Origin of the sequence: Streptomyces sp. NPDC002870, from assembly GCF_042888505.1 — a bacterium.
Classification (GTDB): domain Bacteria; phylum Actinomycetota; class Actinomycetes; order Streptomycetales; family Streptomycetaceae; genus Streptomyces.
The window spans coordinates 55,769-111,657 of record NZ_JBIAPW010000001.1; the positions used below are offsets into that span (position 1 = coordinate 55,769).

The 55,889-nt window shown below is 67.9% G+C and carries 52 protein-coding genes, 1 tRNA gene and 2 pseudogenes (1 of these 55 cut by a window edge); 21 read left to right on the forward strand and 34 right to left on the reverse strand.

Annotated features, from left to right (window positions below):
* Window positions 1-21: 21 nt before the first annotated feature.
* Entirely contained in the window at window positions 22-807 is a 786-nt protein-coding gene (locus ACFYWY_RS00280) for a potassium channel family protein (RefSeq protein ID WP_389177239.1), read from the reverse strand.
* Between the two features lie 89 nt (window positions 808-896).
* Window positions 897-3,629, reverse strand: a complete 2,733-nt coding sequence (gene aceE, locus ACFYWY_RS00285; protein WP_389177242.1) for a pyruvate dehydrogenase (acetyl-transferring), homodimeric type — start codon at window positions 3,627-3,629, stop codon at window positions 897-899.
* A 461-nt stretch (window positions 3,630-4,090) separates the two neighbouring features.
* Between aceE and ACFYWY_RS00290 the strand changes: the two genes are divergently transcribed.
* The 6 genes from ACFYWY_RS00290 (at window position 4,091) to ACFYWY_RS00315 (ending at window position 8,702) form a co-directional block, all read left to right on the forward strand.
* Window positions 4,091-4,528: a DUF3052 domain-containing protein gene (locus tag ACFYWY_RS00290; RefSeq protein ID WP_389177245.1), complete on the forward strand. Its 438-nt coding sequence runs from the start codon at window positions 4,091-4,093 to the stop codon at window positions 4,526-4,528.
* A gap of 107 nt (window positions 4,529-4,635) precedes the next feature.
* A complete protein-coding gene (locus ACFYWY_RS00295) occupies window positions 4,636-5,094 on the forward strand; it encodes a peroxiredoxin (RefSeq protein ID WP_389177248.1) in 459 nt (152 codons plus the stop codon).
* A gap of 122 nt (window positions 5,095-5,216) precedes the next feature.
* The gene (locus ACFYWY_RS00300) at window positions 5,217-5,792 is read left to right on the forward strand and encodes a TerD family protein (protein ID WP_389177251.1); all 576 of its coding nucleotides are present in this window, start codon (window positions 5,217-5,219) and stop codon (window positions 5,790-5,792) included.
* Window positions 5,793-5,908: 116 nt separating this feature from the next.
* Complete coding sequence (locus tag ACFYWY_RS00305; RefSeq protein WP_389177254.1) at window positions 5,909-6,484, forward strand: TerD family protein; 576 nt, start codon at window positions 5,909-5,911, stop codon at window positions 6,482-6,484.
* Window positions 6,485-6,559: 75 nt separating this feature from the next.
* Entirely contained in the window at window positions 6,560-7,693 is a 1,134-nt protein-coding gene (locus ACFYWY_RS00310; RefSeq protein WP_389177257.1) for a DUF475 domain-containing protein, read from the forward strand.
* Between the two features lie 271 nt (window positions 7,694-7,964).
* Window positions 7,965-8,702 (forward strand): Tellurium resistance, encoded by a 738-nt coding sequence (locus ACFYWY_RS00315; RefSeq protein ID WP_389177260.1) that lies wholly within the window; start codon window positions 7,965-7,967, stop codon window positions 8,700-8,702.
* A gap of 6 nt (window positions 8,703-8,708) precedes the next feature.
* Here the strand turns inward: ACFYWY_RS00315 and ACFYWY_RS00320 are convergent, their stop codons facing one another.
* Window positions 8,709-9,497, reverse strand: coding sequence for a TerD family protein (locus ACFYWY_RS00320; RefSeq protein WP_389177263.1), 789 nt, complete (start codon window positions 9,495-9,497; stop codon window positions 8,709-8,711).
* 177 nt (window positions 9,498-9,674) lie between these two features.
* Between ACFYWY_RS00320 and ACFYWY_RS00325 the strand changes: the two genes are divergently transcribed.
* From ACFYWY_RS00325 to ACFYWY_RS00335, 3 genes are all read left to right on the forward strand, one after another.
* The gene (locus ACFYWY_RS00325) at window positions 9,675-10,841 is read left to right on the forward strand and encodes an HpcH/HpaI aldolase/citrate lyase family protein (RefSeq protein WP_389177265.1); all 1,167 of its coding nucleotides are present in this window, start codon (window positions 9,675-9,677) and stop codon (window positions 10,839-10,841) included.
* On the forward strand, window positions 10,838-13,390 hold the full coding sequence (locus tag ACFYWY_RS00330; protein ID WP_389177268.1) for a phosphoribosyltransferase: 2,553 nt from the start codon (window positions 10,838-10,840) through the stop codon (window positions 13,388-13,390). The genes ACFYWY_RS00325 and ACFYWY_RS00330 overlap by 4 nt, the downstream gene beginning before the upstream one ends.
* Window positions 13,391-13,533: 143 nt before the next feature.
* The gene (locus ACFYWY_RS00335; RefSeq protein ID WP_389178368.1) at window positions 13,534-14,280 is read left to right on the forward strand and encodes an HAD family hydrolase; all 747 of its coding nucleotides are present in this window, start codon (window positions 13,534-13,536) and stop codon (window positions 14,278-14,280) included.
* Between the two features lie 60 nt (window positions 14,281-14,340).
* Here the strand turns inward: ACFYWY_RS00335 and ACFYWY_RS00340 are convergent, their stop codons facing one another.
* The 5 genes from ACFYWY_RS00340 to ACFYWY_RS00360 all read right to left on the reverse strand — a co-directional run bounded on the left by ACFYWY_RS00340 (window position 14,341) and on the right by ACFYWY_RS00360 (window position 18,340).
* Window positions 14,341-14,568 (reverse strand): zinc ribbon domain-containing protein, encoded by a 228-nt coding sequence (locus tag ACFYWY_RS00340; protein ID WP_389177271.1) that lies wholly within the window; start codon window positions 14,566-14,568, stop codon window positions 14,341-14,343.
* Window positions 14,569-14,640: 72 nt separating this feature from the next.
* Window positions 14,641-15,285, reverse strand: a complete 645-nt coding sequence (locus ACFYWY_RS00345; RefSeq protein WP_389177274.1) for a FadR/GntR family transcriptional regulator — start codon at window positions 15,283-15,285, stop codon at window positions 14,641-14,643.
* Between the two features lie 62 nt (window positions 15,286-15,347).
* Entirely contained in the window at window positions 15,348-15,917 is a 570-nt protein-coding gene (locus ACFYWY_RS00350; RefSeq protein ID WP_389177276.1) for a DUF4383 domain-containing protein, read from the reverse strand.
* A gap of 183 nt (window positions 15,918-16,100) precedes the next feature.
* On the reverse strand, window positions 16,101-17,477 hold the full coding sequence (locus ACFYWY_RS00355) for a hypothetical protein (RefSeq protein ID WP_389177279.1): 1,377 nt from the start codon (window positions 17,475-17,477) through the stop codon (window positions 16,101-16,103).
* 71 nt (window positions 17,478-17,548) lie between these two features.
* On the reverse strand, window positions 17,549-18,340 hold the full coding sequence (locus ACFYWY_RS00360; RefSeq protein ID WP_389177282.1) for a DUF4097 family beta strand repeat-containing protein: 792 nt from the start codon (window positions 18,338-18,340) through the stop codon (window positions 17,549-17,551).
* 190 nt (window positions 18,341-18,530) lie between these two features.
* On the opposite strand from ACFYWY_RS00360, the gene ACFYWY_RS00365 reads away from it, so the two are divergent.
* A tRNA-Val gene (locus ACFYWY_RS00365) sits at window positions 18,531-18,605 on the forward strand.
* A gap of 402 nt (window positions 18,606-19,007) precedes the next feature.
* Here the strand turns inward: ACFYWY_RS00365 and ACFYWY_RS00370 are convergent.
* The 8 genes from ACFYWY_RS00370 to ACFYWY_RS00405 all read right to left on the reverse strand — a co-directional run bounded on the left by ACFYWY_RS00370 (window position 19,008) and on the right by ACFYWY_RS00405 (window position 25,480).
* Complete coding sequence (locus ACFYWY_RS00370; protein ID WP_389177284.1) at window positions 19,008-20,546, reverse strand: SIR2 family protein; 1,539 nt, start codon at window positions 20,544-20,546, stop codon at window positions 19,008-19,010.
* A gap of 186 nt (window positions 20,547-20,732) precedes the next feature.
* Window positions 20,733-21,878 (reverse strand): tyrosine-type recombinase/integrase, encoded by a 1,146-nt coding sequence (locus tag ACFYWY_RS00375; RefSeq protein ID WP_389177287.1) that lies wholly within the window; start codon window positions 21,876-21,878, stop codon window positions 20,733-20,735.
* Entirely contained in the window at window positions 21,878-22,138 is a 261-nt protein-coding gene (locus tag ACFYWY_RS00380) for a helix-turn-helix domain-containing protein (RefSeq protein WP_389177290.1), read from the reverse strand. Before ACFYWY_RS00380 ends, ACFYWY_RS00375 begins: the two co-directional genes overlap by 1 nt.
* A gap of 105 nt (window positions 22,139-22,243) precedes the next feature.
* Window positions 22,244-23,494, reverse strand: a complete 1,251-nt coding sequence (locus ACFYWY_RS00385) for a DUF3631 domain-containing protein (protein WP_389177293.1) — start codon at window positions 23,492-23,494, stop codon at window positions 22,244-22,246.
* On the reverse strand, window positions 23,491-23,835 hold the full coding sequence (locus ACFYWY_RS00390) for a hypothetical protein (protein ID WP_389177296.1): 345 nt from the start codon (window positions 23,833-23,835) through the stop codon (window positions 23,491-23,493). The genes ACFYWY_RS00385 and ACFYWY_RS00390 overlap by 4 nt, the downstream gene beginning before the upstream one ends.
* Window positions 23,832-24,731: a bifunctional DNA primase/polymerase gene (locus ACFYWY_RS00395; RefSeq protein WP_389177299.1), complete on the reverse strand. Its 900-nt coding sequence runs from the start codon at window positions 24,729-24,731 to the stop codon at window positions 23,832-23,834. Before ACFYWY_RS00395 ends, ACFYWY_RS00390 begins: the two co-directional genes overlap by 4 nt.
* Before the next feature lie 84 nt (window positions 24,732-24,815).
* A complete protein-coding gene (locus tag ACFYWY_RS00400; RefSeq protein ID WP_389177302.1) occupies window positions 24,816-24,998 on the reverse strand; it encodes a hypothetical protein in 183 nt (60 codons plus the stop codon).
* A gap of 11 nt (window positions 24,999-25,009) precedes the next feature.
* The gene (locus tag ACFYWY_RS00405; protein WP_389177305.1) at window positions 25,010-25,480 is read right to left on the reverse strand and encodes a hypothetical protein; all 471 of its coding nucleotides are present in this window, start codon (window positions 25,478-25,480) and stop codon (window positions 25,010-25,012) included.
* Window positions 25,481-26,409: 929 nt separating this feature from the next.
* Between ACFYWY_RS00405 and ACFYWY_RS00410 the strand changes: the two genes are divergently transcribed.
* Window positions 26,410-27,978, forward strand: a complete 1,569-nt coding sequence (locus tag ACFYWY_RS00410) for an ISL3 family transposase (RefSeq protein ID WP_389178371.1) — start codon at window positions 26,410-26,412, stop codon at window positions 27,976-27,978.
* A 49-nt stretch (window positions 27,979-28,027) separates the two neighbouring features.
* Window positions 28,028-28,405: pseudogene (locus tag ACFYWY_RS00415) on the forward strand (ATP/GTP-binding protein); the annotation flags it as partial.
* Between the two features lie 589 nt (window positions 28,406-28,994).
* Here the strand turns inward: ACFYWY_RS00415 and ACFYWY_RS00420 are convergent.
* Complete coding sequence (locus ACFYWY_RS00420) at window positions 28,995-29,945, reverse strand: winged helix-turn-helix domain-containing protein (RefSeq protein WP_389177307.1); 951 nt, start codon at window positions 29,943-29,945, stop codon at window positions 28,995-28,997.
* A 228-nt stretch (window positions 29,946-30,173) separates the two neighbouring features.
* Here ACFYWY_RS00420 and ACFYWY_RS00425 point away from each other — a divergent pair, with 228 nt between their 5' ends.
* A complete protein-coding gene (locus tag ACFYWY_RS00425) occupies window positions 30,174-30,623 on the forward strand; it encodes a hypothetical protein (RefSeq protein WP_389177310.1) in 450 nt (149 codons plus the stop codon).
* A 447-nt stretch (window positions 30,624-31,070) separates the two neighbouring features.
* On the opposite strand, the pseudogene ACFYWY_RS00430 reads toward ACFYWY_RS00425, so the two are convergent.
* From ACFYWY_RS00430 to ACFYWY_RS00460, 7 genes and pseudogenes are all read right to left on the reverse strand, one after another.
* Window positions 31,071-31,778 (reverse strand): annotated as a pseudogene (locus ACFYWY_RS00430) (ISL3 family transposase); the annotation flags it as partial.
* Window positions 31,779-31,942: 164 nt separating this feature from the next.
* A complete protein-coding gene (locus ACFYWY_RS00435) occupies window positions 31,943-34,045 on the reverse strand; it encodes a hypothetical protein (RefSeq protein ID WP_389177312.1) in 2,103 nt (700 codons plus the stop codon).
* Between the two features lie 2 nt (window positions 34,046-34,047).
* The gene (locus ACFYWY_RS00440) at window positions 34,048-35,613 is read right to left on the reverse strand and encodes a hypothetical protein (protein WP_389177315.1); all 1,566 of its coding nucleotides are present in this window, start codon (window positions 35,611-35,613) and stop codon (window positions 34,048-34,050) included.
* Window positions 35,610-36,071: an RRQRL motif-containing zinc-binding protein gene (locus tag ACFYWY_RS00445; protein WP_389177318.1), complete on the reverse strand. Its 462-nt coding sequence runs from the start codon at window positions 36,069-36,071 to the stop codon at window positions 35,610-35,612. Before ACFYWY_RS00445 ends, ACFYWY_RS00440 begins: the two co-directional genes overlap by 4 nt.
* Window positions 36,071-37,033 (reverse strand): DUF2637 domain-containing protein, encoded by a 963-nt coding sequence (locus ACFYWY_RS00450; RefSeq protein WP_389177321.1) that lies wholly within the window; start codon window positions 37,031-37,033, stop codon window positions 36,071-36,073. Before ACFYWY_RS00450 ends, ACFYWY_RS00445 begins: the two co-directional genes overlap by 1 nt.
* On the reverse strand, window positions 37,030-37,317 hold the full coding sequence (locus tag ACFYWY_RS00455; protein ID WP_389177323.1) for a DUF6303 family protein: 288 nt from the start codon (window positions 37,315-37,317) through the stop codon (window positions 37,030-37,032). The genes ACFYWY_RS00450 and ACFYWY_RS00455 overlap by 4 nt, the downstream gene beginning before the upstream one ends.
* Window positions 37,317-37,577: a DUF6284 family protein gene (locus ACFYWY_RS00460; protein ID WP_389177326.1), complete on the reverse strand. Its 261-nt coding sequence runs from the start codon at window positions 37,575-37,577 to the stop codon at window positions 37,317-37,319. The genes ACFYWY_RS00455 and ACFYWY_RS00460 overlap by 1 nt, the downstream gene beginning before the upstream one ends.
* A gap of 1,412 nt (window positions 37,578-38,989) precedes the next feature.
* Here ACFYWY_RS00460 and ACFYWY_RS00465 point away from each other — a divergent pair.
* Complete coding sequence (locus ACFYWY_RS00465) at window positions 38,990-39,538, forward strand: hypothetical protein (RefSeq protein ID WP_389177329.1); 549 nt, start codon at window positions 38,990-38,992, stop codon at window positions 39,536-39,538.
* Here the strand turns inward: ACFYWY_RS00465 and ACFYWY_RS00470 are convergent.
* The gene (locus ACFYWY_RS00470; RefSeq protein WP_389177332.1) at window positions 39,495-40,286 is read right to left on the reverse strand and encodes an IS5 family transposase; all 792 of its coding nucleotides are present in this window, start codon (window positions 40,284-40,286) and stop codon (window positions 39,495-39,497) included. The two genes, ACFYWY_RS00465 and ACFYWY_RS00470, sit on opposite strands and share 44 nt — an antisense overlap.
* Window positions 40,287-40,374: 88 nt before the next feature.
* Here ACFYWY_RS00470 and ACFYWY_RS00475 point away from each other — a divergent pair, with 88 nt between their 5' ends.
* Window positions 40,375-41,409: an XRE family transcriptional regulator gene (locus tag ACFYWY_RS00475; protein WP_389177335.1), complete on the forward strand. Its 1,035-nt coding sequence runs from the start codon at window positions 40,375-40,377 to the stop codon at window positions 41,407-41,409.
* On the opposite strand, the gene ACFYWY_RS00480 is transcribed toward ACFYWY_RS00475, so the two are convergent.
* The 3 genes from ACFYWY_RS00480 to ACFYWY_RS00490 all read right to left on the reverse strand — a co-directional run bounded on the left by ACFYWY_RS00480 (window position 41,393) and on the right by ACFYWY_RS00490 (window position 44,209).
* A complete protein-coding gene (locus tag ACFYWY_RS00480; RefSeq protein ID WP_389178374.1) occupies window positions 41,393-42,184 on the reverse strand; it encodes a GntR family transcriptional regulator in 792 nt (263 codons plus the stop codon). The two genes, ACFYWY_RS00475 and ACFYWY_RS00480, sit on opposite strands and share 17 nt — an antisense overlap.
* A gap of 107 nt (window positions 42,185-42,291) precedes the next feature.
* Window positions 42,292-43,284, reverse strand: a complete 993-nt coding sequence (locus ACFYWY_RS00485; protein ID WP_389177338.1) for an LPO_1073/Vpar_1526 family protein — start codon at window positions 43,282-43,284, stop codon at window positions 42,292-42,294.
* Window positions 43,285-44,086: 802 nt separating this feature from the next.
* A complete protein-coding gene (locus ACFYWY_RS00490) occupies window positions 44,087-44,209 on the reverse strand; it encodes a hypothetical protein (RefSeq protein WP_389177341.1) in 123 nt (40 codons plus the stop codon).
* A 1,139-nt stretch (window positions 44,210-45,348) separates the two neighbouring features.
* Between ACFYWY_RS00490 and ACFYWY_RS00495 the strand changes: the two genes are divergently transcribed.
* From ACFYWY_RS00495 to ACFYWY_RS00505, 3 genes are all read left to right on the forward strand, one after another.
* Window positions 45,349-45,537, forward strand: a complete 189-nt coding sequence (locus tag ACFYWY_RS00495; RefSeq protein WP_389177344.1) for a hypothetical protein — start codon at window positions 45,349-45,351, stop codon at window positions 45,535-45,537.
* A gap of 382 nt (window positions 45,538-45,919) precedes the next feature.
* Window positions 45,920-46,138: a hypothetical protein gene (locus ACFYWY_RS00500; RefSeq protein ID WP_389177347.1), complete on the forward strand. Its 219-nt coding sequence runs from the start codon at window positions 45,920-45,922 to the stop codon at window positions 46,136-46,138.
* Between the two features lie 120 nt (window positions 46,139-46,258).
* A complete protein-coding gene (locus tag ACFYWY_RS00505) occupies window positions 46,259-47,470 on the forward strand; it encodes a hypothetical protein (RefSeq protein WP_389177350.1) in 1,212 nt (403 codons plus the stop codon).
* A gap of 278 nt (window positions 47,471-47,748) precedes the next feature.
* Here the strand turns inward: ACFYWY_RS00505 and ACFYWY_RS00510 are convergent, their stop codons facing one another.
* From ACFYWY_RS00510 to ACFYWY_RS00520, 3 genes are all read right to left on the reverse strand, one after another.
* Window positions 47,749-48,468 carry a DinB family protein gene (locus ACFYWY_RS00510; RefSeq protein WP_389177353.1) on the reverse strand — a complete coding sequence of 240 codons (720 nt, stop codon included), beginning with the start codon at window positions 48,466-48,468 and terminating at the stop codon, window positions 47,749-47,751.
* A 138-nt stretch (window positions 48,469-48,606) separates the two neighbouring features.
* A complete protein-coding gene (locus tag ACFYWY_RS00515; RefSeq protein WP_389177356.1) occupies window positions 48,607-49,536 on the reverse strand; it encodes a hypothetical protein in 930 nt (309 codons plus the stop codon).
* Window positions 49,537-49,701: 165 nt separating this feature from the next.
* Window positions 49,702-50,610: an oxidoreductase gene (locus tag ACFYWY_RS00520; RefSeq protein WP_389177359.1), complete on the reverse strand. Its 909-nt coding sequence runs from the start codon at window positions 50,608-50,610 to the stop codon at window positions 49,702-49,704.
* Between the two features lie 9 nt (window positions 50,611-50,619).
* Here ACFYWY_RS00520 and ACFYWY_RS00525 point away from each other — a divergent pair, with 9 nt between their 5' ends.
* The 3 genes from ACFYWY_RS00525 (at window position 50,620) to ACFYWY_RS00535 (ending at window position 52,307) form a co-directional block, all read left to right on the forward strand.
* Entirely contained in the window at window positions 50,620-50,871 is a 252-nt protein-coding gene (locus ACFYWY_RS00525) for a hypothetical protein (protein WP_389177362.1), read from the forward strand.
* Window positions 50,868-51,935: an ABC transporter substrate-binding protein gene (locus ACFYWY_RS00530; protein ID WP_389177365.1), complete on the forward strand. Its 1,068-nt coding sequence runs from the start codon at window positions 50,868-50,870 to the stop codon at window positions 51,933-51,935. Before ACFYWY_RS00525 ends, ACFYWY_RS00530 begins: the two co-directional genes overlap by 4 nt.
* An 87-nt stretch (window positions 51,936-52,022) precedes the next feature.
* Complete coding sequence (locus ACFYWY_RS00535) at window positions 52,023-52,307, forward strand: DUF2277 domain-containing protein (protein WP_389177366.1); 285 nt, start codon at window positions 52,023-52,025, stop codon at window positions 52,305-52,307.
* On the opposite strand, the gene ACFYWY_RS00540 is transcribed toward ACFYWY_RS00535, so the two are convergent.
* The 3 genes from ACFYWY_RS00540 to ACFYWY_RS00550 form a co-directional block, all read right to left on the reverse strand.
* Window positions 52,261-52,923, reverse strand: a complete 663-nt coding sequence (locus tag ACFYWY_RS00540) for a DedA family protein (protein ID WP_389177369.1) — start codon at window positions 52,921-52,923, stop codon at window positions 52,261-52,263. The genes ACFYWY_RS00535 and ACFYWY_RS00540 overlap by 47 nt on opposite strands.
* 266 nt (window positions 52,924-53,189) lie before the next feature.
* Window positions 53,190-53,648, reverse strand: coding sequence for a DoxX family protein (locus ACFYWY_RS00545; protein ID WP_389178377.1), 459 nt, complete (start codon window positions 53,646-53,648; stop codon window positions 53,190-53,192).
* Window positions 53,649-53,745: 97 nt separating this feature from the next.
* Window positions 53,746-55,889, reverse strand: the 3' portion of a protein-coding gene (locus ACFYWY_RS00550; protein WP_389177372.1) for an FAD/NAD(P)-binding protein. 259 nt of this gene lie beyond the right edge of the window; the window shows 2,144 of its 2,403 coding nt (coding positions 260-2,403); the start codon falls outside the window, past its right edge — the gene reads right to left on this strand; its stop codon occupies window positions 53,746-53,748.

Genomic DNA, 55,889 nt, shown 5'->3' on the forward strand with positions numbered 1-55,889 from the left:
GGACGACCCGGGCGGAGAGAGTTAGCCGACGGGCTGCTCGGGCACAGGACCCGGCGCCGGTACGGGAGCGGTGGCCCCGGCGACCGCTCCCGACAGCCGCCCGACCTCCGCCCGCAGGTCCTTGATCTCCTGCGTGAGCGCTTCGAGGAGCGCCGTCTGCCGGCGCTCCTCCGCGTCGTCGCGCTCGAAGCGGGAGATGAACCACGCCGCGATATTGGCGGTGACGACACCGAGCAGCGCGATTCCCGACAGCATCAGCCCGACCGCGAGCACCCGCCCGAGTCCCGTCGTCGGCGCGTGATCGCCGTATCCGACCGTCGTCATCGTCGTGAACGACCACCACACCGCGTCGCCCAGCGTCTTGATGTTCCCCCCGGGCGCGTCCCGCTCCACATGCAGCACGGCCAGCGAGCCGAACATCATCAGCCCCACCACCGCGCCCCCGACATACGTCGTCAGCGTGACCTGCGGCGCCATCCTGGCCCGCCGGCCCACCAGCAGCAGCGTGGAGACGACCCGCAGCAGCCGCAGCGGCTGCACCAGCGGCAGCACCACCGCGACCAGGTCCAGCGGATGGCTGCGTACGAACAGCCGCTTGCCCGGCGCCAGCGCCAGCCGTACGAGGTAGTCGAAGGCGAACGCGCCCCACACCGTCCATTCGGTGACCGTGCACAGGGTGTGCACCCACGGGTCCGCGCCGGGCGCGACGATGGGCACGGCGTACCCGACGGCGAACGCCACGGCGAGCGCCAGCAGGGGTTTCTGCATGCGCTGTTCCCACCGGACCTGCGCTGTTCGCTGCTTCATGCCACCCATCGTCATGCCACGCATCGTAAAGAAGCCGAAGGGCGGCGGAACCCGCCCGGGTCCCGCCGCCCTTCACCGCGTTGCGGAAACTACGCGTCGCCCCCGGCAGGGCCCGGGTCCGCCGCGGCCACGTCCAGCAGCTGGTAGCGGTCCACCGCCTGCTTCAGCACCGAGCGGTCGACCTTGCCCTCCCGCGCCAGCTCCGTGAGCACCGCGAGCACGATCGACTGCGCGTCGATGTGGAAGTAGCGACGGGCGGCGCCACGCGTGTCGGCGAAGCCGAAGCCGTCCGCGCCCAGCGAGGTGTACGTGCCCGGCACCCAGCGCGAGATCTGGTCCGGTACCGAGCGCATCCAGTCGGAGACGGCCACGAACGGCCCCTCGGAGCTGGACAGCTTCTGCGTCACATACGGCACGCGCTGCTCCTCCTCCGGGTGGAGCAGGTTGTACCGGTCGACGTCGACGGCCTCGCGCCGCAGCTCGTTCCAGGACGTCGCCGACCACACATCGGCGCGCACATTCCACTCCTCGGCGAGGATCCGCTGCGCCTCGAGCGCCCACGGCACGGCCACACCGGACGCCATGATCTGCGCGGGGATCGCGCCGGCCTCGCCCGCCTTGTAGCGGTAGATGCCCTTGAGGATGCCCTCGGCGTCCACGCCCTCCGGCTCTGCCGGGTGCTGGATCGGCTCGTTGTAGACGGTGAGGTAGTAGAAGACGTCCTCGGCGTCAGGGCCGTACATCCTGCGCAGACCGTCCTGGACGATGTGCGCGATCTCGAAGCCGAAGGCCGGGTCGTACGCGACACAGCCCGGGTTCGTCGAGGCGAGCAGCTGCGAGTGGCCGTCCGCGTGCTGCAGCCCCTCACCGGTCAGGGTCGTGCGTCCCGCGGTCGCACCCAGCACAAAGCCGCGTGCGAGCTGGTCGGCCATCTGCCAGAACTGGTCGCCGGTGCGCTGGAAACCGAACATCGAGTAGAAGACGTACACCGGGATCAGCGGCTCGCCGTGCGTGGCGTACGAAGAACCCGCAGCGATCAGCGAGGCCGTGCAGCCCGCCTCGGAGATGCCGTCGTGCAGCATCTGCCCGGTCGGCGACTCCTTGTACGCGAGCAGCAGGTCGCGGTCCACCGCTTCGTACTGCTGCCCCAGCGGGTTGTAGATCTTGGCGGTCGGGAAGAACGAGTCCATTCCGAAGGTGCGGTACTCGTCCGGCGCGATCAGCACGAAGCGCTTGCCGATCTCCTTGTCCCGCATCAGGTCCTTGAGCAGCCGTACGAACGCCATGGTGGTGGCGATCGACTGCTGCCCCGAGCCCTTCTTGACCGCGGCGTACGTCTTGTCCTCTGGCAGGACCAGCGGCTTGGACCGCACGACACGGGTCGGGACATACCCGCCCAGCGCATTGCGGCGGTCGTGCATGTACTGGATCTCCTCCGAGTCGCGGCCCGGGTGGTAGTACGGCGGCGGGCCGTCCTCGAGCTGCTTGTCGGAGATGGGGATGTGCAGCCGGTCCCGGAAGCGCTTGAGGTCGTCGACCGTCAGCTTCTTCATCTGGTGGGTCGCGTTGCGGCCCTCGAAGTTCGGGCCGAGCGTCCAGCCCTTGACCGTCTGGGCGAGGATCACGGTCGGCTGGCCCTTGTGGGCCTTGGCCGCCGCGTACGCCGCGTAGACCTTCTTGTGGTCGTGGCCACCGCGGCCCAGGTGCAGGATCTGGTCGTCGGTCATGTTCTCGACCATGGCGCGCAGCCGGTGGTCGTCGCCGAAGAAGTGCTCACGGATGTACGCGCCGGTCTCGGTGGCGTACGTCTGGAACTGGCCGTCGGGCGTGGTGTTCAGCTTGTTGACCAGCACGCCATCGCGGTCCTGCGCGAGCAGCGGGTCCCAGGAGCGGTCCCAGACCAGCTTGATGACGTTCCAGCCGGCGCCGCGGAACTGCGACTCGAGCTCCTGGATGATCTTGCCGTTGCCGCGTACCGGGCCGTCGAGGCGCTGCAGGTTGCAGTTGACGACGAAGGTCAGGTTGTCCAGGCCCTCGCGGGCGGCGATGGAGAGCTGTCCGAGCGACTCGGGCTCGTCCATCTCGCCGTCGCCGAGGTAGGCCCACACATGCGACTTGGAGGTGTCGGCGATGCCGCGCGCCTCCAGATAGCGGTTCATCCGGGCCTGGTAGATCGCGCCGAGGGGGCCGAGGCCCATCGAGACGGTCGGGAACTCCCAGAAGTCCGGCATCAGCCGCGGGTGCGGGTAGCTGGACAGACCGTCGGGGGCCTTGGACTTCTCCTGGCGGAAGGCGTCGAGCCGGGCCTCGCTGAGGCGGTCGAGCAGGAAGGCGCGGGCGTAGATGCCGGGGGAGGCGTGGCCCTGGAAGAAGATCTGGTCGCCGCCGTCGCCCTGGTCCTTGCCGCGGAAGAAGTGGTTGAAGCCCACGTCGTAGAGGGAGGCGGAGGAGGCGAACGTGGCGATGTGGCCGCCGACACCGATGCCCGGGCGCTGCGCGCGGGAGACCATCACCGCGGCGTTCCAGCGGGTCGCGTTGAGGACCTTGCGCTCGATCTCCTCGTTGCCGGGGAAGAACGGCTCGTCCTTGGTGGCGATAGTGTTGATGTAGTCGGTGCTGCGCATCTCGGGCACGGCCACGCGCTTCTCGCGGGCCCGCTCGATGAGTCGGAGCATCAGGTAGCGGGCGCGCTCCCGGCCCCGCTCGTCGACGGCGGCGTCGAGGGAGTCCAGCCACTCCTGGGTCTCTTCAGGATCGAAGTCCGGGACCTGGCTGGGAAGGCCGCCAATGATGATCGGGTTGCGATCGGATCCGGAAGCCACGCTATTCCTTCGCTGTTCGATGGGTTCTGCGTCTACGGGACGTAGGGGGGATGTCTACTCGGTGTCGCACCGCCTCCCATCGTGTACCGCGGGGAGGCAAACGTCATCTCTACCGAGGGGTAACCCTCGATCTCCTAGACATACGGCCCGAACCGCTGTTCCGGGGCAGGCCAAATCGCAACCTTACGCCCAACCCGTCAATGCGTTTCGTTTCGCTGTTCGGTTCCGATTGGCACACTGAAGGGGAAGAATGCCGCAAGGACGGCCGAATGGTGTCCCATGAATCAGGAGAGGGCGCCGAGCGTGCCTGGAGTTGCGTCGAGACGGCCGTAAACGTCACCGTTTCGGCGGTCTGGACGGCCGGGTACTTGCGCGATCCGTCCCGCCCGTGTGGACTACGGCCAATGCCACGCGTACGCGCGAGGCCGCAGCATTTTCCGAAAACGATCAGGAGGCAAGCCGTGAGCGCGACCGCGGACCACGCGGAGGAGCGGACCAACCCAGCCGCAAGGCTGGGGTTCGAGCCCGGACAGGTGGTCCAGGAGATCGGCTACGACGACGACGTCGAGCAGGAGCTCCGTGAGGGCATCGAGGCCGTGACGGGCCAGGAAATCGTCGACGAGGACTACGACGACGTCGCAGACGTCGTGTTGCTGTGGTTCCGGGACGAGGACGGCGACCTTACGGACGCACTGGTTGACGCCATCGGTCTGATCGAGGAGGGCGGAGCCGTCTGGCTGTTGACGCCCAAGACCGGCCGTGACGGGTACGTCGAACCAAGCGACATCAACGAGGCCGCACAGACCGCGGGACTCTCCCAGACCAAGAGCATCAACGCCGGCAAGGACTGGACCGGCAGCAGGCTGGTGACTCCCAAGGCGGCGAAGTCGAAGCGCTGAGCCGCAGCAGCAGGCCCGTGGCCCCCACCGACGCAGGTCGGCGGGGGCCTTCTGCGTAGGGTGAGAAGCCACTGGATCGGACTGTCCGAGTCGAAGGGATGAACGCTATGGCGATCGAGGTCGGGACCGAGGCCCCGGATTTCGAGCTCAAGGACAACCACGGCCGCACGGTGAGCCTCGCCGGGTTCCGCGGTGAGAAGAACGTAGTGCTCCTCTTCTATCCCTTCGCCTTCACCGGCGTATGCACGGGCGAGCTGTGCGCGCTCCGTGACGAGCTGCCGACGTTCGTCAACGACGACACCCAGCTGCTCGCCGTCTCCAACGACTCGATCCACACGCTGCGCGTCTTCGCCGAGCAGGAGGGCCTGGAGTACCCGCTGCTCTCGGACTTCTGGCCGCACGGCGAGACCTCGCGCGCGTACGGCGTCTTCGACGAGGAGAAGGGGTGCGCGGTTCGCGGAACCTTCATCATCGACAAGGAGGGCGTGGTCCGCTGGACGGTCGTCAACGGCCTGCCGGACGCCCGCGACCTGAATGACTACGTCAAGGCGCTGGACGCCCTCTGATTCTTGGGGCAATCCCTGCGCTAAAGGCTGTTTGAGCGGGAACCGGTCACTAGGATCCACTCGTTGATCCGACACCAACGCACGACGGGGGCGGCTGCCCCTTACAACACCTGGAGGGACTCGTGGGAGTCAGCCTCAGCAAGGGCGGCAACGTCTCGCTGACCAAGGCCGCACCCAACCTGACCGCGGTCATCGTGGGCCTGGGCTGGGACGTCAGGACCACCACCGGCACCGACTTCGACCTCGACGCCAGCGCCCTGCTGACCAACGCCGAGGGCAAGGTCGCCACCGACGGCAACTTCGTCTTCTTCAACAACCTCAAGAGCACCGACGGCTCCGTCGAGCACACCGGTGACAACCTCACGGGCGAGGGCGAGGGCGACGACGAGCAGATCAAGGTCAATCTCGCATCGGTCCCGGCCGACGTCGAGAAGATCGTCTTCCCGGTCTCGATCTACGAGGCAGAGGGCCGTCAGCAATCCTTCGGCCAGGTGCGCAACGCGTTCATCCGCGTCGTCAACCAGGCCGACAGCAACGAGCTCGCGCGCTACGACCTGAGCGAGGACGCCTCGACCGAGACCGCGATGGTCTTCGGCGAGCTCTACCGCAATGGCGCGGAGTGGAAGTTCCGTGCCATCGGCCAGGGTTATGCCTCGGGCCTGCGCGGCATCGCGCAGGACTTCGGCGTGAACGTCTGAGCCGGCACCACCAGCAGCACCAGCAGCAGCATCTCCGCTTCCGGCGCCGCACATTCTCCGTGCGGCGCCGGACGTGCCTGTTCCACCATCACCGCCATCCGGGGAGGACCAAGAACATGGGCGTCACGCTCGCCAAGGGAGGCAATGTCTCCCTCTCCAAGGCCGCACCGAACCTCATACAGGCGTTGATCGGACTCGGCTGGGACGCGCGCTCCACCACCGGAGCGCCTTTCGACCTCGACGCCAGCGCGCTGCTGTGCGAATCGGGACGGGTGCTCGGCGACGAGTACTTCGTTTTCTACAACAACCTCAAGAGCCCCGAGGGCTCCGTCGAGCACACCGGCGACAACCTCACGGGCGAGGGCGAGGGCGACGACGAGTCGCTGCTGGTGGACCTGTCCAAGGTGCCGGCCAATGTCGACAAGATCATCTTCCCGGTCTCCATTCATGACGCGGACAACCGTGGCCAGACGTTCGGCCAGGTCAGCAATGCCTTCATCCGGGTGGTGAACCAGGCGGACGGCCAGGAACTCGCGCGCTACGACCTGAGCGAGGACGCCTCGACCGAGACCGCGATGATCTTCGGCGAGCTCTACCGCTACGGCGGCGAATGGAAGTTCCGGGCTGTGGGGCAGGGGTACGCGTCGGGGCTGCGGGGCATCGCTCTAGACTTCGGGGTCAATGTTTCGTAAAGCCGCGTACGGCGCGAAGGGAGACCCTCCCCCAGACTCCGTCCGGGGGGACCTCCATAACACGATTGGGTACCAGTGGTTCTGAAAACCTTCGGCTGGTCGTTCGCGGTCACCGCGCTCGGCCTGGTCGCAGCGGTCTTGTTCGGCGGGTGGACCGCGTTCGGTGTCGTCGCGATCCTGTCCGTCCTCGAGATCTCGCTGTCCTTCGACAATGCGGTGGTCAACGCCGGAATCCTGAAGAAGATGAGTGCCTTCTGGCAGAAGATCTTCCTCACGATCGGCGTGCTCATCGCCGTGTTCGGCATGCGACTGGTCTTCCCCGTCGTGATCGTCGCCATCAGTGCCAAGATCGGCCCCATCGAGGCGGTCGACCTGGCGTTCAACGATGCTGAGCGCTACGAGCAGCTGGTCACCGACGCTCACCCGTCGATCGCCGCGTTCGGTGGCATGTTCCTGCTGATGATCTTCCTCGACTTCATCTTCGAGGACCGTGACATCAAGTGGCTCGGCTGGCTGGAGCGGCCGCTGGCCAAGCTCGGCAAGATCGACATGCTGTCGGTCTGCATCGCTCTGATCGTGCTGCTCGTCAGCGCCATGACCTTCGCGACCCAGGCGCACCAGCACGCCGGACACGCCGACAAGGCGGCGACGGTGCTGCTCTCCGGCGTCGCGGGTCTGATCACGTATCTGGTCGTCGGTGGTCTCTCCGGCTACTTCGAGAACAAGATCGAGGAAGAGGAGGAGCGCGAGCACGAGGCCGAGGAAGAGGCCAAGAGGAGCGGCAAGAAGGTTTCCGCGACCCAGCTGGTCGGCAAGGCCGCGTTCTTCATGTTCCTGTACCTCGAGGTCCTGGACGCCTCGTTCTCCTTCGACGGTGTCATCGGCGCCTTCGCCATCACCAACGACATCGTGCTGATGGCCCTCGGCCTCGGCATCGGTGCCATGTACGTGCGGTCGCTCACGGTCTACCTGGTCCGCCAGGGCACCCTGGACGACTACGTCTACCTGGAGCACGGCGCGCACTACGCGATCGGCGCCCTCGCGATGATCCTCCTCGTCACCATCCAGTACCAGATCAGCGAGATCATCACCGGCCTCGTCGGCGTCGTGCTGATCGCCTGGTCCTTCTTGTCATCGGTGCAGCGCAACAGGGCCATCGCGGCCGAGGCGAAATCGATCGAACCACAGGGCGACTCCGCGAAGGTGTGACCCTGCGGGGATTGCGGAACGCTCTGAGCGGGGGGGGGGGGGGGGGGGGGGGGGGCGGGGGGGGCGGCCCGCCCGGGGGGGGGGGGGGGGGGGGGGCGGCCGGGGGGGCCCCGCCCCCCCCCCCCCGCGCGCGGGGGGGGGGGGGGGGGGGGGGGCGCGGGGGGGGGGGGGGCCGGGCCGGCCCCGCCCCCCCCCCCCCCCCCCCCCCCCCCCCCCCCCCCCCCCCCGCGGGGTTCACTGCGGGGTTCACCGAAGTATCTGGGGGTGGGGCATGGCTTTCTGGGACAGCCTGTGGCGGAGCAGGGCACCGCAGTTCGACTCGGGCAGTGCCGCGACGAATTCCATCGAGCTGACCAAACGGCACCCGACGGTCTCGCTCACCAAACAGGGCGCGGCCACCGGCAATCTGCGCGTCAACCTCTCCTGGCGGATGCGTACGTCCGACATCGAGGGCAGGTCCAAGCAGAGCGGCAGGCTGCTGCGGCACCCCTTCAAGCTCTTCCAGCCCGATGTGGTCCAGGCCCACACCCAGGGTGTGGTCAATGTGGACCTCGACCTCGGCTGCCTCTATGAGCTGATGGACGGCAGCAAGGGTGTGGTGCAGCCGCTGGGCAGCTTCTTCGGCAGCATCAATGAGGCGCCGTATGTGAAGCTCAGCGGCGACGACCGGTTCGGCTCCCCCTCCGGCGAGACGATCTACGTCAATCTCGACCACCGCGAGTCGATAAAGCGGCTGCTGTTCTTCGCCTACATCTACGACCAGACGCCGGCCTTCGACCGTACGCACGCGCATGTGACGCTCTACCCGAGCAACGGCCCGCGGGTCGAGATAGAGCTCGACGAGCGCGCGCCGCAGGCCCGTTCCTGTGCGGTGTTCTCCATGGAGAACGTCAAGGGCGAGCTGGTCGTGCGCCGTGAAGTGAAGTTCGTGTACGGCTTCCAGGCGGAGCTGGACCGGTTGTACGGGTGGGGCCTGCAGTGGGGGCGCGGGTACAAGAACCGGGTCTAGCCGCGCTTACGGCCGGACGAACTGGGGGCCCATCGGGGGCAGCCGGAAGTTCGGGTCGGGGGCGTACGCCGCAGCGGCGGCGGGCTGGGGGTAGCCGTAGGCCGACCCCGCGGCGGGCTGGGTCGCCGCGGGCTGCGGGTATCCGTACCCGGGCTGGGCGGCGGAGGCGGGCGACTGGGGGTATCCGTACCCGGGCTGCGGGCTGTCCGGCGTGCCCTGGGCCGACGGCTCCGCGGCCGCCTCCGCCTCGTCCACCGAGATGCCGAACTCCGTGGCCAGACCCACCAGACCGGTCGGGTAGCCCTGCCCGACTGCGCGGAACTTCCAGCCCTCCCCGCGCCGGTACAGCTCGCCGCAGATGATCGCCGTTTCCTCGCCCGTCTCCGGCTTCACATCGAAGACGGTCAGCGGCTCGCTGTCGGCCAGGGCCGCGTCGTAGAGCAGTATCCGCAGATCCCGTACATGCTGGAAGGTGTCGCCGTCCGAGGACGCGGCGAGCACCACCTGATCGACCGACGCGTCGAGTGAGGAGAGATCCGCCTCGACCGTGTCCGTCAGATGCTCGGCGACACGCTTCTTGGGCAGCCGCCGCACCAGGCCCGACGGGTGGCGCGGCTGGTTGTAGAAGACGAAGTCCTCGTCCGAGCGCACGCGGCCGTCGGGGCCGAGCAACAGGGCGGAGGCGTCCACATCGGGGACCCCGGCGCCCGGGGTCCAGCGCAGCACGGCCCGTACGGCCGTGGCATCGAGAGGGACGTTCGAGCCCTTCAGCATCGCGTGCGTCATGACCGTCATCCTGCCTTCCCGCCGGCCGCGCGGACAACGCGGGGGCCCTTGTTCTCCGGCCGGGACATGGGCATGGTGCAAGCGGGTTACCTGGAATTCATGGACTTGGGGAACTCTTGACACAGAGTCGTACGTACTATTACCGGCCACGTCAGTCGGGCCGCCAAGGCAGTACGGGGGAAACACATGCGTCATTTCGGGCATCTTTCGCCTGCTGTCCGTGACAGTCTGTTCCACCGGGAGCCGTGCGAATTCACCGCCGCGTCTTCCGCCCGCACCCTCGCCACCGCGCTCGGCGCCACTCTCTACAGCCCGGCCACCCGGCCGAAGCTCGCTGACGACGCGCTCAAGCAGGTGGGCCGCGGAGTCGTCTCCATGGTCCTCTGCCTGGAGGATTCCATCGACGACGCGGATGTCGCCGCGGCCGAGGAGAACCTGGTCCGGCAGTTCGCCGACCTCGACGCGCGGGGCACGGAGCTGCCGCTGCTCTTCATCCGGGTCCGTGAGCCCGGGCAGATTCAGAGCCTGGTGGAGCGGCTCGGCCCCTCGGTCCGGCGACTGTCCGGATTCGTACTGCCGAAGTTCACGGAGGAGCGGGGCGTTCCGTTTCTTGAGGCCCTCACCTTCGCGGAAACGGAGAGCGGACAGCGTCTTTTCGCGATGCCCGTGCTGGAGTCTCCGGAGCTGCTCCACCTGGAAACGAGGACGGAGACGCTCGCGGGGATCGCACGCACGCTGAACAAATACCGGGAGCGGGTACTGGCGCTGCGACTCGGCGTCACGGACTTCTGCGCGGCGTACGGGCTGCGCCGGTCGCCCGACATGACCGCGTACGACGTCCAGATCGTCGCCGCCGTCATCGCCGACGTGGTGAACGTCCTGGGACGGGCGGACGGCACCGGGTACACGGTGACCGGCCCCGTATGGGAGTACTTCCGGCTTCAGGAGCGCATGTTCAAGCCGCAGCTGCGCCGAAGCCCCTTCATGGAGGGCCGGGCCGAAGAGCTGCGCACCGCACTCATCGAGCACGACCTGGACGGCCTGCTCCGCGAGATCGGGCTGGACCGGGCGAACGGGCTGCAGGGCAAGACCTGCATCCACCCCTCGCATGTGCTGCCCGTGCACGCACTGTCAGTGGTCAGTCACGAAGAGTTCAGCGACGCGCAGGACATCCTGCGGCCGGAGCGGGACGGCGGAGGCGTGATGCGTTCCGCGTACACGAACAAAATGAACGAAGTGAAGCCGCACCGGGCCTGGGCCGAGCGCACACTGCTGCGTGCGGAGGTCTTCGGGGTGGCCAAGGAGGATGTCGGCTTCGTGGAGCTGCTCACGGCCGGAATTTCGGCTGAATGACGAGGAGAGAGACAGACACCGTGGTGTGGTCGGGAACGTGGGTCGCCGAGCGGCTCGGCGTCGGGCTCGTGGGAGACGAGACGCTGAGCGCCCTGCTGGGGCTGGCTCTGCGCCGCAATCCCAAGCGCGCGCATCTGCTCGTGTCGAACGTGCTGGGCAAGCATGTGCCGCAGTCACCGGCGGTGGTGTACGGCGCGGGGTACGGGCTCGGTGAGCGGGTACGGGAGCTGCTCGGCCCCGAGGACGCGTCACGCGCGGTGGTCCTGGGCTACGCGGAGACGGCGACGGGCCTTGGCCACTCGGTGGCGGACGGGCTGGGCCTCGCGCCGTATCTGCACTCCACACGCCGTCCGGTCCAGGGCGTGGAACGGGCGGGCGGCTTCGAGGAGTCCCACTCGCACGCGACGTCACACCTGCTGCTGCCGGAGGACCCGCGGCTGCTGGCGGGGGACGGCCCGCTGGTGCTGGTGGACGACGAGTTCTCGACGGGCAACACGGTGCTCAACACGATCCGCGACCTGCACGGGCGCCACCCGCGCGACCGGTACGTGATCGTGGCACTGGTCGACATGCGGTCGGACGACGACCGCGACCGTCTGTCGGTCCTCGCGCGGGAGCTGGGCACGCGGGTCGACCTTGTGGCACTGGCGTCGGGGACGCTACGGCTGCCGGAGGGCGTGCTGGAGAAGGGCCAGGCGCTGGTGGCGGAGTATGAGGCGGCCGACGGGGCGGTGGGTGCTGGCTCGCGCCCGGCTGCCGAGCCGCCGGCGGGCAGCGAGGGCCGGGCCGGTCAGGCCGCCGCGCGCGCCACCCCCCGCCGCGCCGTCCGCGTCGAGCTCGGCTGGCCCCGTCAGGTGCCCGACGGGGGACGGCATGGATTTACGCCCCGGCACCGGGAGCTGCTGGAGCCCGCCCTGCCGCGCATGGCCGCGCGCATCGCCGACGCGCTCGGCGACACGGCCACGGGCCGCTCGCGCCGCGTGCTCGTGCTCGGGTTCGAGGAGCTGATGTACGCGCCTCTCCGGCTCGGGACCGCTCTTGAGCAGCTCGTCGACGCCGACGTGCGGTACTCCACCACCACCCGCTCGCCCGTCCTCGCCGTCGACGACCCCGGCTACGCCATACGCAGCCGCCTCGTCTTCCCCGCCCACGACAACCCCGCCGACGGCCCCGGCGAGCGGTACGCCTACAACGTCGCCGGCGCCGGCTTCGACGCCGTCGTGGCCGTAGTCGACTCGGCAGCCGACACCCCCCAACTGCACGCCCCCGACGGCCTGCTGGCCCAGCTCGCCGCACACACCCCGCACGTCGTACTGGCCGTCGTCCCCAGCTACGTGCCCAGTTACGCACCCGAATTCGTATCCGAAAGAGCTGCCATGCTGCCCGAGCCCCTCCGCGGCCCCGAGTTCTCCTCCTACGCGGCGGCCGACGTCGGATGGCTGCTCCAGGATCTGTCCGCGACCGAGCTGGAGGCTCCCACGGAGGAGCGCGAGGAGGCCATACAGGGCGGCGCGCACTACGCCGAGTCGCTCCCCGTCGAGTACCAGCCCAGCGCCCAGTACCAGGAGCTGTTCAAGGCCGCCCTGGAAACGTCCGCGGCCCGTATCGCCCGCGCCGTCGGCACCGTCACCGAGACCGTCATCGCCGAGCTCCCCCAGCGCCGGCGGCCTGGGAGGGACCCCCACGAGCCGCGCCCCGTACTCGTGTCGCTGGCCCGCGCAGGCACCCCCGTCGGCGTGCTGATGCGCCGCTGGGCGCAGCACCGGCACGGCCTGGACCTGCCGCACTACGCCGTGTCCATCGTCCGTGGCCGCGGCATCGACACCAACGCCCTGCGCTGGCTCCAGCAGCACCACGACCCGGCCGACGTCGTGTTCGTCGACGGCTGGACCGGCAAGGGCGCGATCACCCGCGAACTGGCCGACGCGCTCGCCGAGTTCGAGGGCTTCAACCCCGAGATCGCCGTCCTGGCCGACCCCGGCGGCTGTGTCCGCACCTACGGCACCCGCGAGGACTTCCTCATCCCCTCCGCCTGCCTCAACTCCACGGTCTCCGGCCTGATATCGCGTACGGTGCTCCGCGCCGACCTGGTCGGCCCGAACGACTACCACGGCGCGAAGTTCTACCGCGAGCTCGCCGACAGTGATGTCTCGGAACACTTCCTGGACACCGTCGCCGCCCGCTTCGACGAGGTCGCGACCGCCGTCGACGCCGACGTCAAGGAGCTTCTGTCGGCGGACCGCGCACCCACCTGGGAAGGCTGGGCCGCCGTCGAGCGGATCAGCGAGGAGTACGGCATCCACGATGTGAACCTGGTCAAGCCGGGCGTCGGCGAGACCACGCGCGTACTGCTTCGCCGCGTCCCCTGGAAGATCCTCGCCAAGCGCGGCGCGGGCGCCGACCTCGACCATGTACGGCTGCTGGCCGAGCAGCGCGGCGTACCGGTCGAGGAGGTCGACGGACTTCCGTACACCTGCGTCGGATTGATCCACCCCCAGTACACCCGCGGCGCGACCGGCGCCGACGGAAAGGCGGTGTCGGCCCTGTGAGCACCGCAGCGCAGAGGCAGCCGCAGACGCAGACGGGTACGCAGCCGCGTACGCAGTCTCAGTCGAGCGCGCAGAGGAAGCCGCTCGTCGTCAGCGACCTCGACCGCACCCTCATCTACTCCGCCCCCGCCCTCCAGCTCCCCATGCCGGACGCGGACGCACCCCGCCTGCTCTGCGTCGAGGTGTACGAACACAAGCCCCTGTCGTACATCACTGAGACCGCGGCCGGGCTGCTGACCCAGCTCGCCGCCGACACCGTCTTCGTACCGACCACCACCCGCACTCGCGAGCAGTACCACCGCATCCATCTCCCGGGCCCCGCCCCAGAGTTCGCGATCTGCGCCAACGGCGGGCACCTTCTCGTCGACGGCGTGTCCGATCCCGAATGGCAGCGGCAGGTCGCCGCCCGCCTCGCCGACGAGTGCGCCTCGCTCGCCGAGGTACGCGACCACCTCCTCGCGGCCGCCGACCCCGCCTGGCTGCTCAAGGAGCGGATCGCCGAAGGCCTCTTCGCGTATCTGGTCGTGGAGCGGAGCCTGCTGCCCGAGGGCTGGGTCAAGGAGCTCGCCGAATGGGCGGAGGGCCGCGGCTGGACCGTCTCGCTCCAGGGCCGCAAGATCTACGCCGTGCCCCAGCCGCTCACCAAGAGCGCGGCGGTCCGCGAAGTCGCCCGCCGTACGGATGCCACGCAGATCCTCGCGGCCGGGGACTCCGTCCTCGACGCCGATCTGCTGCTCGCCGCGGACCGCGCCTGGCGGCCGGGCCACGGAGAGCTCGCCGACAGCGGCTGGATCGCCCCGAACGTCGAGGTGCTCCGCGAGACGGGCGTCGTTGCGGGCGAGGAGATCCTGCGCCGGTTCAGCCTCGCCGCGACCCCGCTGCTGGGCTGACCGGACGGCGGGATGGCGGCGGGGCGGCCGGGCGGTAGGGCGCGGTCTGGGCGAGTCGCCTCAGCCGCAGCAGCCGCCTCCGCAGCAACCCCCGCCCCCGCCCCCGCCACCGCTTGCGCCGCCGGGCGCGGGCGCGGACTTCGTACCGCCGACGGCGACGGCCGAGAGCAGCTTGACGGTGTCGTCGTGGCCGGCCGGGCAGCTCGCCGGGTCGGAGGACTGGGCCATCGGCCGGTTCACTTCGAAGGTGTCGCCGCAGCTGCGGCAGCGATATTCGTAACGAGGCATGGCCTCAGGTTATCGGCAGCGCGACGGTTGTCCGGGTCGCGCTCCACAGGTGGCGGTGTACCGGCGCTCGTGCTACGGATGCTCGCGCATCGCGAGGTCGAGCAGTTCGAGCGTGGCCATGTACGCGCCGTCCATGTCCCCTTCCCGCACCCGCTCCACGACAGCCGCGTGCACGCCGACCGGATCCTCCGGCGTCCCCGCCAGGTGCACGCGCCGGTCGCGCTCGATGAGCACGGGGATGATCACCCGGCGCATCTGCGCGAAGAACCGGTTGCGTGAGGCGGCCAGCAGGGCGGTGTGGAACGACGCGTCCGAGCGCACGCCGAGCACCGGATCGTCCCCGGCCGCCCTCATCGCGTCGAGCGCCGCGTCGAGCGCCGCGAGGTCCTGTTCGCTGCGGTGCCCGGCGGCGAGCGATGCGGCTGCCGGTTCGATGGAGCGGCGCAGCTCCAGCATGTCCGCGAAGAAATCGGTCGGCGCACCGGCGGCGAGCGTCCAGCGCAGCACGTCGGAGTCCAGGAGGTTCCAGTCGTCCCGGGGCCGTACGAACGTGCCGCGCCGCCGACGGGCGTCGATCAGACCCTTCGTCGTCAGCACCTTGATCGCTTCGCGCAGCACGACCTGGCTGACGTCGAGCTCGTCCATCAGCTCCGGCAGATCGAGCGGGTCGCCCTCGCCGTAGGTGCCGTCGAAGATCCGGCGGGCGAGATCCTCCACGGCGGACCCGTGCACCCCGCGGCCCGCGTAGCCGGCGTAGCCGGTGTTGCTCGTGCCGGCCTCTATTCGCTTGTTCCCTTTCGTAGCACCTCACCCCGTTCGCGCCGCCGGGCGCGCTGCTCCTGGTCCGCCTCGTCGGGGTGGCGGGCCTTCCAGTACGGGTTGTCGTGCGGCAGCGTCGCGCTGACCCGGCCGTACATCCCGAAGAACATCAGCATCACGCCCACCACAAAGCTGAACAACACGTTCTGGATGTGGAAGGCGAGGAAGTTGAAGTCGGTGTCCAGCAGGGCGAGATTGAGGAAGCCGCTGAGGATGAAGGCGACGCCGAGGACCATGTTCACGGTCGAGGCGAAGTTGCCGCCGATGATCATCCCGATGAAGAGCAGCGCCCCTACGCAGATGGACAGGACGCTCAGGGCGCCGTTGGTGTTGAGCCCCGCGACGGTGTCACCGCTGGTGTCGAAGAAGCCGACCTTGTCGATCAGCCCGAGAATGCCGAAGGCGAGCAGCACGAGCCCCATCAGACCGGCGCCCACACGGTAGACCTGGCTGAGGCGATGGTCGACGGGGAGGTGTTCGTCGAGCCGGATGCGTCGGGTGGTTTCGGGGTGCGGTACGTGTGTTGCCATGTCTGGGCTCCCTTTGTACGTACTCGTACCCCCCAGGATCCGCCCGAGACCGCGGCCGGACAACCAGGGGGCGCGCCCGGGTGACCAGCGGCGGGAGCTCAGGCGCGGGCGGGAGGGCATGCCGTGAGCGGGGTGGCGGGGCGGGGCCCTGCCCCGGGAGCAGGGGGCCGACGGGGCGGGGCCTCAGACGCCGGCCGTGCCGCCCGCGCCGCGCTCCTCGCGGATCTGCTCGACCACGCGCGCTACCGCGCGCCGTACCGCCTCGGTCTCCATCAGGAAGTGCCAGTAGTCGGGGTGCCGGCTCTCGAGCCCGGCGACGGCCCGCTCCAGCCGGGCCACCGAGTCGTCCAGCGGCCGCGCATGACGCGGATCCGGGGTGTTGCGCCCGGCCATGGCAAGGCGCTGCGCGTCGCGGATGGCGAAGCGGGTCCGGTCGATCTCCTGCTGCGGGTCCTTGGCCACGGCATTGAGCCGCCGCAGCCGGTCGCCGGCCGCGGAGACTGCCTCATCGGTGGCGTTCAGCAGCGCCCGTACCGTACTGAGCAGGGCCGTCGCATCCGCCCACCGCTGCTCGTCGCGCGCTTTCGCCGCCTCCCGGAGCTTCTCCTCGGCCTGGCGGACGCTGATCGCCGCCTGTTCGGGGACGGGCTGCAGATCCTGCCAGCAGGCGGCGGAGAAGCGCCGCCGCAGCTCGCTCAGGACGGGTTCGACGGATCCGGCGCGGTTGGTGAGGGCCTCCGCGCGCGTACGGAGAGACACCAGGCGCTTTTCGGTCTCGGCGGCGCGCTCGGGCAGCCGCTCGGCCTCGACCCGTACGGCTTCGGCGTCGCGCAGCACGCGATCGGCGCGCTGGAGAGTCTCGGCCACGCCGTGCCGCCCGGCGCCCTGGTTGAGCATGGTCAGCTCGGGAGCGAGCGCGGCGAGGCGAGCCGCGAGATCGTCCGCTCGCAAACCCGAGCCCCGCGCCGAATCGAGAGCATTGCTCGCGGAAAGGAGCGCCCCCCTCGCCCGCTCCACGGCGGGAGCGAGCCGGGCGAGCTGCGTCTCCGCCTTGTCGAGCAGCGGCCCGAGCCCCTGCGTAAACCGGTCGAGGTCCCCCTTGACCCGTACGAGCTCGTCCTTGGCGCTGGTGAGTTCACCGCGCGCGTGCGCTGCTACGGAGGCTTCGAGGTCGTCCCGGTCGAGGTCGTGCGCGTCGACGGCGGTGATGTACCGATGGCTCACCTCGTCGATCCGCTGCCCCAGCGCGGCGAAGTCGTCCACGGCCCGGCGCGCCCCCGGCGAACTGTCCACCGCCGAGATCGTCTCGATCGAGATCCGCAGATCGCGCTGGGCGGTGTCCAGCTCGTAGAAGGCAGCGGCGGCGGCGTCCTTCGCGGCCTGCGCATCGGCCCGCTGACTCTCCCCGCGCCCGCCGAACCAGCGCCGCGTCCCCCCGCCGGCGAACGCGCCCGGCAGCGCAGCGACGATCAAAGGCACAGGCAGCAGCATCAACGCGAGGACATCCCGGACGGCACTCGCCTGCCCTCTTGCATGAGGCCGCGCGTGTGTCGCCGTCACATCCCTCTCCCGTGCCGTGTCGCCCTGCCCGGTTCATTCTCCCACCAGGTAATGACGAACACACGGGTCTGTTAGTTCGCGCTTCGCACAGTGACTTTGCCGTTGTCGCTGCGGGCCTTGACGACGTGAGAGCTGCTGTCGTCGGTCGGCACGTCGATGTCCACACCGCCGTTGTCGCTCTTGGCCGTCACGGCGTACGGAGCCCCCGCACCCGGCAGCTCGATGGTGATCCCGCCGTTGTCACTCACGGTCTCCACGCGATCGGGCACCGCGACGAGCCCGAGCCGCACGGATCCGTTGTCCGCCCGGACGCTCACGGTCTTGGCGCTGACGCGCTCGGTGACGACGGCCCCGTTGTCGCTGTCGACCCGGAGCGGCCCGCTGGAGTCCCGGACGGTCACCGCGCCATTGTCGGACCGGATCTTCAGCGCCGTGTCGAACCCACTGGCGGTGACGCTCCCGTTGTCGTCCTCCACGGTCACGGCAACCCCGCGCGGCACCTTGACGGTGTGCCGCGCCTCGCAGTCGCTGGCCACGGCATCACACCTCACCCGGAGGGTCAGCTTCCCGTCCTTCATCTTCCAGGACGGCTCGGGCCCGTTCCCCATGAACACCCACCCGTCGACCTGCCGGGTCACCTGCACGTCTTTGACGTCGGCGGCGACGAGCTCGATGGCGGAGTCGTCGGAGTCGATGGTGAGGGCCTTCCCGGCGAGAGGGAACGACTTGCTCTCGACGGGCGCTTCTCCGGCGTCGGCACTACCGCACCCGGCAAGGGCGCCCGCGGCAAGGACGACCCCGGCGGCGACGACGAGCGCGCGAGTGCGGGTGCGGGTGGCGTGGTTGTCGCGGATTGAGGCCACGGTGATCGTTCCCCCAGGTAGTTCGGCAGAGTGGTTCTGCCGATGTGCCCTCAAGGTAGGAGTTCGCAGGTGGGAGAACGATCCGGGCGACCACCGTCTCGGGGTGGGGGTAGCCCCCGTACCCAGGCGGCGGGGGAGAACGGGTTTGCAGGGCGGCCCCCTGCGCCATGTACGCTGTTCCCTCATCCACGGGTGCGTAGCTCAGGGGTAGAGCGCTGCTCTTACAAAGCAGATGTCGGCGGTTCGAAACCGTCCGCGCCCACCAGCCAAAACGCTCCCGCAGCGAGCCGCTGCGGGAGCGGTGACGGCAAGGATTGACGGCGGTTGGTCAGCGTGACCTAACGTCTCACTGTCTGCTGGGGAAGTCGCCCCACATCACAAGAGCACCCCGGCCGCGGCAGGGGTGCAGGGTCTGGCGATTCAGGCCGTGCTCCTGTTATCCCCCCGTCTGGCTGGCCGTCAGCCACACACCGAACGGCGAAGGGCTGATGAGAGCCCCCCTGAGCGGTCGGTTCCGCGACCCTCTGATCATGCGTTACGCCTGGCCAGTCAGGCCGGTGGATAAGCCGCTCCGCCGCCCCCGCAGACGTCGACCCAGGATTGCCCGGAGCGCGCGAACACGGGCCATTTCGACTCGCACATGTGAGTATCCGTCCTCTTCGGACATTCACCTCCCTCGAATCTTCTCCACCGCTCTCGGCATTTCGTCATGCGATGCGAACCAAATCACCGCGAGACCCAGCTCCGCCAGCACGTCCTCTTGTAGCTTATGGTGGAGATCTAGAAATGCCTTTGCTGACACGGAGGACACTTTGGGTTTTCCTCTAGCGTCTTGTGGTGAGTGTGCGATCAATTCTTCCAGCGATGTCCTCTTCATGAACGCAAAGTGGCGCGGGGCACCATGGCCGGTCCTGCCGAACTCGAGCAAGCGCCTCAGATTCGGATCGGTTAGTGACAGCCCCACCAGAAGGCAACTGCTCTGCTGGAACGATTGCAACTGCGTCGTATTCGCCCAGTGGTAGGGATCCCTAAACACTCTGTGGTATGCCTCCTCTGAGAAGGTCAACGTGGATTCTTCCAGTCGTTGATATCTGTGTGCATCCTTTGGTAGAAATCCGTGAGGGTGATAGACGGCGAGTTCATCGTCCTGTGCCTGCTGCCCACCCAAGTAGATGCTCCGATAGTAGATACCTTCCGCTTCCAGAACTGATTCAAATAGATCATCGAAGTTGTATGTGATTACTGAACGAACTTTGGGTCCGGTGCGCCACGGCATGCAAAGCTTTGCCAACTCCTTGAGCAGAGGCGATGCTTTCCTCCCATTAGTAGCATGCTCATATAGCGCCTTTGAGAGAACGCTTTGAAAAGTGCGAGGATCGCCAAAGCCCGTCCTAAGGTACCGAGCCGACAGGAGGGGGGATTCCCCCTCGCCAATTTTGCGTGCCGCCTCGGCAAGAGGGTGAATCTGTTCATTGCCGATCGAAGGAAATATCTTTTTCTCGTCGACAATCTTGCCAAGCTGCTGGGTGATGAGCGCGACATGCAAGTTGCTGAGCAGCTGCTCCCAGTTCGGAATGTCCATGCCGGAAGACACTCCCGCCCCGAGGACGAGAACAATTCCTTCCCTTCGGTAAATGTCCCCAAGTTGTTTCAATCGTTCATCTGTGAGGCTCTTCCAGTCGATGTTCGGTGTTTTTAGGCCAGCCCTGATGGACATCTGAGCGAGGTGCGGAAACTCCGACTCAAGCGCATCCCACTGACCATCGAAAAGGTTTCGGATGTCGTCGGGGCTCCACAGGTGGACCTCGCGAGGAGACCGGGCGGCCATTTCCTCCAGTTGCTTCTTCTCCGCCTCGCCCAACTCTGCGGTATAGGCGAAGAGGAGGCTTCTGACGTCCTGGTTGGCGTCAAGTTGGGGTAGAATTCGATCGAGTTCTGCAGGGACAGCCGAGCCAGAAGCCGTCACGCACAGCCAGACAGCCATAACGCCAGGAATGTCCCCCATCCCTTTAGGCAATTTGGCGTCGAATTCGCCGGGCGGGGTCAAGCCGGCCGTCTCTCCAGGATATTTAATCGATCCATTTTGAGATTTGGCGTCGAGCTCCACAGCGGTCAAGATGAGCGCTTTATGGAACTGTTCCCTAATTTGCGGACTTGCCAAATCGAAAATTAGTGGAGCGGCCGCGAAAAGGCTCTTCTCTGCCAAGGTCCGGATTGTGTCCCTAATGGATTTTGCGCCCATCCATCACTCCCAAGGGTCAAATCGATATGCGATACCGCCTTCAGTAACGTTACGACCCATATGATTGGACTTCGAGTTGGGGTGGGCTATTTGGGTTACTGACGCAATGGCAGGGGCCAGCCTGATATGCAGGCTGGCCCCTGCCTGGTGTCAGGTCACCTGTCGAGGCCGACGCAAGAGGCGATCCATATGTCCCATCGCTTCACGACGATTGGCGTCGGACACATGCGTGTAGATGTTCATGGTGACGGCGATCTGTGAGTGCCCAAGGATCTCCATCACTACCCGCGCCGGCACCCCGGCGGCGAACAGCAGCGTGGCGCATCCGTGCCGGGCGTCGTGCAGCCGGATGCGGGGGAGCCCCGTGTCATCTGCGATGCGCTCGAAGGACCGGCTGAGGTTCCTCGGCTCCACTGGGCGTCCCGTGCGAGTCGTGAACACGTAGTCACTGTCGTGCCAGCTCTGCCCGGCCGCGAGGCGTTGCGCGGACTGCCGCAGACGTTGCCAGCGCAGCGGGCCCACACACATCAGCGGGATCGGGATGACGCGGGTCCGGCGGTTCTTCGTCGTGTCCGCGTACAGCTCCTTCTGCACGCGCTGGAGCTGGTTCCGCACGGTGAGCGTGCGGCGGTCCAGGTCGATGTCCGACCAGCGCAAGCCAAGGATCTCCCCTCGGCGCAGCCCAAGAGCCACGGCGAGAACGAACGCCGTGTACAGCGGATCCTTCCTCGCGGCCTCCAGGAAGGTCGTCGTCTGCTCCAGGTCCCACGGCTTGAGCTCCCGCGGCTGCACCCGCGGCGCGGGGACCAGCTTGACCACGTTCCTACTGATCAATTCCTCTCGGCAGGCGGCCGTCAACGCGCTGCGCAGGACCCGGTGTGACTCCTTGGCCGTCGCCGCCGACGCCTGCGCAGCTATGGCCGTGAGCATGCGGCGCACGTCCGCTGCCCCCAGGGTCTCCAGACGCTTGGAGCCGATGTGCGGGATGAGGTAACGCCGGACGTGCGTCTCATACTTGGCGTACGTCGTCTTCTTACGGTCGTTCCTGACGAACTCCTCCAGCCAGTACGGCAGCCACTCGGAGAGCTTGGCGGAGCGCGTAGGTGTAGGCACACCTTGGCGGTCCCGCAGCACCAGCTCTTGTCGCTTGGCGTCACACTCCTCCCAGGTAGCCCCATAGACCGTCTTACGCTTGCGGGTCCCGTCAGGCTGAGGGACGTACACCCGTGCCTCGTATCGCCCGTCCTTGCGCTGCCAGATGCTGCCAGCGCCGTTCGGATTTTTCTTGCGTGCCATCAGGCAGCTTCCTTCAACTGGTCATCGATAAAGGTGCGGAGCGAGTCGGCGGGCACCCGGCGGCACCGGCCGATCTTGATGCTCTTGAGTTGGCGCGAGCGGATGAGGTCGTAGACCTTGAAGCGGCTGAGGCCCAGAGCCTCCATGACCTCCGGGACTTTGAGCGCTTTATGGGTGGTGGGCAGGCCGGAACTCACTGCGACCTCCAAGGCGGTAGCGCGGTCGTCTGTGCCTTCTGGGGGATCCGCAACATCCGCCACGCCGCAACATTGCTGGTCAGCGGCCTAGATTTGTGGCGGATAGCTGCTCTGTTGCGGATAGGTGCCGCCACACGCGGTGTGCGGCGGCACCTGTCGCCGGGTGATTCAGCCCGCGACGGAGAAGAGCGGTGTGGCGGCTTCCTGCGGCGTGTGGCGGATGTCTGTGGCGCTATCCGCCACAGATTCACCCCTGCTGACCTGCGGTGTGGCGGACGTTGCGGATGTTGCGGACCTGGGAGGGGGCGGGGGGCAGTAGCGGGTCCAGGCGTCCGTGAGGTCTTCCGCGTAGTAGCCCTTCGGGGTGCCCGAGGAAGTGCGGATCCCTCGCGGCTTGATGGGCTTGTTGCCGGGGGTGACGTACTGTCCGAGCAGTTTGGACAGGGTGCGCGAGTTGAGTGGCTTGTCGTCCAGGTCACCCCACGGTGCGTCGTCCATCGCCAGGAGGCATTCGAGGATGACGGCGGTGGGCATGCGGTCCGCTCCGCAGAACACCACGTCGCGCAGGTCGGTCAGCAGCCGGACCCCGAGGGATGCTTCGTCGTTGTCCTGCGCGGCGGCGACCAGTTCCAGGCAGGCGGCGCGGGCACGGGCGGGCCAGTCGCCCCCAGCCGCGTCCGCGACGGACAGCAGCGGCTCCCACACATCGGCGGGCCGGTCGGTCACTCCGTCGGGCATGGCCGGCCACGCTCCGGCGACCTTGTCGCGGACGCTGTCGGCCCAGGCGGCGAGCTTGTCGCGCAAAGCGTTGCCCTGCAGCTCGTGGAGGCGCTGGCGGTACGGCTCGACCTTCTCGTTGGGCGCCCGCTTACGCATGCGGATGATGACCGAGCGGGACAGGATCGTGTCCGGCAGCGAGCCGAGACCGGCCATGGCGACCGCGCAATAGGTGGGGAACTCCTGCACCGTCTGGTTCGCTCCGTCGCCGACGCAGCGCCACATGCCAACGCCCTTGCGGTGCCCGGCGTTCAGGAAGCCCCGCAGCGGCTCGTTCTCTCCGGCTTTGGGGCCGAACACGGTGTCGATCTCGTCGTAGAGGATCGTGGGCCGCTTCTCCACGGTGGACACCGAGCGGAACATGGCCGATACGGATGCCTGCGCGGCGACCATGCGGTTAGGCACGAGCGTTTCGACGATCTCCAGTGCGCGGGACTTCCCGCTGCCCGGTTCGGGGGACAGGAAGGCGATGCGCGGGGTGGAGTCGAAGGAGTCGAGCAGGTGGGCGTGTGCGTCCCACAGGACGACCGCCACGTAGGCGGCCTCGCGCGGGAAGATGTTGAAGCGCCGGTGGAAGGCTTCGATCTCATCGAGCAGGGCCGCTCCGTCGATGGACGGCGCGGGCGGGGTGGTGCTGGTCATGCGGCGGTCCTCCCTTCCTGGGAAGTGTGGAGTGGGCAGAGATCGCGGTAGGCGATGAGGTCGTGCACCTTGCGGTGGCCGATCGCGCTGCGGTCGCGGCCGCACGCGCACTTCGAGGTGGCGGTGGGGATCGCGCCTCGTCCGGGTGCGGTGATGTGCAGCCACGCGACCGGGTACGGGCTGTCTCCGACGTGCTGGTCAGCGCGAACAGCAGAAAGGACGCCTTCGGCGACGCCCTTCGGCGCCCCACCCTCGGATGGAGTGGCGTGCGGTTCGGCGGCCGCCGGGACGGTGGGGTGACTGGTGAGGCTTTTCAGGGGGGCGTTGGTCGGGGTGGTCATGCCGTCTCCCGCGGTCGGGCGGTGCGGATGGACCAGTTCAGGGCGCTGCGGATGGTCACGCGGCACTCGTGCGGCTTGAGGCCGGCCGTCTCGCCAGCCCCCTGAAAAGCCTCCTCAACTTCGTGCCGGGGAAGGTCGCCCCATGCGACGAAGCGGCCCACGGCGCGTGCGCTGGTCAGGAGTTGGGTGTTGCGCCCGCCTTCCTGGGCGGCGGCCACGGCAGCGGTCTCGCGCTCGAATACGGCGTCCGCGAGCCGGTTGCCGCAGCGCGGCACCGTGAGCCGTACCGGCTGCGCGGCCGGTGCAGGGGTGAGGGCATCGAGCAGCCATGCGGGCAGCGGTGCCACGGGCGCGTCGGTGGTGACTTCGTAGGTGCCGTCCGGGGTGTTGCTGCCGGGGGCGACGACGTATCCGCCCCACGCGCGGGTGTCGATGTTCGGCCCCAACGCGTTCTGCGTGTTGTGCAGCCGGATGCCGACCGGGGCGAGGAAGTACAGGTGCTGCCCGCCGCCCGCGGTCCGGATCGTGCGGGTGGTGGGGACGGGCTGCCCGGCGCGCTCGCAGAGCGCTGCAAAGGTCGTCATGCCGCTAGGCGTGTCCGCACTGCTCTTGTCTTTGGGCATGTCGAGGTCGATGACGACCAGCCCGGCCGGGCCGGTGGCGATGCCGACATTGAACGCGCCGGTGGCCCAGCAGTGTTCGATCCGAGCGGGGTCGGTGGTGGCGCGCTGCTCCCACTTCACATGCCCGGCCGCGCAATCGCCGCGGCCGGTGCACGCGTTTTCGCCGTGCAGGGCGGGGCGCTTGCCGTTCACTCGCAGCGGGTGGACGGGCCACCCTCGTCGGGCGGCATCCAGCGCTGCCGGCAGCAGCGCGGGGCGGGGGGTATGGGTCATGCTGGATGTCTCCAGTTCTGTAGAGAGTGCTGGCAGGCGAGGGCGGCCCCGGTCATTGGCGTGAGGGGGCCGCCTTCGGCATTGCTAGCGCTTGGCACCGTGCCGGGCGTGATCGGCCGCCACGGCGGTGAGTTGGGCGACTTCGTCCGGCGCGACGGCGCGGAAGCGGATCCGTACGGTGCAGCCGGGGGCCGGGCCGCGGAGGGTTTGCATCTCTGCCAGCCGGGCGGCCGCATCGCTGATCTGGTGGGGCAGTCGGTCGTTCACGTGCCTTCTCCTCAGCGGTGGTTGATGGTGCCGTTGGCGCGGCCGAAGAGGCCGGTGGCGGTGATGTTCTGCGTGATCTGTGTGGGTGCCGTCCGGCCGCCTCGGCTGCGGCCGATGCCGAGCAGCAAGGGGAGGGCGATGGCTCCGGCGGCGATGAGGGCGACGGCGGCCCACAGGGCTTGGCTCATGGCGATCAGTCCCGGTGCTGCGTAGGAGAGGCCGATACCGGCGGCCGCGATGCCGCCGCCGATCGTCGGCGTCAGGAGCGCGGTCGTCTTGGCCCACGTCGGAATCGGGGCCATGACGGGCACCGGCTGCGACGCGGCCGGGGCGGGCGGCTGGGTGTAGCGGAGGGTGCGGATGCCGCCGGGCAGGGTGACGAGTTGGACGCCGGGCGGGATCTCGTGCGGCAGCATCGCGCCGTGTATCCCGGTGGGCAGGGTGCTCAGGCTGGTGATCTCGTACGCGGTCTGATCGTGCACAACGGGGTCCCTTCAACGACGGCGGGCAGCACCCGTGATGCGGGGTGCTGCCCGGTGCCCGGCTTGTCGTGTCGCTTGTCGTCTGACTTGTCGTGCGCCTTGTCGCTTGTCTTGTCTTGTCGCTTGTCGCCTTCCAGGTCACAAGCCGTTTCCGGCCCCCCGAGGGCCTCCTGTGGCCTTTCTCGGGCGGGTGTCGGCGACGCATGCCAGTGCCAGCTCGATACGTCGCTACGTGATCACCAGACGAGAGACGTCGGTACCCTCACCGACGCTCGTCTCTCCCCCGCCGTGGCCCGCAGGGCGGCCCGGCATGCGAGGTATGCCAGGACACGCGCACGATGGAGGTATGAGCAAGATTCGAGGCAACCCTGGAACTCGTGAAGGAGATCGGATTCGACGCAGGGGCTGGCTGCTCAGCGCCGTGGGACTGATCGTCTCGCTTGGCATAGCCATTGCCGTGCTCGTTCTCTACGGGAACGAGACGGACACACCGGAAGGGTCCCGGGCGGCGCCCACCCCAGGCTGCGCAGCAACCCCGCTCATGACCCTGCCTGACGGCAGGGTCGTGCCTGCACCACCGCAGGCGATCACGGTGCAGTCGGCGGCGGGATTCTCATGGACCGACCCGAGTGCCATGGTCGCGCTTATCGCGGCGGTGATCGGGGCGGGAGTCGGGGTCAGTGGTCAAGTTCTCCTGTGGCAGGAGCGTCACCGGGACCGCACGAGCGCTGGTGCTGGCCAAGCAAGTGAGTAGGTGGGCTACTCAGACACGTTGCTGCGTACCACGCTGCGCAGGGTCAGGGCTCTGGCAAGATTTTCGTAGGCGTAGATCATCTGGGGGTGAGGGTCGGCCGGTCCGCATCGCGGGCAGGATCTGACTGTGCCCTGTTGAACTGTCTTGTCTGTTACCGCACTTGACGAAGGTGCTGGTGATTTCGGTCGATGTCTCCGGGCCGGTAGTGGTGGTCCGTGCCCGAACGAGAGGTCGTGCTCCCGCAGCCTGTACGGGGTGCGGGATGGCGAGTGCGTGGGTTCACAGCCGCTACGAGCGGCATCTCGCGGATGCTGCTGTGGGTGGCCGTCCGGTCCGGATTGATCTGAGCGTGCGCCGTCTGTACTGCGAGAACCCGGCCTGTCCGAAGCGGACGTTCGCCGAGCAGGTGGAGGGTCTGACCGTGCGCTATCAGCGGCGCACGCCGCTGCTGCAGGTCGTCGAGGCGGTCGGTGTCCTGCTGGCGGGCCGCGGCGGTGCACGGATGCTGCGCGTCATCGACGTCGCGCTCTCGCGGTGCACGGTGCTCTCCCAGCTGATGCGGGTGCCGCTGCCACCGCTGATCACACCCCGGGTGCTGGGGGTGGACGACTTCGCGCTCTACGGCGACACTTACGGCACGCTTCTGGTCGACGCCACCACCCGCCTCCCGCTCACCCTGTGGGAGGGACGGGACGCCGAACAACTGGCCCGGTGGCTGCGCCATCATCCCGGCGTCGCGGTCGCCTGCCGCGACGGCTCCCTCGTCTACCGGCAGGGCATCACCTCCGGCGCCCCCGACGCCCTGCAGGTCAGCGACCGCTTCCACCTCTGGCAGGGACTCTCCCGGCAAGTCCAGAAGATCGCTGCCGCCCACCACAGCTGCCTGCCCGCAGCCCTCCCAGAACCCGAACCACCACCCGCCAAGGTGCCAACAGCACCGGACCCGGCAGAGACTCGCGCGGGCCGGCACGCCCGGCGGCTGTTCGAGGCCGTGCACACCCTCACCGACACAGGCCGCTCCTACAGCAGCATGTCCCGCGAACTCGGCCTGGACCGCCGCACCGTACGCAAATACGCCCGCGCCCGCACCTGGCAGGACGTCATGCGACGCACTCCCCGCAAGCCCTCCGGCCTGGACCCCTACCTCGACTACCTGCAACAACGCTGGGACGAGGGCCAGCACAGCGCCAAGATCCTCCACCAGGAACTTCAGACCAAGGGCTACCTCGGGCACTACCAACGGGTCAAGATGGCCGTCGCACCCCTGCGCCGCGGCCTGCCCCTGGACACGCCGCGCGAACGGCCGCCCTCCCCGCGCGAGGCCACCCGCTGGATCATCACCACCCCCGACCGGCACACCCCACACACCACCCAGCGGCTGCACCGGCTCCTCGACCACTGCCCCCAACTCAAGCAAACCCACCACTTGGTCCGTCAGTTCGCCGCCATGCTCGATACCCGCGACGCCGCCCCACTGCCCCAGTGGCTCGACCAGCTCACCACCAGCGAGCTGCCGCCCCTCGTCGGCATGGCGAAAGCCCTGCGCGAGGACCAGCACGCAGTCGAACTCGGGATCACCACCCACTACAACTCCGGCGTCAACGAAGGCCGCATCACCGACGTCAAACTCCAGAAACGCCTCATGGCCGGACGCGCCGGTATCCCGCTCCTCCGCCACCGCGTCGTACTGATCGCCCACCTACGCCGCCGCGATGCCGACCGGCCGACCCTGACCCCGAGATGATCTCCGGCTACGAAAATCTTGCCAGAGCCACGTAGCTGTGTACGCCGACACCTTCGTCTACGCCGGCATCGACGTCACCACCACACCCCTGTTCACCGGCGTGAGAGGCGCCCAACTCGCCGCGAGAGCCACCCTCATCCACGCCGGGCCCCTGCCCGCCCGCCACGGCCAGAACTATCCCTTCCGCGACCTGGTCACCGGCCTGGAAAACGCCCTCGACCTCCAGGCCCACCGGCCCGGCACCCTCCCCCGCCTCACCCCCTACCTCCACCAGCGCACCGCAGGCCGCATCGGCGCCCTCACCAGACTCATCCGCCAAGCCGCGATCACCGCCATCCACGAGGGCACCGAGAAAATCACCAAAAACACGCTCGCGGCCATCACCCTCGGCCACCACACCGAACAACAACGACGCCCCACCCGCTAACCCACCCCCACCTCCTTTCCACAACTACCTGAACAGGCAAAACGCCTCTCAGCAGCAAAAAACGCCCGGGCCATTAGACCCAGACGCTCCGTACAACACCCCCCACACCACCCACAAAAACTGACACAACCCCAGACCAGACCCCCCAACCCCACCCCCACACCCCTTCTCACCCAACCCCCAACACCCCAGCCCACACCCCACCCCCCACACCAACTAACCACCCACTCAATGTCACTTCAACAACTTCCCCAACTCGCCCAGGCCCTGGAGAAGGAAGACTTCGAGACGATCGCCCACAAGGGCGAGCGCCTGGCCCACTGGTCGACTGCCTGTGGCGCGATGCGCGGGCCGCCGACCGCGCGCCGGCCCCGGACGACGGCGCGGTGTTCGGCGCGGTCGATCCCGACGCACTCGACTCGTCGCTGGGCCGGGCCCTGCACCCGGACCGCAGCCCCCGCGACTGAGCCGAGACAACACAGGACCCCGGTGATTACCTCATCGCCGGGGTCCGCTGCTGTGATCCAGTCTCCGAGCTGGCACGTAGCCCCTTAGCGTTGCTTTTCCGCGAGAACTACCGGGACCCTGCCTAGCCGCGGGCTTCTTCCAGCAGACCTGCCGCATGTGCGGTCCGCTGGTACAGCACATAGCGCCCGTCTCTGACCTTGGTGACGAGGCGTGCGCGGTGCAGTGCGCTGAGGTGGTAGGAGACGGTGCTCGGGGTGTATCCGATCCGGGCGGCGAGTTCCGCGGTGGACCGGGCGGTTTCGAGGTCCGCCAGCAAGGCCGCTCGGGCGTTGCCGACCACTGGCGCGATCCTTCCGGACCTGCGATCCCGGCCGGCTCCGATCCGCTGGGCGGGGTAGTAGAGGACGGCCTGCCCGGGGGTGTCGACCTGGATGATGACGTAGTCGTCGGGCCAGTTGAGCACGCCGGGGGCGAGGACCAAGTCCCGGCCGGTGACATCGATTTCGCCGTCCCACGGCTTGGCGAGGGTGACCGCGTCGCCTGCCCAAGCCATGTCGGGGTGAAGTGCTCCGAGCGCCCGGCCGACGCCATGGGTGGCGATGGCCGTGGCGCGGTGGGCGATGTCCTGGTCGATGACCGAGAGCAGTTCGGGCCAGCCCTCGGAGAGGGCATCCCGCCAGAACCGGGCGAGACCGTTGGCGAGATGTCGCTGCATCCGCCCCGACTCCGCGATCCGGCGGGTCGCGGCTGGCAGCGGCCTGTTCCAGTGGGTCCGGGTGTAGGTGAAGACCTGGGTCTCGAGGTCGTCCTGCGCTGCGGCCTCGATCTGCGCGATCTGCTCATCGATCAGGTCACGACGCTGCGCGTCCGTCCCTGGCTGAGGGGTGAGCAGATCAGGTCTGTAGGTGTCGCCGTTTTGCGGCAACAGGTCCGCGAGCAGCGCAACGTCCGGATGGGCAAGTGACGCGCGGGCGAGCGGTCCGGGATCGCCGAACACCGGGTGCCGCCCCGACGCGGCGGTGAGTTTCAGCCACGCTATCGACTCCGACGCAGGGGAAGGGGCCAACCGCATCCTGGACACTGTGTCGGCATCTACCCGCAGAGTGAGCACCGCCCCGACGGTAGCAGTCGTCGCGCTGGATTTGAACTGGCTCGAATGCTTTCCGACGCGAGGTCCACGCGTGATTGAGTCCTGTTACCGGACAACGGCAGCAACGTTCACTGCCCGATCTGAGGCGGTCGCCTCCGCACGACGGTGAGGGCAGTCTGGTCTTCGTCACACCCCGACCGAGAGGGACCCATGAAACTGAAACGCCTTGTCGCCACAGCAGGAGCAGCCCTGCTGACCGCGTTGGTATTGCCGGCGGACGCCCACGCCGCTGCTGTTGCCTGCGGAGGCGGCGTCTCGACGCAGAACATCGGCGCCCGGGGCTGTATCTCCGCCGAACGATGGAACGACGGGCGGATCTACTGGCGCGACATCACCGCCCACGCCCAGATCACCAACTCCCGCTCCCACGCCTCATGGGTCGAGTACGAGGCGTACTCCCAGGCGGGCAGCGGCGACTGGGTGAAAATGGGCAGCGGCCGGACCATCGTGCAGCGGCGTTCCACGGTCGGCCCGATCGCCATCGCCACCAAGACCCGCGTCTGTGACACGGTCAAAGTCACGATCCGCGTCCACGTGAGGCCGGCGGGGGGAGCCTGGTCGAACTGGTCCAGCGCGGCCACCTCGCAGTGCCAGACCTGACACTGCCAGACCTCGCACACCGCAGCGCCCCCGCCTCCCGGAATTGGAGGACGGGGGCGTCCGTATCGCTAGGACTCGGCAACTCCGTAGCCGGCCAACTCCATGAAGCACGCGATACCCACCACCGTCACCAAGCCCTTCGTCCCAGCGTTGTTGCAGGTAGCTGAGGTAGGGATCCAGAGTGGAGGGCTTGCGGGGCAAGCGGCGCACCACGTTCTGCCAGGTGTGGGCCCGGGCGTACTTGCTGACGGTGCGGCGGTTCAGGCCGAGCTCCCGGGCCGCGGAGCTGTGGCTGCGACCCGGTTGGGTCAGGGCCTGCACGGCCTCGAAGAGCCTTCGGGCGTGTCGCTCGGCTCGCGTGTCCGCGGCGGTGTTCTCGATGGGCTCCCGGGCCGGTGCGGGACCGGTCTCGCCGTTCGGTGGGAGCGCTGCGGGCAGGCATGCTCGGTGGGCGGAGGCGATGTCCTGAACTCTGCGGGAGAGGCCCTGCCAAAGGTGAAAGCGGTCGCTGACCTGCACGGCGTCCGGGGCGCCGGCGGTGATGCCCTGTCGGTAGGCCAGGGCCCCGTCGCGGCAGGCGACCTCGACGCCAGGGTGCTCATTGAGCCACCGGCCGAGTCGTTCCGCGTCGCGTCCTTCCCAGAGGGTGAGCGGGAGCCGGGTGGTGGCGTCGACCAGGAGAGTTCCGTAGGTGTCGCCGTAGAGCGCGAAGTCGTCCACCCCCAGCACCCGGGGTGTGACCAGGTCCGGAAGCGGCACGCGCATCAGCTGGGCCAAAACGCTGCACCGCGAGAGCCTGATGTTCAAGATCCGCAGCATCCGGGAACCGCCCCAGCCGGCCAGCACCACGCCGATATCCTGCACCAGGCTCTGCAGACGGGGTGTGCGCCGCTGGTAGCGCGCAGCCAGCCCCGGCACTTGCTCGGCGAACGTCACCTTCGGGCACATCGGGTTTTCGCAGTACAAGCGGCGTACGGACAACTCGATACGCAGGGGCCGGCCTGCGAGCGTGACATCGGCAAGTCGGCGCACATAACGGCTGTGACACCACCCGCTGAGATGGCCGCATCCCGTACATTCCGCCGGATCGTCGGATCTCGTGCGGGCGCAGACTGCCACACCGGCATCGGAGACATCGGCCGATTCCACCAGCACACCGGACAACTGCGGTAACAGACTTGCCAGTTCAACAGGGCACAGTCAAAGACTGCCCCGATACGGACCGGCCTGACCGTGTCTCCGAGATGATCTCTGCCTACGAAAATCTTGCCAGAGCCAGGGTCAGATGTACGCCGACAGCGAGGTGACAAGCGACAGAGTCAGCTCTCGGGTGGGGTGTCGGGTGCGTGTTGGCGGTGGACGTAGCGGGCTTTGGTGCCGGTGCCGATCCGTACGGCGGTGCCGTCGTCGGTCCAGGTCTTGAGCCAGCCGACGACGGTCTGCCGGGTGGTGCCGTGCGCGTCCGCGAGCGCGCGGGCGATCGCGGACGCGCCGGTGCCCTCGGGCCCGGCCGCGAGCAGCAGCGCGAACGCGGCCTCCTTGGCGGCGTTGTCCTCGTTCCTGAGCGCAGGCAGGTTCAGCCCGGCCGCCGTGGGTGGCTGCTCGGCATCGTCCCCGTCTGGGTCGGGTGCGGTGGCGAACTGTGCATCGATCTGCTCGCGGAACTTGCGTGCCAGCGCGTCCACATCGGACTCAGGGGCGGACGGTGCCTCCTGGCGGAGTGCGGACAGGTTCAGCCCAACCGCATTGCCCGCCTGCCGTGCAGACTTGTCCGCAGGGGTGTGGAGGGAGTCCCGCATCCATGCGGTGCGTTCCGGGTTCCACCGGTTCGCGTAGGCATCCCCCGCGGCTTGCCGGGAGACCTCATCGAGCCGGGGGTGCATGTCGGATGTGGCGGCGACGATGTCTCGGATCTGGTTGGGCAGGATGCGCCAGTTCTTGAACAGTGCCGCAGGGGATTCGGGGGTGCCCATGAATCCGGCGCCCTTGTAGGGGGCTTGGTCGACCTTGAGGCCGCGGGTGCCGGGGAACACCTTGCCGAGGTCCATGCCTTCGACTTCTCCGCCAGTGAGGCAGACGCGGGCTTTGGCCTCGCGGCGGATCATCAGGTTGCCCAGCACGGATCCGGTGGCTCCGAGCGCGGTGAGGACGGTGCGGATGCCCATGGCGCGCAGCATGCGGATCACTTCGAGGATCTTCTTTGCGAGTTCCTTCGTGTTCCGGTCGGTGCTGGTCAGGATCTCGGCGCCCTCGTCGATAACGAGCATGATCTGCGGGATCTTGTTGCTGATGGGGAGCTGGTCGGTGTTTCGCTGGGCCATGAGGTCCTGGTAGGCGACCTTGCGGTGATGGCCGACCGCGAGCGCAGTCTCCAGCATCAGCATCGCTTCCTTGTGTGTGGAGGCGAGCCAGTCCACACCCGGCGTGAGGCCGTCCACGAACCCGCCATCGGCGTCGAGCGCGGGTCGTACCCAGGGCAGGCCGGCCGATCCGGCGTTCAGGTCGATCACCCACGTGAGGACGTCGGTGGTGCGGGCGAATCCGGCGAGGATGACGTGGACCATGTTCGTCTTGCCCGAACCCGTGGGGCCGACGACCAGCGCGCACTGCTCGCGCAGGTAGACGCAGATCTCTTCCGCGTTGGTGCGGTAGCCCCACGGGATGCCCGTGTAGATGGACAGCGGGCCGTAGTCGGACGGGTAGGTCCGCTCCTCCATCAGCACGTTGACCGTGGTCACGTCGATGAGGACGCGCCCCTGGTCGATGCCCTGCGAGGCGACCGCGGTGCAGCCGTGCGGCAGCCGCGCATCGGCGGAGAGCTGCGCGGACTGGCTTGCGATCTTGTCGTAGGTGGTTCCGCCGGGCGGGAGTTCGGCGTCGATGGTAAAGCCGGTGCCGGTGGGCCACATCTCCACGGCGAGGATCCGCAGGGTGATGCCGCACACGCGCTGCACTCGGTCGACCCATTCCGCGGCGATCGCCCGCCGCTCGGCGGACAGTTCGCGGGCCACTTGCCATTCGTTGGCGGCGATGGCCTCCAGCTCGCGCGCCTCTTCGTAGAGGAGGGTGGAGCGGGCGGTCGCGCCCATGCCGACGCCGATGGTGGCGAGGGAGCCGAGGGCGGTCCAGGTGAGGGGGCCGGTGGTCATGGCCCACGTGGTCCACCCGGCGCCGATGAGCCAGGAGGCGGCGCGCATGGCGATAGTGCGGGCGGACAGCCGGTCGCGCAGGCTGCTGGTGGTGTGGCCGATGGCTCCGGCGGCGCCGACGGCGAGTGCCCAGCCGGGGGGCATGCCGGTGGCGGCTCCGGTGGTGGCGACGGCGAGGCATCCGGTGGTGGCAGAAAGAGCGCCGGTCACGGGTCCGTGACCGGCAGCCCAGTCCCACACCGGCCCTGTTGTGGCCTGTGTGTTGGTGGTCATGATCAGACGTTCCATCCCTTCTCGGCCTCGGGACCGTTGCGTGGGTCCTCGTGACGGGCGATGTCCTGCTCGTGCGCGGTGCGGAACAGCTGGCCCATGTCCTCCGCCACGGCGACGGCGGACATGACCGCGCCGAAGATGTCGTTGAAGCCGTCCGCGACTTCCTTCTCCAGCGGGAACTCCGAGTCGGAGCGCTCCGCGAGGACCCGCATCGTGTTCGCCACGCTGGTCAGCGCGGCCGGGAGCCCTTCGACCATGGCGAGGATCTCCATCGCACTGTCCGGCTCGTACTGCTGTGCAGCGGATTCCATCTCTGCCGCGTGCTCTTCGAAGTTGAACCCAGACATCTGAACTCCTTCACTCGTCGAATCGGGTGCTGCCGGAGTCGGCCCGGCCGGGCGCTCCGCCGTATCGCCGATCGCGGCCTGGTCGTGCTGTTCGGCCGCCGCGTCGGCGGCGGCTTCCTCGTCCTGCAGGGCGGCACGGATCTCCTCATCCCGCGCCTGCCGCTCCTCGTTCGCGGTGCGCATCAGGCGGGCATAGAGGCGGCGGCCGGGCTGCTGCAGGAAGCCGATGCGGAGCTTCCTGCCGAGCGGCGTGGTGACCATCCCGACGATGCCGAGGGCCCCGGCCAGTAGCGCGGCGAGCAGGCGACGGCCCTGCATGCGGGCCGCGGACCGCCACAACGCCTTCCGTGCCTTCTTGCGGGGCGGTGCCTTGCGTACCGCTGCGCGCTGCTCCTTGACCTGCCCGGCCGCGCGCTGGTCGCGTGCCGCCCGTGCCTTGTCGACCGCTCGGCTACGGGCCTTGCCTGCTGTGCCGAGCCCTTTCGCGACCGCCCGCCCCACCGGCCCCTTACCGGCCAGCGACCCGGAACGCGCCTGCGACTTGGCGGCTTTGCGGGCATCGGCGACCGCCCGGCGGGAACCGGTCGTCTGCGCACGCTGCGCAGCCCGCGACGGCGATGCCTGTCGCTGGGCTTCCCGCAGTGCCTTGACCTGCCCCGCCCGGCCTGCAGTTTTCCCCGTCCTGTGACCGGCGCTCTTGGGCAGCAGCCCCGCGGTGCGACCAGCAGCCGAGGGCGTGCCCTTTGCCGCTGAACCAGCCCCGCCGCGGCGGGCCTTGGCCTGACCGCCCGGGCCACCGCCCGGCTTCCCGCCCGAGCGGGAGCCGGTGCTCGCCTTGCCGAGCGAGGCGGGCCGGTGCTGGGTCGGCACCCGGCCGGCCAGGGCACTGCGCGCGCTCTTCATGCCGTTGGTTGCCTTGGCGGACGCCCGGCCGCTCCTGTTCCGCCGCTGGTCGCGGCGGTTGCGGGCGGCGGCCGCCGTGCCGAGGACGACCGCCCCGGTGGCGGCGAGCGCCAGAGCAGCGGGGCCGCCGACCAGCGCGGCAGCACCGAGCAGGGAAGCGGTGGTGTTCGTGCCGGTCACCGCGAGCGGGACGACCGGCCACCCGCCGGGCGTGTGGTCCACCTCGGCAGCCGCGGGCTTGCTCTCGGGCGGCTGGGGCGGTGCGGTGTCCGGTGCGGCCTCTGCGGCCGCTACCGAAGTGATGGTGGTGTCCGTCATGCTGAGTGCACTCCTTTGCGGGAGTAGGGGCCCGGCCGGATCTGTGGTGGAGAAGAGCCGGGCCCTGCGGGCTTTCGGGCAGCGCGCTGTTCCTCGGGATAGGCGCAGGTCACGCACATGCCGAGCGATGTCGGGATGACGTATCCGGCGTCCATGCGGCACTGGGGGCAGGTGCGGCGGGCGAGCATCGCCAGCGCGAGCGCGCCCCACTTCCGCGATGTCATCGGCCGCACCGGCACCGCCAGTTCGAGCCGGTACAGGTAGGCGATCTGCACCCCGCCGCGGCGCCGGTTGGCGCGCATGAGCTGCGCGGCGATCGGCTGTCCACCCGGCCGCAGCCCGCGGGCCCGTAACTGCCGGCGGGTTGCATGGCCATCCGGGGCGAGCCGCCACGGGAACGTCGCTATCCCGTAGCGGGCGCCGGACGGGTCGTAGCACTTGCCGAACGCGGGCGACATCAGACGCCCGCCTCAACCGGCACCGACGCGTCGCGCAGTTCCTGATAGCGGGAGGAGACCCAGCCGACCGACCAGCCGCACAAGTCGGCGGCAGCCCGCACCGGCAGTCCCTCGCCGAACGCGGCATGCACGACGGCGCGCGCCCGGTCCTCGGGCAGCTTCTCGTTCACCGGCCCGGAGGCGAGCAGCGTGGCCCGTTCACGGCGGGCGGCTTCCTCGCGCTGCCGCTGCTCCGCCTCGCGATGCTGTGCGGCCTCGCGTTCAAGGCGTTCACGGTCCCGTTCAAGCTGTTCACGCTCGCGTTCACGGCGTTCACGGGCTTCCCACTCGGCACGCTCGCGGGCCTCGGCCCGTTCGGCGTCCTCACGCCGGGCTCGCTCCTCGCGGTCGGTCTGTTCACGGGCCAGCGCTGCTTCGTGCTCGCGCTGTTCACGCGCCAGCATCGCGGCGTGCTCACGTTCCTCGCGGGCATGCCGCTCGGCTGCCTCACGTCGCTCGACAGCCGCCCGCTCCCGCGCCTCCCGCTCCGTACGCTGCTGAGCCTCCAGCGCCGTCACGGCGGCGGTGATAGCACGCCGGTACGCGAGCCCGCTCTCCGCTGTGACGATCAGCAGCAGCGGCGCGACCGCGTGCACAGCCACGCCGACCAGGTCCCTTCGCAGCGCGGAGTCGGCCACGTTGAGCGCGAGGGTCATGCAGCCGGTCATCCACCGCAGCACGATGGGCCACCGGCCACCGTGCCCGCCCAGGCGGGCCAGTACCGCATCGAGGCGGACCACGATGACGACCGCGGCATCGACCACGAGCGGCAGAATCGGCGCGGTCCAGTCCCACTCATCGGGGGTGTGCCGGGCGGCGAGCGGGGTGACCGTGAGGATCGAGTAGAGCATTGCCCCGGCCACGATCATCCACGTCCCGATCGACAGCGCGCGCTCGGCTGAACGGATCTGAACACTGTTCATTCCGACGCCTCCCGGACCTCTGCCGTGGCGAACAGACGGACCGGAGCGTCCGGATAGTCGGGCAGCGGGCAGGTCTCGGCCCACCGCCATTCGGCGCCGTCCGTGAACACGTAGCCGAGCGCGTCCAGCGCCCGTGAACGCGCCTGAACGGTCGGCACCTCAGGGCCGGGATTCAGGTCGAACTCGGGCCACTGCGACACCGGAACCCCGAGCAGCACCACATACAACTGCCACCGGCCCGTGACCGCGCAGAGCGACACCTGCGCTTTGAACGTCGCCGTCATCACGCCACCTCCGGCGAACCCGTGGCCGTGTTGGTGAGCGAGCGCCTGGCGGTGAGCACCCGCCGACGGGCCCGCCGGATCCGGCGCACGTCCAGCGGCGACGGCGTCCGGTCCAAGGTGGTGATCTGTGCGTCCAGCAGCTCAAGCTCCGCCGCGATGAGCGGCATCTCGCGCTCGATCGCATCCAGCTCCGCGGCCGTCGGCTCGCGGTCAAAGCTCGTGGCGGTAACAACCGCCTGAAGTGCAACGATGTGCTTCATGGGTCGTGTCTCCCTAGCAGTAGGTACGGCCCGAAAGCGCCCCCGGAGTAGCCGCTCCGGGGGCGCACGCCGTTATCGGGAATCAGCGACTTCGGATCAGCTCAGCGACTGCCGGCCGCGTGCGGGTGCGGCCGCGGGGGCCGCACCGGAAGCGGCGGGCGCTCGTCCCGCTCGTGCTCGCCGCTCACCGGAGGCCCTGCACATGGGCGTTGTCCGCGCTGCGCTTGTTCGCCTCGGCAGCCTTGCGGGCCAGCTCGGCTCGCTCCGCCTCTGTCAGACTGGTGATCACAGGGACCTCCACACAGGTGCCTGTAAGGCGCCGCCCGGAGCTCCAACTCCGGGCGGCGCATCCATATAGAGCCAGCGGATTCCAGCTCCCCGCTCCTCGCCCGTACGGCGAAAAACACCGGACGGGCAAGGGAGGCAACCGGCCGCAGCACTCGCTGCGCAGGTGGCCTGACTCCGCTGATCACCGGCTGTCCCGGTGCACATCGGCGGCGGATCAGGGAGACGCGTAGGGCCTCACCGCACGTGCCGGTCCAGCACGCGCAGCGCCCACGTACATAAGTCGCTCATCAGGACTCCTCATCTCGCTGGTCGTAATGGGATGTCGCACTGCAAGGGGGACATGTGTCCCCACCCTCCGGCCGTTGCTCGCGGTCACCGGGCCACCTCGCCAGTCGGGCCATAAGCCCTGTCCCCTGGCCTTTAGCGGGATTGCAGCGTCCCCGCCCTCTGCTGGCGAGCAGCCCAAAGAGGGCCCCTCAGAGCACCGTCCGAACCGGAGAAGCCCGCTCATCTGGTGCGCACCAATAGACTGCAACTGGTGCGCACCAGAGTCAAGCGGCATCGCTGATTCGGGTGGCGGTTGCCCGCCTCGGTGCATCTCTAGAAGACCGACTTAGGGGGCACTGCCGGTAGCCAACAGCCCTTAACAGCAGCCCTGTTAACCCCTGTTGACCTGCGACGATGTGAGGCATGCTGGAACGGTCCGTGAACCAATCAACCGCCGGGCGGTGACCTGTGAGCACAGGACTTCGAACTGCGCGAACAGCGCGGGGCTGGTCTCAGGAACGACTGATTCGGGAGATCGAGCAGTACGCCCGAAGGCACGTCACCGACGTCGCATCCACGGCGAGCTTGCGCGTCTACGTGTCCGAATGGGAGAACGGCAAGCGAGCCATCTCGGACCGCTATGCAACGGTCCTCAGGCGGCTCCTCGGCGCCACCGACGCGGAGTTGAGGAGCAGCCCGCCACAGGCCACATCAGCGACGGCGGACGGATACGACGAACTGCTGAGAAGCTGTTGTCTTTCCGGGCTTGAGGACTGCGTTTCCGCTGGTCGGGCATGGGGCGGGCGTTCCCGTGGGAGTGGTGGCGTGTCGTGTCGTCGCTCCGGTGGAGGTCGTGGATGCCGTCGGTCGTGGGGCTGCTGGAACAGCGCGAGGTCGCCGCCCGCCGTCGCGTGGATGGGCTGAGGAAAGAGGCCGACCGCATCCAGGCCGAGTTGGCCGTGGCCGAGCGGGAATGGCGGGAGTGGGCCATCGCCCGCTCCCGGGTCGGCGAGGTGCTGGCCCCCGTAGACGAGCCCGGGCAAGGCCACGCCCAGGCCGATGGGACAGCGCCGGCCATGGGACAGGCCGAGGAGACATCGTCAGCGCCGACCGCGGCGAAGTCGAAGTCGCAGGTGCCGGTGTGGCGTGAGGGGCTGGCCTGGTCGGTGCTGTCGGTGGATTACCAGCGCATTGTGCAGGCGCTCGCGGACCGTCTCCGGCTCCATCAAGGGCCGCTGACCTGCCAGGAGATGGCCGTCTTGTTTGGCCTGGACGTGGTGCCGGCTCGGGTGGAGGCACTGCGGTCGAAGGCGAAACGCCTGGTAGCGCGGGGCTGGCTGGCCGAGCCCGCGCCGGGCCGGTTCACGCTCGCTGCGGGCGTGACCGGGCCAGGCGGCGGGTCATGAGCAGGATCATCGACCAGTAGATCATCGCTTCGGCGCTGGTGGTGCGGCGTTCGTAGTCGCGTGCCAGGCGGCGGGTGCGCATCAGGTGGGCGAAGAGGCGCTCGACGATCCACCGCTTGGGCAGGACCACGAAGCCGCGCATGTCGTGGCTGCGTTTGACGATCGCCAGGACCAGGGCGAGCACGGTGAGGCAGTAGTCGACGAGGCTGCCGGTGTAGCCGCCGTCGGCCCAGACCAGCTCCAACTGGTCGTGTGCGTCGGCGACTTGCCGCAGAAGCACGTGGGCGGCGGTGCGGTCGCCGACATCCGCGGCGGTGACCATCACGCCCAGCAGCAGACCGAGGGTGTCGACCACGACGTGCCGCTTGCGCCCGTTGATCAGCTTGCCACCGTCGAAGCCGCGGCTGTCAGAGCCGACGACGGCGTCCGCCTTGACCGACTGCGAGTCGATCACCCCGGCCGACGGCTCCGCATCCCGCCCCAGCCTCTCGCGGATCCTCGCGCGCAGCCGGTCGTGGAACTCCCTGACCAGCACCTGATCGCGCCAGCGACGGAAGAACGCATAAACCCGGTCCCACGGCGGGAAGTCCCCGGGCATGGCCCGCCACTTGATGCCGTTGTCCACCAGGTAGTGGATCGCGTCCAGCATCGCCCGGTGGCAGTACGCCTCCGGCTGCCCGCCCCGGCCGCGCAACCAGCCCGGCACCGGCAGCAGCGGCCGGATCGCCGCCCACTCCGCGTCCGTCATGTCCGAGGGATACCGCCGAACACGTTCCGGGTGATCGGCCGCATTCCCGAACCGGTGAGCGACACAATCACACGACGGTGCAACCGAGTTGAACTCCACCGGCGCGAGCACGTACAACTGCGGCAACAGGGTCTCCTGGATCTCGGTTGGCTTCGCAACCCCGAGCTACCAAGAGGCCCTGCCTTCATGCCCGCAGCCGGCGGCAACCACCCGATCGGGACTCCCGTTCGACGCGCACCCCTCAAGATCGGAACGACAACAGCTACTGAGCCGGATCGATGCGGCCGGCAGCGTCAGCGAGTCCATGGTGAAGACGTTCAACGACCAGACCGAGTTGTTGCGCACCATGGACCGGCAGATGGGTTCAGCCGGTCTCGTTGACCAAATGGCGGGGCACCTCGCGGCGCTGGAAGAATCTCTGAACTTCGCTGTGCTTCCCACTGCGCGGCGCCCTGTCGCGCTCGCCCTGGCTGGCGCTTCGACCCTCGCGGCATGGCAGGCCATCGACTCCGGCGCGGTCGAACGCGCCTGGCGGCATTACGAACTCGCCAAGCGGGCAGCGCGCGATGCGGAAGCGCCGATGTACCTAACCCACGCGATGGCAGAGCAGGCGTACGTGCTGTGCGCGGCCGGTCGACCGGCCCTCGGTGTCGAGCTCGTCCGCGATGCGCACCGCCTCCTGGCCCAGGCCGGATCGCCTCGGCTGCGAGCGTGGCTTTACGCAGCCGAAGCGGAGCTCTGCGCCCACGCCGGCATGGCTGACGACTGCCGACGAGCCCTGGATGCAGCCGAGGCGATCATCCCGGCAGGTCCGGAGGACCGCGACCCGGAAATGCTGAGCATCTTTCTCAATGGCTCCCACCTTGCCCGATGGCGGGGCAATGTCCTCGCCTTGCTCGGTGACGACGAAGCCGTGACCAGCCTGTACGGCGCTTTGGAAGTGATGGATGCAACCTTCATCCGGGCACAAGCCGGTCTACACAGCGACCTCGTCCAAGCGCACCTCGCTCGCGCCGAATACGACGAAGCCAACTCGCGCTTGCGGCAAGCCCGACTGCTCGCGAACCGCACCGGTTCCGTGCGGCAGCGCCGCCGCATCGACCTTCTCAGCGCTCGCCTGTAGCCCCGTGCTTGCCCCGACTCGCCAGGATGTGGAGCAGGGCAACGAGGGTGCCGGAGCCCATGAGCTCGCCGCGGGTCATCAGGGCCGGGATGTCGGCGAGCGGTACAAACTCGATATGCCCTGCCTCTTCGAGGTCTGTGGGCGGACCAACTTGCTCGGCTCCGTGACCTACGAAGATCTCATGGGGTGAGTCGACCATGCCGACCATGGGCTGATAGGTGACGACGTGCTCCAGTGACTTCGGCCGCCAACCGGTCTCCTCCACAACCTCCCTGAGTGCCGTGGCGCTCGCCTCTTCGCCCTCGTCGACGATGCCGCCAGGAAGCTCCCAGCCCCATTGCTTCGGGACGAAGCGGTACCGCCACATCATCAGCACGCGGTCCTGGTCGTCCAGTACAGCCGTGATCGCAACGTGGTGAAGCTTTACCACGTGATGCTCAAAGCGCTTCACGCCAGGGGGTTCTACGTCCCAGAGCTCCAGCTTGACCCAGCGGTTGTCATAGACGCTCCGCTCGCCGTGGATGCGCCAAGCCTCCAGCCCTTCGGGTGCTTTGACGCTCACGCTGCCGCCGGGGACTCGGTAAGAGCTGCGGTCACGGACCTCCAGCGCTCCCTCTCCGACCAGCCGCGCCAGAACCTGCCGCAGCGCGGTCCGCCCGATGCCGAGTTCTTCTACAAGAGCACGCTCCGACGGCAGCTTGTCGCCGGGGGCGTACTCGCCCGAGGCGAGTCGCGCACGAAGTGTCTCGTAGACCTTCGCTGTCTTCGGTCCCATGCGCGGAGCACTCTCCGTTCTGAGGTGGTGCGTACCAGCGTAGCTGGCCATGGTCATGCTGCCTCCGGTTGGGTATCGGTCGTGATCGTGCTCGCTGTTGGCGGGGGTCAAGATACCCAGGTTTCCAATCCTTGGAAGAAAAGCTGCCGCCCTAGAACGGCCTCTGCATTGGCGTGAGCAACTGCCAGGCCGGTTACTGTGAGTGTGAAACCCCTGAGCCCATTTGCCCGGTCCCAGAGGGATGAAAATTCCTTGAATCCGGGAACCTTATCGGCCATCTCTGCGAAGGCTTCTTCCTCACTCATCGCATTCTCCAGCAACAGTGATGCCAGCTGTCCCGTATCGCTTTCGCGCTCAGTTCCTTTAAGTCGGACGGAAAGGTCATCTGCATTCGAGGAGTTCAACTGAATCAACCCGGGGGTCCGAGGTGAAGGGCCTGCAATGCCTGCTTTGATGTGCCAGTCAAGGTTAGGGATCCTCTCCTCTTTCACGCCTTTGCAGAAGAGCCCGGGGTATCGCTTCATGAACTGAGAAACGGGTGTCGCTTCAAGGACCACATCAGCTTTCACTACGCCAACATCCAACAGGTATCCGATATCGGACGTTGAGGCTCCTAGATTTTGCATGAACGGCGAAATGGTGGCCTTCAGGGCAAGATATAGTTCATCCGGGACTGTAGGCCCTGCAATTACCACCGTCGTCGCGAAGAAGTGGGCAGTGCACAGTTTAAGATGCGCTGCAGACATCCTATCTACTGACGCGATGGCTGCCGAAATGGCGAGTTGTCGAACTCCCCTTTCTGTGCTCTCGGTCCTTCTGGCCAGAAGGTTTACTAGCACTTCACCAAGTCTCGGATCCCCGGACTTGGCATACGCGGATTGCGCATCGAGCAACGACGACTGAACTGCCGGATCTTGAGCATTTTGCAGAGTTTCTGGTGCATCGTCCCTAAGCTTCCGTAGATAATTCACGGTGAGCTCTTCTACGCGATCCCGAGCTTCTGCGAACGCTTTCGCTGAGTATCTCTCAAGCGCGCCATCCACATAGTGTGAGACAACTGAAATGACATCCTCGTACCCAAGCCCGAAATTCGCAACCACCGCCTGAACATTCTGTGAATTGTCCCCAGATCTCTGTTTCTGCCACCAGTTCAATCGTTCCCCCCGAAGCTATTACTGTCGCCGATATTCAAATCTCTAGCGGATTGAATGTTTATTGAGTTGTTTCCGCTTCGCTGAGATTGTGTCATCGAAGGTTGTGGTGAATTACTCTGGACCGCGCGGGAGTCCCTCCTGGCGCTATAGACTGTCCATCCGCCAATGCCAACGCCCGCTACATTTAGGAAGAAGCCGAAGATTCCCGCCCATTGGTTGGCCTCGTTGAGTCCTACGCTTACGAAGCAGATTCCTATCGAAACGCATAGGATTGCCGCGGCGGTGAGCGTAATCCAGAGGAGTCGTCGCTGCGTGGTTGCCATGAGTCCCATTTTGGACCAGTCATGCGCAGTTCGGGGGCGGTTCCAGGAACCGCCGACAGCGGAGAGGCTATGGCGAAGCGTGACGGCAGTTGGTGACGGCAACATCGACGCACACAAGCGGTCGCCGAACCGCTCCCACGTCCATCGGTGCACCTTCATCGGGCTTGGTACGCAGGGAGGCGAGCTTCTCGGTCGAACTTACAAAGCAGATGTCGGCGGTTCGAAACCGTCCGCGCCCACAGCAGTAGCTAGCAGGTGAGAGCCTGCATTCGGCCCCCCGGCCATGATCGGCCGGGGGGCCGTTTTCGTGATCGAGGGCGCATAGGGGCCACTTCGCCGGATGATCACGCCGATTCGGTCACTCGATGGAGGGCCGACGCCGGGACCCATAACGGGGGAGCAGGCAGACCGGGGCGATTGAGCGTTCAGGCCTTGGGCGGGAGAACGAATCCCCTCACGGGCCTGGGCTCCGGGTCGCGGGACTCGGACGCCTGCGCGATCTTCCACGCTGCGACCAGCTCCGCGTACCGCGAGTCAATCCACTCCATGAGCCACCTCCTGCGCTCGGACTACGGGCGGCTGGTGGGGAGTGGGCATGAGGCGGATCGTGCACTCCGGTGCGTGCTGGCATTTTGCCGCCACCGACACGAGCGTCTCTTCCGACGGTGCGCTCGACAGCTCCGGGTCCGCCTAGTAGCCCACCGCCGCAGCTGAACCTTTCCGATTTGACGGCAAGCAGGCTCATCGTCGGGCCATCACCAAATGTCCAGCCAAGAAACCAGTCGAGTCTCCAGCCCGCCTTGGCTATCGCTGAAGCGCGGTGTCCAGGGTCACGCGAAGTTTCCGTACGGGAAGGTGCAAAGGCGGCCGGATTGCGGCCGTGTGCGTAGCTGTTGCTGCATGGACCTGTCATGGCATAGGTTCATCTCTGATCTCTGAGCCATGCGGTGCAGGCCTCAGCGACGAAACCTCCACGACGAGCAACGGGAGAGTCATGTCTGGAACTTGGTGACACAAGGCCACCGTAGGGGCGCTAATTGTGGGTGCACTCGCCCTGGGCGCCGGGCCTGCTTCAGCTGCTCCCAATTGGCAGCCTTGGGTGACCCCTTCGCATTACCAGTGCGGCCCCACCACCACGCACTTTGCGTCCGCCAACGTCAAGATGCAGACTTGCCTCATTAAGAATCCGCTCAATGGCACCTTCCAGGCCGTTGCAATCGTGGCAAACAATGCCCCGACCACGGTTTACCTGGAAGCCACGGTTTACCAAGGGAGCGGGGGGAGCGATCTCGTAAACGACCACTGCACCAATACGCCTGTTCCCGCCCATACTCGAGTCGCTTGCTATGGGCGAACCATTTCCAACCCCGTACCCACCGGAGAAAGTCAAATCATCTTCAACAATAGATACAGCGAGTTCACTGAGATGGTTGTTTACGTGTGACCTGCCGAACCACGAGCGCTGCCAGATGCAGGCGACCTGCGTCAAACAATCAGTCGATTGCGGTGTCACACCGGTAGCTGTACAGCAGCGAAGTACAGCAACTCCAGCAACCGCGCCCGTCCGGTAGCGCCCCTCCAGAGCCGCGTCGGCTGGGCATCGCTACAGGGCCTGACTCGCCCATTGAGACACAGCCGACCTCACTCCGACGGCCCAGGCCGAGTACGCTCCTGGGCGAGGGGAGCCATGGAAACGCTTGGATTGTTGTTCGTTGTTGTCATTTTGGGTGCCTCCCTGGTCACGCCTCTGCTCGTGGTGGTCACCGTCAGAGCGGTCACAGGCTGGCGCGGATCGGCGGCGCGGCCGGGCCATCGGGCCTTGGAGAAGGCCGAGCGCGACGAGCAGGACCGTGCCTTTCCTCTGCCCGATCGGTAGGCGATCAGTGGGGAGCGATGTCGGCGGTTCGAAACCGTCCGCGCCCACTCGAATCACAAACGACGAAGGCCCAGGTCACCGGCAGTAAGCCGGGAGCCTGGGCCTTGATCGTTTCCGCTCCTGGCGGTGGGGGAGGGGCGTCGTGCCACCCGCGTGCCATGTCGAGGCCACAACGAGGCCACATCAATCGTCTCGATCTTGAGCCTTTCTGATCTCACGGTCGACGTGATCGGCGATCGCGTGGTCCCGCCCGTTGGCCAGGTGCCGGCAGACCAGCGCCGCCCGCACCGAGGAGTGCCCCGGCCGGCCCGTGGTCCGGCAGGCGGGAACGACCTTCGGCTGTCCGGATGCGTCCGGGCGGGTCCGGATGGACGCTGGGGTTATGGATGGAGCGCCTGTCGTCGTCCACCCGATGTCGCCGGACGGCGGCAGGCGGGTGACGATCCGCGATGAGTCCGTGGGCACTGCGTACAACCTATTTGACCTACTGGAGTTCTTGCGCCGCGCGGAGCTGCCCGAAGCGGACACGGCGATCGACGATCCGGACCTGATCGAGTGGCGGGGCGGCGGCCTCGAGGCGTGGAACGAGTCGCCGCCCTGATGTCGCTCCGGCGCACAGACACGCGCCGAGCGACAGCCTCGTCATCGAAGGATGCGGCACTCCGTACCGTACGGAGCAACCTTGGTTGCCGATGCGGAGCCCTCAATCGAGTCTGGTTCCATGGAGAACAGGCCCAAGGTGGTTGTAGAGCCTCCAACCAGCCGTGGGTTGCGTGAGGTGAAAATCGGCGGAGAAACAGTGGGGAGCGCCTGGTCGCTTCGGGGGCTGCGAAAGATCCTCAGTCGCCATGGTTACCCGGAAGACATGGATGTGGAGGACCGGACCTCCGTATGTTGGCGAGCCGGAGGTAGCCAGACGTGGCCCGACCGCCCTATGAAGAGGCATGCAACCATCGCGCTCATGGTCGCGGGGTTGCTTGGGTCCATGGCCCTGCTCACTGTTGTCGGAGCTCCTGATGCGTTGGGGGCACTGACCTTCGCGGGCCGGGCTACCGGGTTCCTGTTCATGCTTGCGGGTTCGGTGCAGGGCGTGGCTGCGTTGGCAGCGCTCGATTATTGGGGAAAGCGACGCTTGAAACTCTCCGGCCCCGTAATACTGCTCGGAGTCCTGATCACCCTTGCCACCAGTAGCCTTCTGCTATTTCTCTGGCTCCAGGAAACAGAATACACGGACTACCTACTGGCATACTTTCCGCTCTGGTCCTGGTCGCTGTGGGCTCTCTGGCTACTCGTCCGCGAAAAGGCTTGGAGGGGACTTCCTCACCCTAAGAGTTTCGCAATTGGAGTTACCGCTACAGCCGTCATAGCCAGCGCAAACCTGACGTATTCTGCCGTATATCAACCCGCGGCCAGCCCGCTGCTCTTCCGCTTGGAGGCGAAATTTGGAAAACCGGCAATGGATACCGAGCGCTCCTTTATGCATCTCCCCTTGACTCTACGAGCAAAGAACGTAGGGAAGGTCCCCGCCTACATCATCACAGACTTTTATTCAGTGTACGGACACTTGACCAAATTTTCGAGCACCGACAACGGGCTAAAAGACCTGAGAAAGGCCATGGAAGAAGAGTCCGATGCGGGACTTTACGTAAGCAGGCCGGAATATAAAACCATAAGCACAGGGCGCTTCTATTCGGTTGGCCAATGGATCGAACCTGGCGGGGAGTACACCGCGGAGAGGCTTATCCGCATACCCACGACGGCCAAGTTCGATGCAATAGAAGCCCTTTTCATGCTCGACTTGATGAGAAAAGATCGCGGCAGAATCGACGAGGGAGAATTCTCGACTGCACACTTTTCATGGGACAAGGGAGAAGGTCGCTTCTACCATCCTCCTGGGGAATATGGGGATAACCTCATTTATCACGGGAGGTGAGGCACAACAACAACATGATCAATGTGACGCGTCGACCAAGATATGTAACTTCAGTGTGGTCAGCCGATTCTGAAGGCTCTGTAGCCTATTCATCAATATCTTCGTTCAGTTTCAACCCGGAGGATCGTCCTGACGAGAGAGAGGAAATGCGGGAGCTGGAGAGGTATGGTGTCGTATCCGTTTATGGCGAATCGTTGATACCCTTTGCGGCACTAACGAATGATATCGGTTCTCAGAAGGCGGGGTAGCTGAGCAGGGGCAGTCCGGCGCGCCCGGGCCTACCCGGGAGTGGTGAAGCGGGCCCGCCACAGGTCGCGGAGCAACGCGATCTCGGCCATGTGGTGGATGAATTCGAGGTTGGCCCCCGCCAGCACGGTGATGAATCGGTCGTCAGGGTCGGAGCCGTACGGGTACTGCGAGAAGCCGACCGTGTCGAGCTGCTCGTCGGTGACGGCGGCGACGCTGTCGCGCCAGCGGTCGATCAGCGCCCAGAACCGCTCGAGTGCCAAGGCGGCGGAAGGGGTGAAGTCGACCAGCAGCTTCGGCTCCTGCCGCCGTTCACCGAAGGTCCACTCCCATTGGCCCGCGAAGCAGGAGTGCAGGTGCCCCAGCCGCCACGCGATGGTGGTCATCGGCGTTTCGTCGGGCTCCGGCGCACCGGTGTGGGCGAGGATCTGCTCGACCCGCTCGACGCTCACGCTCCAGTCATCGGCGATCTTGGCGACCGTCATGCCGCCGGCAGCCTGCCGGGCGACCTCGGCGTACTCGTTCGCCGGGATGTCCGGGGCGCCCTTGTCGAGCACCCACTCGCCCGGCCCGTACGCCCTGGGCGTCGCCGCCTCGCCCCGGCGCCGGATCGACCAGCAACCGGCCACCGGCTCCCACAGGTGCTCCTCGTCGCCGAGCCCCGTCAGCCGTACCTGGGCCATCTCCCTGGCCTGGTCGAACTGGTCGATCAGCAAGCCCAAACGGTCGGTCCGCGCGCCCTCGGTCTCCATGTCTGGCTCCTTCACCGTCGCGTCTTGTACCTCACTGCGACGAGGCGGAGGCTAACGGCTCACCTCACGGGGGCGCGACCGATTTTTTTCGCCCACGAAACGGTGCAGCCACCACCACAGCCGCGGCCTGGCTGGTGGTCAGCGAGGGTAGACGCGCGCGGCGGCAATGGGGCGTTCGGCCACGGTGTGGGCCGTGGACGAGTTGACGCCCCATCGGTAGCCGGCGAAGAGCTTGGTGGTCGCATCCGCGTAGAACACGATGTGGCCGTAGCCGGCACCATTGTGCTCGGTCCACTCCGGCGTCGCGCCCATGTGCTCTTCGATCCGGGTGTCCGGGAAGGCGCGGTAGATCGCCTCGGCGGAATCGGAGGCGGCCGGGTTGCCGTGCGGATTGCTGGTGCAGTCGACGATCTCGAAGACGTACGGGACGACATTGCCGCCCACCTGGCTGTCCACGGAGGACGCCCAGGTTCCCTTGCGCTCCTTCACCATCACGATGTGACCGGTGTACGGCTCCGAGGTGTTCTCGGGGTCGTAGTCGAAGGCCACCAGATCGCCCGGGCGCAGGTTGACCGGCTTGGTGACCCCGGTGAAGTGCGGTATGTCCACCGAGTTCGCGAAGCCCGTACGGAACTTCTCCGCGGTCGGGAAGAGCTTGCCGGGCTCGGTGTGGAAGTACTGGCTGAAGTACTCCTTCGTCGCCCATCCGTACGCCGAGTTCTCGCCGTAGGTGCGCTCGAGGACCATCGTGAGGAACGACGAGCACTGCGCGAATACGGAGAACTGCTCGGGGTGCCCGGGCGCGCCCCACTTGGCCGAGGAGTTCTCGTCCGGGAACTCCCCTGCCGTCTTGTAGCGGTTCACGGCCGCCTGCTCGCTCCAGGGGAGGGTCCGCAGGTAGTCCACCAGCATTTCCGCCTCAACCTGGTGCGGCGGTCTGGCCCATTGCGGGTCCGGCGGCGGAACCTCTGCTGCGGCGGCCCGGCTCGTGCCGGCCGTGGCGGTGACGAGCGCCGCTCCGGCCGTACCGGCCAGGAGCCCTCGGCGGCTGAGACGGTGGTTGGACATGACTGATCCCCCAGAGCTATCAAATGGTCGTAGATGGCGGCAGGATCCTACGGTGCCACCTCGGGCCGGCTGCCCGGCGGCCTGGCGGCCGCACCAGACCAACTGCGGTCTGGCCGACGGTATGCCGAATGCGGTCCCCGTCGTTGGGCCAGCAGTCGGATTCGCTCACGCTCCGCCCTGGTGAAGGGAGTCCAGAACGGCCAGTTCGTCCTCGGAGAGGCGCAGTGCGCCCGCGGCCACGTTGGCGGTCAGGTGATCCGGGTTGCCGGTACCGGGGATGGCCAGCACATGCGGCCCGCGGTGCAGGGTCCACGCCAGTCGGACCTGCGCCGCGCTCGCCCCATGTGCGCGCGCTACGGCAAGCACCTCGTCGCTTTCTGCGTCGCTCGCGCCCGCCTCGCGCCCAGCACCGGCGATCGCATAGAACGGCACGAACGCGACGCCCTGCTCACCGCACGTACGCAGGAACTCGTCCTGCTCGGGCCGCGCGCCGAGGCCGTACGGGTTCTGTACGCAGACGACCGGCGCGATGGCCTGGGCCTCAGCGAGGTGTTCGGGGTGGACGTTGGAGATGCCCAGGTGGCGGATGAGCCCGGCGTCGCGTAGTTCGGCCAGAGCGCCGAAACGCTCGGCGATCGAATCGGTTCCGAGGATGCGCAGGTTCACCACGTCGAGGTGGTCACGGCCGAGCTGTCGCAGGTTCTCCTCGACCTGGCCGCGCAGCTGCTCCGGGGTGGCATGGGGCAGCCACTCACCCGACGGGTCTCGGCCCGGCCCGACCTTGGTGGTGATGACGAGGTCATCCGGGTAGGGGGCCAGCGCTTGGTTGATCAGCTCGTTGGCGGAACGCAGCGGCGAGAAGTAGAACGCGGCGGTGTCGATGTGGTTCACACCGAGCTCAACAGCACGGCGCAGCACGCTGATCGCCCGGCCACGATCGCTCGGCGTGGCGTCGGCCCTCAACGCCTCGCCGTTCTGCGTCAGGCGCATCGCGCCGAAACCGATCCGGTTGACAACCAGGTCGCCGAGCTTCCAAGTACCCGATGCCGCCGCGGTGATCGTCTCTGAGGTCATGCCCGCATAATGCACCAGCCCTGGCTCGAGGGGGTACGGCCACGGGTGGCGGCCGCCGGGCTGAAGTTTCTTGAAGCCTGGCTGCTCAGCGAACAAATAATCGGTTGCCTGTTGGCGAAGGTGGTCGATGCAATGTCCGGCATGGTCACCAAGGTGCGTCCGCCATGGCGAGATGAGATGAACGCCTACTACCGGGCCCTGCCACTCTGCGCTCCGGGCCAACTGCACCCGAATCGTCACTCGGGAGACGCCAACGCATGAACGTCCAGATCGGCGCTCTCGTTCCGCTGACTCGGCCTGGCTGGGTCGAGGCGGGCCGACACTTGCTCGCTGGACTCGAGCTGGCCGTTCGCGAAGTCAATGACGCCGGCGGGATCGTCGGAAGACCACTCGAGCTGGTGGTCCGAGACACCGCGGCTGATCCACAGAGGGCCGCGGCGGCCGTAGACGAATTGGCTGGCCTGGGCGTGGCTGCCTTGGCGGGGGAGTATCACAGCGTCGTCGCTCGCGCCGCTGCCGCCAGGGCCGACGCCCTCGGCCTGCCGTTCCTCTGCTCGTCAGCGGTTCTCGACGCGCTCACCGAACAGCCAACGGAATGGGTGGCGCGCCTCGCCCCGGCGCAGTCCCACGGCTGGCAGATCTACGCAGACTTCCTCCTCAGCGCGGGCCACAGTCGAGTCGCCGTAGCAGCCGCGTCGAGTGTCTACTGGGCATCTGGGGCCCGCATTCTGCGGGACTGCCTCGCTCCACGCGGCGGCACCGTCATCGAACTCGACATGGGCGCGCTCGCCCCCACGGCGGTGTGCGACGAACTCGTCGACAATCGCGCGACAGCCCTCCTTCTTCTGGTCGGCCATCCGGAGCCGGCAGTGTCGATCGTCAAGTCTGTCCGCCGCGACCAGCGCCTCGCCGAGATCATGATTGGTGCTCCGGCCGGGCAACCGGAGTTCGCCGAATGGGCGACGTTGCTGGGCGACGACAGCGCCGCGATCCCGTTCTTGCGCTACCTGCCCGAGCGCCTCAGCCCACTCGGTGCACGAGTCGAGACGGCTCTCCGCGAGCGGCTGGCCGAAGCGCCCTCCTTCGTCGCCTTCGAGGGCTACGACACGGTCGCCGTTCTCGCCGATGTGCTGCGTTCTCATGGCGCGGACCGGGCGCGCACTGCCGAATCCTGGCCGCGCGTTGCGATCGAAGGCACCCGCGGGCAGATCCAGTTCTCCCGCACGCCAGGCATCAGCGTCTGGCAATGGGCTTGGACGCCGATCCAAGTCGTTGATCGAGATCCGGCGGATCCCGATCGCTTTCGGATCCTTCACGCCGGCTGAGAGAGCACGGAGGTCCGACTGCGCAGGTCAGCGTGCGGCTCGCCCGTTTCCGACGGCACTGTCACACCCGCGAGGCACACTGAATACATGTGCCGCAGCATTAAGACTCTCCGCCCGCCCGTCCTCCCCGAAGAGGCCACCGAGGACGACATCCATGCCGCCGCCCTGCAGTACGTACGCAAGGTGTCCGGCTTCCGTGCCCCCGCCGCGCACAATCGCGAGGTCTTCGACCAGGCGGTCGACGCGATAGCCGAGGCGACCCGCAAGCTGCTCGACGGGCTCGAAGTGCGCGGGTCCGGTGGGTCAGGTGGGTCCGGCGGGGCCGCTAAGAGGCCGGTTCGGCAGCCGGAGTCCGTCTCGGGCGCCGCATGACGTAGGCCGCCAGCGCGCCCGCCCCGAAGAGCGCGAGGACCGAGACGGCCGCGCCGATCCAGCTTGCGCCCAGCCATGCGCCGCCGAAGTAGCCGAGGCCCACGCTGTAGCCCGCCCAGGCCACGCCCGCCAGGGCCGACCAGGGCAGGAACTCCTTCACCTGGCGGTGTGCCGCGCCCGCGCCCAGGGAGACCACCGAACGGCCCGCCGGGGCGAAGCGTGCGATCACGACAAGCGCGCCGCCGCCGCGGCTGAGGGCCGTGCCAAGACGTTCCTGCGCGTTGGTCAGCTTGCGCGACCGGGCGATCGCCCGGTCCAGGCGGTCACCGCCGCGCCAGGCAAGGCGGTACGCGACGAGGTCGCCGAGCACGGACGCGGTGGCCGCGCACAGAATCAGGACGAGCAGCGAGGGCACTTCCTGCGGGACCCGGCCGGCCGCGGCTTCGACGGACGCGGTGGCCGTGGCGGTGGTCGAGCCCGCCGTGGCCGCGGTCGCCGCCGTGATCACCAGGACTCCGCTGGGCAGCACGGGCAGGAAGACGTCGAGAAGTACGGAAAGGGCCACCACCGCGTAGATCCATGGGCTGCCGGTCAGCGACCCCACACTCTCAAGCACCCGAACTCCCCGGTTTCGTGAAGTACGCCGCGACGTCGCAGGGAAGCGGCAGGGGCGGCAGTACAGCTGTACAGCGTACGCCTGGGGTTCGCGTCGAGATCGCTGGGGGTCGCAGTTGTTGTACGCCTCACTTCCACTCGCTTCCACCTGGCGGACGCGGGGTGCACGAAGCGCCCGGTCCCTCGTACGAGGCCGGGCGCTCTCTGTGCTGATGGGCCGTCAGTCCTGGGGGCTGTCAGTCCTGGGGGTCGTCAGTCCTGGGGCTGTCAGGCCTGGACCGTGGTGGCCTGCTCCTTGTGCTCCTCGCCCTCCGGCCGGCTCTCGCCGCGCGGGGCGAACACCCGGTCCAGCGCGAGTGCGCCCGGTCCGGTGAAGACCAGCAGCAGGAAGGCCCAGCAGAAGAACGCGGGCAACTCGCCGTCGTTCTGCCGCGGGAAGAGGCCCTCGGGCTGGTGGACCGTGAAGTACGCGTACGCCATCGCGCCCGACGCGATGAACGCGGCGGTACGGGTGCCCAGGCCGAGCAGCACCAGGGAGCCGCCGACCAGCTCGATCACCGCGGCGTACCAGTCGGGCCAGGTGCCGGCCGGAACGGCGTCGCCGCCCGACGCGCCGCCGAGCACGCCGAACAGTGAAGCGGCGCCGTGGCAGGCGAAGAGCAAGCCGACGACGATGCGGAACAGGCCGAGGGCGTACGGCTGCGCCTTGTTCAGCCGGCCGGACAGCGAGGCGGTGGGGGAGGGGTTGAGGGACGGGTTGGGCATCGGGGCTCCTTCGGTTTGGGGACGTGAACCGACGAGGGAGGCCCTAAGTTAGGCGGACCTAATCAATACTTGCAAGTTCAACTGTCGGTCGGCGGGCGATTTCCGGCATGGATTCCGCTTCCGTTTTCCTGCGCGACGTTCCGAGGGTGCGCAGGGCGGCGCGCGCCACGGCGTCCGCGTCCGAGAGCGTCACCGAGTCCACGCCCGGCCTGGCCCCGGCCGCGGTCACCCAGTGCACGCCCTCGGTGGGCACTCCGACAGCGAAGCGCCTGGGGTGCGGGCGGCCCTGACGGTTGATCAGACGGTACGGGCGCTGCGTTACGTCCAGCCCTCCGGTTTCGTAACCGTCGATCGTGTGCGGCCGGCAGTGGCCCGTCTTCAGCAGCCGTCCCAGCAGCTCGTCGCAGGTCCGCCTGAGGTCCGGTTCCGGCAGCCGCGCCTCGATCAGCGTCGTCGCCGTGACGAAAGATCCGGGGACGTCCGGCGACTCGGCGGTGAAGGCTCCGTCCAGGACCTCGTCCGACATCCCGATGGTGGTGCGCGGGCCGATCACGTCCAGTACGCCCGCCTCGATGAGGGCCGTCATCTCCTCGATGCGGCGGCGCGGCGGGCCGATGGAGAGGAACGCGTTCAGCGGGGTGTACCAGCGGTCCAGGTGGTCACGGCGGGAGCTGCCGGAGAGGCCGGCGTGGTCCACGATCAGGCGTAGCTCGTTGCGGAGATCGCGCAGTACGTCGAGGGCGGCCTTCAGGGGGCCCGCGACATTGCCGAGCGCGGCCGCGTCGGCGTCCTGCCGCAGATGGGCGAGGAGCCAGTCGCGGTGCTCGGCGGGGGAGTCGAAGCGTTCGTCGGCGTATGGCCGCGAAATCCGGTCCCAGGACCAGCGGTCAGGGTGCGCGATGTTGAACTCGTCGAGTACGTCGGTCTCCTGGGGACTGCCGTGGGGGGCGTCGAGGTAGCGGTCCCGGAAGCCGCGGAGGGCGAGGCGGTCGGGCTCGGGACCGGCCTTGGGACCGGCCTTGGGACCGGCCTTGGGACCGGCCTCGGGCTCGGGTTCGCGAGCCGCGAGGAGCGCCTCGTAGTGGACCGTCTCCACTTCCTTCGCCACGAGCGGCCATATCTCGGTGAGGAAGTCGGGCGGGTCGCCCTCGTCCGCGCGCTTGCGGAAGACAGCGATCACGTCGGCCGTGAGCACCAGCGGCTCGTGCCGCCCGGACGCGCCCTTCGCGTTGTCGCCGCGCGCCTGGTACGGGACGCCGCGGCGCGATCCCGCGTACAGCCGCGGTTCGCGGCCGGAGGGGGTGTAGGTGAGCGCGCCGTCGTCACCGCGTACGAACGCGCCGCCGCGGCCGGTGGTCAACAGCGCCATGTGGTCGAAGAAGTTGAGGCCGAGGCCGCGCAGCAGGACCGATTCTCCAGGAGCGATGGGGGAGAGGTCGAGGTCGGCGGGGTTGGCGGGTCCGAAGTAGCGCAGCCGGGGGTGGCGGGCGGCGTACTCGGCGAGGTGCGCCTGGGCCTGCCGGGAGACGACGGGCAGATGCCCCTGCGCGAGGATCACGGCGGAGAGCCCGGTGATGGTGGTGCCGTCATCGAGGGTGAGGGTCTGGAGCGGCGCGCCGGCCGCGAGTTCGTCGAGCGCGGTGGCTGCGGACGCGTCCGACCCGATCGCCGCCGGTGCGGGCGTGTCCGCCCCTATCGCCGCGCGTGCGGACGTGTCCGGCCTCATGGTCGCCGGTGCGGACCCGTCCGGCCCGATCGCCGCGGGTGCCGGCGCCGGTGCGTCCGGCGTGGTGGCCGCGGATCCGTCCTGCCCCGTCGCCGCGCGTGCCCGCCCGTTCCGTGTCGTGGCGTCGCGTGCCGAAGCGTCGAGTGCGAGGGCGTCACCCGCGGTGCGGGGTTGGGGCACCGTGCCCCGTGCCTCCGGCCAAGTCCGCGCGGCTGCCGCCGACGCGCGGTCCGACGCAGCCCGCTCCCGGTCGTCCTCGAGCCGTACCGCCCGTGCCCGGTGCACCTCCACCCTCACCGACTCCGGCGCCGCCGCCACCGACCTGCTGAACGCCCATTCCAGGTAGCGCCCGTAGCACGCCCGCGTCGGGTAGTCGTCCGGACCGAGCCTCTCCCCGGCGATCTCCGTCGCCCACTCGTACAGGCTCGGGCCCGGGCGGATCGGCCCCTCGCACGCAACGCTGTCGTCCGTGAACA

What these genes read in the sequence shown, in the direction of transcription:
- ACFYWY_RS00280 (WP_389177239.1), bottom strand. Translation starts at nt 807, where the DNA reads ATGAAGCAGCGAACAGCGCAGGTCCGGTGGGAACAGCGCATGCAGAAA.
- ACFYWY_RS00295 (WP_389177248.1), top strand. Translation starts at nt 4,636, where the DNA reads ATGGCGATCGAGGTCGGGACCGAGGCCCCGGATTTCGAGCTCAAGGAC.
- ACFYWY_RS00305 (WP_389177254.1), top strand. Translation starts at nt 5,909, where the DNA reads ATGGGCGTCACGCTCGCCAAGGGAGGCAATGTCTCCCTCTCCAAGGCC.
- ACFYWY_RS00315 (WP_389177260.1), top strand. Translation starts at nt 7,965, where the DNA reads ATGGCTTTCTGGGACAGCCTGTGGCGGAGCAGGGCACCGCAGTTCGAC.
- ACFYWY_RS00320 (WP_389177263.1), bottom strand. Translation starts at nt 9,497, where the DNA reads ATGACGGTCATGACGCACGCGATGCTGAAGGGCTCGAACGTCCCTCTC.
- ACFYWY_RS00325 (WP_389177265.1), top strand. Translation starts at nt 9,675, where the DNA reads ATGCGTCATTTCGGGCATCTTTCGCCTGCTGTCCGTGACAGTCTGTTC.
- ACFYWY_RS00330 (WP_389177268.1), top strand. Translation starts at nt 10,838, where the DNA reads ATGACGAGGAGAGAGACAGACACCGTGGTGTGGTCGGGAACGTGGGTC.
- ACFYWY_RS00335 (WP_389178368.1), top strand. Translation starts at nt 13,534, where the DNA reads ATGCCGGACGCGGACGCACCCCGCCTGCTCTGCGTCGAGGTGTACGAA.
- ACFYWY_RS00340 (WP_389177271.1), bottom strand. Translation starts at nt 14,568, where the DNA reads ATGCCTCGTTACGAATATCGCTGCCGCAGCTGCGGCGACACCTTCGAA.
- ACFYWY_RS00350 (WP_389177276.1), bottom strand. Translation starts at nt 15,917, where the DNA reads ATGGCAACACACGTACCGCACCCCGAAACCACCCGACGCATCCGGCTC.
- ACFYWY_RS00375 (WP_389177287.1), bottom strand. Translation starts at nt 21,878, where the DNA reads ATGGCACGCAAGAAAAATCCGAACGGCGCTGGCAGCATCTGGCAGCGC.
- ACFYWY_RS00385 (WP_389177293.1), bottom strand. Translation starts at nt 23,494, where the DNA reads ATGACCAGCACCACCCCGCCCGCGCCGTCCATCGACGGAGCGGCCCTG.
- ACFYWY_RS00390 (WP_389177296.1), bottom strand. Translation starts at nt 23,835, where the DNA reads ATGACCACCCCGACCAACGCCCCCCTGAAAAGCCTCACCAGTCACCCC.
- ACFYWY_RS00395 (WP_389177299.1), bottom strand. Translation starts at nt 24,731, where the DNA reads ATGACCCATACCCCCCGCCCCGCGCTGCTGCCGGCAGCGCTGGATGCC.
- ACFYWY_RS00420 (WP_389177307.1), bottom strand. Translation starts at nt 29,945, where the DNA reads ATGCGGTTGGCCCCTTCCCCTGCGTCGGAGTCGATAGCGTGGCTGAAA.
- ACFYWY_RS00425 (WP_389177310.1), top strand. Translation starts at nt 30,174, where the DNA reads ATGAAACTGAAACGCCTTGTCGCCACAGCAGGAGCAGCCCTGCTGACC.
- ACFYWY_RS00435 (WP_389177312.1), bottom strand. Translation starts at nt 34,045, where the DNA reads ATGACCACCAACACACAGGCCACAACAGGGCCGGTGTGGGACTGGGCT.
- ACFYWY_RS00440 (WP_389177315.1), bottom strand. Translation starts at nt 35,613, where the DNA reads ATGACGGACACCACCATCACTTCGGTAGCGGCCGCAGAGGCCGCACCG.
- ACFYWY_RS00445 (WP_389177318.1), bottom strand. Translation starts at nt 36,071, where the DNA reads ATGTCGCCCGCGTTCGGCAAGTGCTACGACCCGTCCGGCGCCCGCTAC.
- ACFYWY_RS00450 (WP_389177321.1), bottom strand. Translation starts at nt 37,033, where the DNA reads ATGAACAGTGTTCAGATCCGTTCAGCCGAGCGCGCGCTGTCGATCGGG.
- ACFYWY_RS00455 (WP_389177323.1), bottom strand. Translation starts at nt 37,317, where the DNA reads ATGACGGCGACGTTCAAAGCGCAGGTGTCGCTCTGCGCGGTCACGGGC.
- ACFYWY_RS00460 (WP_389177326.1), bottom strand. Translation starts at nt 37,577, where the DNA reads ATGAAGCACATCGTTGCACTTCAGGCGGTTGTTACCGCCACGAGCTTT.
- ACFYWY_RS00465 (WP_389177329.1), top strand. Translation starts at nt 38,990, where the DNA reads ATGCCGTCGGTCGTGGGGCTGCTGGAACAGCGCGAGGTCGCCGCCCGC.
- ACFYWY_RS00470 (WP_389177332.1), bottom strand. Translation starts at nt 40,286, where the DNA reads ATGACGGACGCGGAGTGGGCGGCGATCCGGCCGCTGCTGCCGGTGCCG.
- ACFYWY_RS00480 (WP_389178374.1), bottom strand. Translation starts at nt 42,184, where the DNA reads ATGGGACCGAAGACAGCGAAGGTCTACGAGACACTTCGTGCGCGACTC.
- ACFYWY_RS00490 (WP_389177341.1), bottom strand. Translation starts at nt 44,209, where the DNA reads ATGGAGTGGATTGACTCGCGGTACGCGGAGCTGGTCGCAGCGTGGAAG.
- ACFYWY_RS00495 (WP_389177344.1), top strand. Translation starts at nt 45,349, where the DNA reads ATGGAAACGCTTGGATTGTTGTTCGTTGTTGTCATTTTGGGTGCCTCC.
- ACFYWY_RS00500 (WP_389177347.1), top strand. Translation starts at nt 45,920, where the DNA reads ATGGATGGAGCGCCTGTCGTCGTCCACCCGATGTCGCCGGACGGCGGC.
- ACFYWY_RS00505 (WP_389177350.1), top strand. Translation starts at nt 46,259, where the DNA reads ATGGAGAACAGGCCCAAGGTGGTTGTAGAGCCTCCAACCAGCCGTGGG.
- ACFYWY_RS00510 (WP_389177353.1), bottom strand. Translation starts at nt 48,468, where the DNA reads ATGGAGACCGAGGGCGCGCGGACCGACCGTTTGGGCTTGCTGATCGAC.
- ACFYWY_RS00515 (WP_389177356.1), bottom strand. Translation starts at nt 49,536, where the DNA reads ATGTCCAACCACCGTCTCAGCCGCCGAGGGCTCCTGGCCGGTACGGCC.
- ACFYWY_RS00520 (WP_389177359.1), bottom strand. Translation starts at nt 50,610, where the DNA reads ATGACCTCAGAGACGATCACCGCGGCGGCATCGGGTACTTGGAAGCTC.
- ACFYWY_RS00525 (WP_389177362.1), top strand. Translation starts at nt 50,620, where the DNA reads ATGCACCAGCCCTGGCTCGAGGGGGTACGGCCACGGGTGGCGGCCGCC.
- ACFYWY_RS00530 (WP_389177365.1), top strand. Translation starts at nt 50,868, where the DNA reads ATGAACGTCCAGATCGGCGCTCTCGTTCCGCTGACTCGGCCTGGCTGG.
- ACFYWY_RS00535 (WP_389177366.1), top strand. Translation starts at nt 52,023, where the DNA reads ATGTGCCGCAGCATTAAGACTCTCCGCCCGCCCGTCCTCCCCGAAGAG.